At 62.4% G+C, this 57,450-nt stretch carries 52 protein-coding genes and 1 other RNA gene (2 of these 53 running past the window's edge); 19 read left to right on the top strand and 34 right to left on the bottom strand.

The features are described from left to right. Together QQF40_RS00540 and QQF40_RS00535 are read left to right on the top strand one after the other, a co-directional pair. On the top strand, positions 1-1,144 hold the 3' portion of the coding sequence (locus tag QQF40_RS00540) for a DNA topoisomerase III (RefSeq protein WP_285460123.1). It extends 974 nt beyond the left edge of the window; 1,144 of the gene's 2,118 nt are visible here — the last part of the coding sequence; its start codon lies beyond the left edge, outside the window; the stop codon is at positions 1,142-1,144. 113 nt (positions 1,145-1,257) lie between these two features. Next, entirely contained in the window at positions 1,258-2,310 is a 1,053-nt protein-coding gene (locus QQF40_RS00535; RefSeq protein WP_285460122.1) for a ketopantoate reductase family protein, read from the top strand. Positions 2,311-2,575: 265 nt separating this feature from the next. Here QQF40_RS00535 and QQF40_RS00530 read toward each other — a convergent pair whose 3' ends face one another. From QQF40_RS00530 to zwf, 3 genes are read right to left on the bottom strand one after another with little or no spacing between them, the layout of a single operon-like run. Beyond that, the gene (locus tag QQF40_RS00530) at positions 2,576-3,238 is read right to left on the bottom strand and encodes a bifunctional 4-hydroxy-2-oxoglutarate aldolase/2-dehydro-3-deoxy-phosphogluconate aldolase (protein WP_175088300.1); all 663 of its coding nucleotides are present in this window, start codon (positions 3,236-3,238) and stop codon (positions 2,576-2,578) included. Positions 3,239-3,294: 56 nt separating this feature from the next. Continuing rightward, positions 3,295-3,987 carry a 6-phosphogluconolactonase gene (gene pgl, locus QQF40_RS00525; protein WP_285460121.1) on the bottom strand — a complete coding sequence of 231 codons (693 nt, stop codon included), beginning with the start codon at positions 3,985-3,987 and terminating at the stop codon, positions 3,295-3,297. A gap of 1 nt (position 3,988) precedes the next feature. Continuing rightward, positions 3,989-5,479, bottom strand: coding sequence for a glucose-6-phosphate dehydrogenase (zwf, locus tag QQF40_RS00520; RefSeq protein WP_175088302.1), 1,491 nt, complete (start codon positions 5,477-5,479; stop codon positions 3,989-3,991). Positions 5,480-5,868: 389 nt separating this feature from the next. Here zwf and QQF40_RS00515 point away from each other — a divergent pair, with 389 nt between their 5' ends. The 6 genes from QQF40_RS00515 to QQF40_RS00490 all read left to right on the top strand — a co-directional run bounded on the left by QQF40_RS00515 (position 5,869) and on the right by QQF40_RS00490 (position 11,992). After that, positions 5,869-6,726 (top strand): MurR/RpiR family transcriptional regulator, encoded by an 858-nt coding sequence (locus QQF40_RS00515; protein WP_175088303.1) that lies wholly within the window; start codon positions 5,869-5,871, stop codon positions 6,724-6,726. A 261-nt stretch (positions 6,727-6,987) separates the two neighbouring features. Then, positions 6,988-7,869 (top strand): putative selenate ABC transporter substrate-binding protein, encoded by an 882-nt coding sequence (locus QQF40_RS00510; protein WP_285460120.1) that lies wholly within the window; start codon positions 6,988-6,990, stop codon positions 7,867-7,869. Positions 7,870-7,873: 4 nt separating this feature from the next. Next, complete coding sequence (locus QQF40_RS00505) at positions 7,874-8,614, top strand: ATP-binding cassette domain-containing protein (RefSeq protein WP_285460119.1); 741 nt, start codon at positions 7,874-7,876, stop codon at positions 8,612-8,614. After that, positions 8,604-10,163 (top strand): ABC transporter permease family protein, encoded by a 1,560-nt coding sequence (locus QQF40_RS00500; protein ID WP_285460118.1) that lies wholly within the window; start codon positions 8,604-8,606, stop codon positions 10,161-10,163. Before QQF40_RS00505 ends, QQF40_RS00500 begins: the two co-directional genes overlap by 11 nt. 69 nt (positions 10,164-10,232) lie before the next feature. Further along, a complete protein-coding gene (locus QQF40_RS00495; RefSeq protein ID WP_285460117.1) occupies positions 10,233-11,519 on the top strand; it encodes a cation diffusion facilitator family transporter in 1,287 nt (428 codons plus the stop codon). A 170-nt stretch (positions 11,520-11,689) separates the two neighbouring features. After that, positions 11,690-11,992 (top strand): hypothetical protein, encoded by a 303-nt coding sequence (locus tag QQF40_RS00490; protein WP_285460116.1) that lies wholly within the window; start codon positions 11,690-11,692, stop codon positions 11,990-11,992. A gap of 109 nt (positions 11,993-12,101) precedes the next feature. On the opposite strand, the gene QQF40_RS00485 is transcribed toward QQF40_RS00490, so the two are convergent. Next, positions 12,102-12,545: a pilin gene (locus tag QQF40_RS00485; protein WP_285460115.1), complete on the bottom strand. Its 444-nt coding sequence runs from the start codon at positions 12,543-12,545 to the stop codon at positions 12,102-12,104. A gap of 571 nt (positions 12,546-13,116) precedes the next feature. Between QQF40_RS00485 and pilB the strand changes: the two genes are divergently transcribed. The 5 genes from pilB (at position 13,117) to yacG (ending at position 18,104) form a co-directional block, all read left to right on the top strand. Continuing rightward, positions 13,117-14,853, top strand: a complete 1,737-nt coding sequence (pilB, locus tag QQF40_RS00480; RefSeq protein WP_285460114.1) for a type IV-A pilus assembly ATPase PilB — start codon at positions 13,117-13,119, stop codon at positions 14,851-14,853. 176 nt (positions 14,854-15,029) lie between these two features. Beyond that, positions 15,030-16,268, top strand: a complete 1,239-nt coding sequence (locus tag QQF40_RS00475) for a type II secretion system F family protein (protein ID WP_175088309.1) — start codon at positions 15,030-15,032, stop codon at positions 16,266-16,268. Positions 16,269-16,358: 90 nt separating this feature from the next. Continuing rightward, positions 16,359-17,219 (top strand): prepilin peptidase, encoded by an 861-nt coding sequence (locus tag QQF40_RS00470; RefSeq protein WP_285460113.1) that lies wholly within the window; start codon positions 16,359-16,361, stop codon positions 17,217-17,219. Next, positions 17,216-17,866 carry a dephospho-CoA kinase gene (gene coaE, locus QQF40_RS00465; protein ID WP_285460112.1) on the top strand — a complete coding sequence of 217 codons (651 nt, stop codon included), beginning with the start codon at positions 17,216-17,218 and terminating at the stop codon, positions 17,864-17,866. The genes QQF40_RS00470 and coaE overlap by 4 nt, the downstream gene beginning before the upstream one ends. Beyond that, positions 17,859-18,104 carry a DNA gyrase inhibitor YacG gene (gene yacG, locus QQF40_RS00460; RefSeq protein ID WP_285460111.1) on the top strand — a complete coding sequence of 82 codons (246 nt, stop codon included), beginning with the start codon at positions 17,859-17,861 and terminating at the stop codon, positions 18,102-18,104. The genes coaE and yacG overlap by 8 nt, the downstream gene beginning before the upstream one ends. A 147-nt stretch (positions 18,105-18,251) precedes the next feature. Here the strand turns inward: yacG and QQF40_RS00455 are convergent, their stop codons facing one another. The 4 genes from QQF40_RS00455 to QQF40_RS00440 form a co-directional block, all read right to left on the bottom strand. Beyond that, complete coding sequence (locus QQF40_RS00455; RefSeq protein ID WP_285460110.1) at positions 18,252-19,205, bottom strand: Nudix family hydrolase; 954 nt, start codon at positions 19,203-19,205, stop codon at positions 18,252-18,254. Between the two features lie 107 nt (positions 19,206-19,312). After that, complete coding sequence (argJ, locus tag QQF40_RS00450; protein WP_285460109.1) at positions 19,313-20,536, bottom strand: bifunctional glutamate N-acetyltransferase/amino-acid acetyltransferase ArgJ; 1,224 nt, start codon at positions 20,534-20,536, stop codon at positions 19,313-19,315. An 89-nt stretch (positions 20,537-20,625) separates the two neighbouring features. Then, positions 20,626-23,388, bottom strand: coding sequence for a preprotein translocase subunit SecA (gene secA, locus QQF40_RS00445; protein ID WP_285460108.1), 2,763 nt, complete (start codon positions 23,386-23,388; stop codon positions 20,626-20,628). 174 nt (positions 23,389-23,562) lie between these two features. Then, positions 23,563-23,943, bottom strand: a complete 381-nt coding sequence (locus QQF40_RS00440; RefSeq protein ID WP_043332488.1) for a hypothetical protein — start codon at positions 23,941-23,943, stop codon at positions 23,563-23,565. A 62-nt stretch (positions 23,944-24,005) separates the two neighbouring features. Here QQF40_RS00440 and QQF40_RS00435 point away from each other — a divergent pair, with 62 nt between their 5' ends. Beyond that, positions 24,006-24,485, top strand: a complete 480-nt coding sequence (locus QQF40_RS00435) for a DUF721 domain-containing protein (protein WP_175088315.1) — start codon at positions 24,006-24,008, stop codon at positions 24,483-24,485. Positions 24,486-24,701: 216 nt separating this feature from the next. Here the strand turns inward: QQF40_RS00435 and lpxC are convergent, their stop codons facing one another. The 17 genes from lpxC to rsmI form a co-directional block, all read right to left on the bottom strand. Further along, the gene (gene lpxC, locus QQF40_RS00430; protein WP_054555085.1) at positions 24,702-25,613 is read right to left on the bottom strand and encodes a UDP-3-O-acyl-N-acetylglucosamine deacetylase; all 912 of its coding nucleotides are present in this window, start codon (positions 25,611-25,613) and stop codon (positions 24,702-24,704) included. Positions 25,614-26,066: 453 nt separating this feature from the next. Beyond that, positions 26,067-27,233, bottom strand: a complete 1,167-nt coding sequence (gene ftsZ / locus QQF40_RS00425; RefSeq protein ID WP_175088316.1) for a cell division protein FtsZ — start codon at positions 27,231-27,233, stop codon at positions 26,067-26,069. Between the two features lie 40 nt (positions 27,234-27,273). Further along, positions 27,274-28,554, bottom strand: coding sequence for a cell division protein FtsA (ftsA, locus tag QQF40_RS00420; RefSeq protein ID WP_077371694.1), 1,281 nt, complete (start codon positions 28,552-28,554; stop codon positions 27,274-27,276). Between the two features lie 289 nt (positions 28,555-28,843). Continuing rightward, positions 28,844-29,572 (bottom strand): cell division protein FtsQ/DivIB, encoded by a 729-nt coding sequence (locus tag QQF40_RS00415; RefSeq protein ID WP_175088317.1) that lies wholly within the window; start codon positions 29,570-29,572, stop codon positions 28,844-28,846. A gap of 3 nt (positions 29,573-29,575) precedes the next feature. Beyond that, positions 29,576-30,577 carry a D-alanine--D-alanine ligase gene (locus QQF40_RS00410; RefSeq protein ID WP_439329794.1) on the bottom strand — a complete coding sequence of 334 codons (1,002 nt, stop codon included), beginning with the start codon at positions 30,575-30,577 and terminating at the stop codon, positions 29,576-29,578. Continuing rightward, on the bottom strand, positions 30,574-31,986 hold the full coding sequence (murC, locus tag QQF40_RS00405; protein WP_175088392.1) for a UDP-N-acetylmuramate--L-alanine ligase: 1,413 nt from the start codon (positions 31,984-31,986) through the stop codon (positions 30,574-30,576). Before murC ends, QQF40_RS00410 begins: the two co-directional genes overlap by 4 nt. Positions 31,987-32,008: 22 nt before the next feature. Continuing rightward, positions 32,009-33,070 (bottom strand): undecaprenyldiphospho-muramoylpentapeptide beta-N-acetylglucosaminyltransferase, encoded by a 1,062-nt coding sequence (gene murG / locus QQF40_RS00400; RefSeq protein WP_175088393.1) that lies wholly within the window; start codon positions 33,068-33,070, stop codon positions 32,009-32,011. Between the two features lie 77 nt (positions 33,071-33,147). Continuing rightward, positions 33,148-34,377, bottom strand: coding sequence for a putative lipid II flippase FtsW (ftsW, locus tag QQF40_RS00395; protein ID WP_175088319.1), 1,230 nt, complete (start codon positions 34,375-34,377; stop codon positions 33,148-33,150). Next, positions 34,370-35,881, bottom strand: coding sequence for a UDP-N-acetylmuramoyl-L-alanine--D-glutamate ligase (murD, locus tag QQF40_RS00390; RefSeq protein ID WP_285460106.1), 1,512 nt, complete (start codon positions 35,879-35,881; stop codon positions 34,370-34,372). The genes ftsW and murD overlap by 8 nt, the downstream gene beginning before the upstream one ends. Before the next feature lie 13 nt (positions 35,882-35,894). Further along, positions 35,895-36,977, bottom strand: a complete 1,083-nt coding sequence (gene mraY, locus QQF40_RS00385; RefSeq protein ID WP_175088321.1) for a phospho-N-acetylmuramoyl-pentapeptide-transferase — start codon at positions 36,975-36,977, stop codon at positions 35,895-35,897. 9 nt (positions 36,978-36,986) lie between these two features. Continuing rightward, positions 36,987-38,450: a UDP-N-acetylmuramoyl-tripeptide--D-alanyl-D-alanine ligase gene (locus QQF40_RS00380; protein ID WP_285460105.1), complete on the bottom strand. Its 1,464-nt coding sequence runs from the start codon at positions 38,448-38,450 to the stop codon at positions 36,987-36,989. Further along, positions 38,447-40,045: a UDP-N-acetylmuramoyl-L-alanyl-D-glutamate--2,6-diaminopimelate ligase gene (locus QQF40_RS00375; protein WP_285460104.1), complete on the bottom strand. Its 1,599-nt coding sequence runs from the start codon at positions 40,043-40,045 to the stop codon at positions 38,447-38,449. Before QQF40_RS00375 ends, QQF40_RS00380 begins: the two co-directional genes overlap by 4 nt. Positions 40,046-40,150: 105 nt before the next feature. Continuing rightward, positions 40,151-41,812, bottom strand: a complete 1,662-nt coding sequence (locus QQF40_RS00370) for a peptidoglycan D,D-transpeptidase FtsI family protein (RefSeq protein ID WP_176678269.1) — start codon at positions 41,810-41,812, stop codon at positions 40,151-40,153. Between the two features lie 107 nt (positions 41,813-41,919). Next, on the bottom strand, positions 41,920-42,240 hold the full coding sequence (ftsL, locus tag QQF40_RS00365) for a cell division protein FtsL (RefSeq protein WP_175088323.1): 321 nt from the start codon (positions 42,238-42,240) through the stop codon (positions 41,920-41,922). Between the two features lie 250 nt (positions 42,241-42,490). Beyond that, on the bottom strand, positions 42,491-43,477 hold the full coding sequence (rsmH, locus tag QQF40_RS00360; RefSeq protein WP_176676302.1) for a 16S rRNA (cytosine(1402)-N(4))-methyltransferase RsmH: 987 nt from the start codon (positions 43,475-43,477) through the stop codon (positions 42,491-42,493). A gap of 284 nt (positions 43,478-43,761) precedes the next feature. Continuing rightward, positions 43,762-44,114, bottom strand: an RNA gene (gene rnpB / locus QQF40_RS00355) — RNase P RNA component class A. Between the two features lie 102 nt (positions 44,115-44,216). Further along, on the bottom strand, positions 44,217-45,080 hold the full coding sequence (rsmI, locus tag QQF40_RS00350; protein WP_175088325.1) for a 16S rRNA (cytidine(1402)-2'-O)-methyltransferase: 864 nt from the start codon (positions 45,078-45,080) through the stop codon (positions 44,217-44,219). Positions 45,081-45,276: 196 nt separating this feature from the next. Between rsmI and QQF40_RS00345 the strand changes: the two genes are divergently transcribed. From QQF40_RS00345 to QQF40_RS00330, 4 genes are read left to right on the top strand one after another with little or no spacing between them, the layout of a single operon-like run. Beyond that, positions 45,277-47,178, top strand: coding sequence for a penicillin-binding protein activator (locus QQF40_RS00345; RefSeq protein ID WP_285460103.1), 1,902 nt, complete (start codon positions 45,277-45,279; stop codon positions 47,176-47,178). A gap of 1 nt (position 47,179) precedes the next feature. Continuing rightward, entirely contained in the window at positions 47,180-47,581 is a 402-nt protein-coding gene (locus QQF40_RS00340) for a YraN family protein (protein ID WP_175088327.1), read from the top strand. A 21-nt stretch (positions 47,582-47,602) separates the two neighbouring features. After that, on the top strand, positions 47,603-48,196 hold the full coding sequence (locus QQF40_RS00335; protein ID WP_043332512.1) for a phosphoheptose isomerase: 594 nt from the start codon (positions 47,603-47,605) through the stop codon (positions 48,194-48,196). Between the two features lie 37 nt (positions 48,197-48,233). Continuing rightward, positions 48,234-48,812 (top strand): BON domain-containing protein, encoded by a 579-nt coding sequence (locus tag QQF40_RS00330; RefSeq protein WP_054555092.1) that lies wholly within the window; start codon positions 48,234-48,236, stop codon positions 48,810-48,812. Between the two features lie 182 nt (positions 48,813-48,994). Here QQF40_RS00330 and QQF40_RS00325 read toward each other — a convergent pair whose 3' ends face one another. The 8 genes from QQF40_RS00325 to zapE form a co-directional block, all read right to left on the bottom strand. Then, the gene (locus QQF40_RS00325; RefSeq protein WP_175088328.1) at positions 48,995-49,591 is read right to left on the bottom strand and encodes a ClpXP protease specificity-enhancing factor; all 597 of its coding nucleotides are present in this window, start codon (positions 49,589-49,591) and stop codon (positions 48,995-48,997) included. Between the two features lie 167 nt (positions 49,592-49,758). After that, entirely contained in the window at positions 49,759-50,385 is a 627-nt protein-coding gene (sspA, locus tag QQF40_RS00320) for a stringent starvation protein SspA (protein WP_043332516.1), read from the bottom strand. A 215-nt stretch (positions 50,386-50,600) separates the two neighbouring features. Beyond that, positions 50,601-51,413: a cytochrome c1 gene (locus tag QQF40_RS00315; RefSeq protein WP_285460102.1), complete on the bottom strand. Its 813-nt coding sequence runs from the start codon at positions 51,411-51,413 to the stop codon at positions 50,601-50,603. Next, positions 51,410-52,672: a cytochrome b gene (locus QQF40_RS00310; RefSeq protein WP_285460101.1), complete on the bottom strand. Its 1,263-nt coding sequence runs from the start codon at positions 52,670-52,672 to the stop codon at positions 51,410-51,412. The genes QQF40_RS00315 and QQF40_RS00310 overlap by 4 nt, the downstream gene beginning before the upstream one ends. Next, positions 52,672-53,268, bottom strand: coding sequence for a ubiquinol-cytochrome c reductase iron-sulfur subunit (petA, locus tag QQF40_RS00305; RefSeq protein WP_175088330.1), 597 nt, complete (start codon positions 53,266-53,268; stop codon positions 52,672-52,674). The genes QQF40_RS00310 and petA overlap by 1 nt, the downstream gene beginning before the upstream one ends. Positions 53,269-53,485: 217 nt before the next feature. Then, positions 53,486-53,875, bottom strand: coding sequence for a 30S ribosomal protein S9 (gene rpsI, locus QQF40_RS00300; protein WP_043332522.1), 390 nt, complete (start codon positions 53,873-53,875; stop codon positions 53,486-53,488). 13 nt (positions 53,876-53,888) lie between these two features. Then, positions 53,889-54,317 (bottom strand): 50S ribosomal protein L13, encoded by a 429-nt coding sequence (rplM, locus tag QQF40_RS00295; protein ID WP_043332524.1) that lies wholly within the window; start codon positions 54,315-54,317, stop codon positions 53,889-53,891. 251 nt (positions 54,318-54,568) lie between these two features. Continuing rightward, complete coding sequence (gene zapE, locus QQF40_RS00290; RefSeq protein WP_043332526.1) at positions 54,569-55,726, bottom strand: cell division protein ZapE; 1,158 nt, start codon at positions 55,724-55,726, stop codon at positions 54,569-54,571. A 513-nt stretch (positions 55,727-56,239) separates the two neighbouring features. On the opposite strand from zapE, the gene QQF40_RS00285 reads away from it, so the two are divergent. After that, positions 56,240-56,692: a Z-ring associated ZapG family protein gene (locus tag QQF40_RS00285; RefSeq protein WP_043332529.1), complete on the top strand. Its 453-nt coding sequence runs from the start codon at positions 56,240-56,242 to the stop codon at positions 56,690-56,692. An 87-nt stretch (positions 56,693-56,779) separates the two neighbouring features. Here QQF40_RS00285 and QQF40_RS00280 read toward each other — a convergent pair whose 3' ends face one another. Then, positions 56,780-57,450: the 3' portion of a Nif3-like dinuclear metal center hexameric protein gene (locus QQF40_RS00280; RefSeq protein ID WP_285460100.1), read on the bottom strand. 97 nt of this gene lie beyond the right edge of the window; 671 of the gene's 768 nt are visible here — the last part of the coding sequence; its start codon lies beyond the right edge, outside the window; it ends in the stop codon at positions 56,780-56,782.

The following is a 57,450-nucleotide window of genomic DNA, read 5'->3' as shown; positions in this document are numbered from 1 at the left end:
GGCGCTCTATGAGCGTCACCAGCTGATCACCTACCCGCGCTCCGATTGCCGTTATCTGCCGCGCGAACATCACGCCGGAATGGCCAATCTGATGATCAGCGCCTGCGTGGGCGACCGCGAGCTTGAGCGCTTCAGTGGCGGCGCCGATTTCAGTCTGCGCTCGCGTGCCTTCAATGACAGCAAGGTCAGCGCACACCACGCCTTGGCGCCGACCGGGCGTGAACCGGACTATGCGCGCCTCTCTCGCGATGAAGCCAACCTCTATCGCATGATCACGCGCAACGTGCTGGCCCAGTTCTATCCGGCCTATCGCTATCGCGAGGTCAAGGTCGAACTGCGCTTCGCCAAGGAGCCCTTCCGCGCCAGTGGCCGCAGCGTCATCGACGAGGGCTGGAAGGTGCTGTTCCAGCGCACGGCGGAGACCAGGGAGGCAGCTGACAGGAACGCAGCCGCCGATGACAAGACCCCGCCGCCACTGCCCGCCCTGACGGCAGGCGAACCGGCCTGCGTGCTCGACTGCGGTATCGAGGAGAAGGAGACCCGCCCGCCGGAGCCCTTCAATGACGCCAGCCTGATCCAGGCGATGATGAACATCGCACGCTACGTCGAGGATGAAGCGGTGCGGCGCACGCTGCGCGATGTGGATGGCCTGGGCACCGAGGCGACACGCGCCGGCATGCTCGAGACCCTGATCAATCGCGGCTATCTGGTGCGCGAGGGCCAGGCGATGCGCTCGACGCGTATCGGCCGCGCGCTGATTCATGCCCTGCCGCCCGCCGTGTCGCGCCCGGAGCGCACCGCACAATGGGAGCAACGCCTGAGCATGATCCACGAGCAAGGCGACCCGGCGGCGCCCTTCTTGAGCGATCTGATCGTGGATCTGCGTGCGCTGCTCGCCGATAGCTCCGCCAGTCGTCTGAGCACGGCATTGGCCAGCGTCGGCGGTGCGACACCCGCGCCGCGCAAGGGCGGTGGCAAGGGCGGTTCGCGTCGCAAGGCCACGTCCTACAAGAAGCGCGCGTCTGGCAGTGCGTCAGGAAAGGCTGCTGCTGGCAGCACTACGGACGGTGCTTCTCGTAAAAGTGCCTCATCCAGAAGCTCCCGCAAGCGAGCGACTGGGTCACGGCGCAAGACCGATAGCTGACAGCGGGTCAGGTGGAGTACAAGCGGCCTCCTCCTGCGGGCAGGGGTATTGCTCTTCTCTTTTCCAACCTGCCCTGCTCATCTCCCCGATGACAGATGGCAGATGACATGAGGATGGATACGCACACAATGATTGATCCGGAAGACAACTGGCTATGGATCATCGGCCCGGGTGCCATCGGGCGCCTGTTGGCGACTTCGCTGATGGCAGCACGCCAGCGAGAGCTTCGTGAGCAGGGAACATCCGCGCTACCGCGTGTCTTGCTGCTGGGACGCCAGGCGATGGCGGGGCAAGTGGTCGCGCTCGAGATGACTACACCTGAAGCACTATCTTTTATCGAAAAGATAATCTATTCAACAATTGACACACTACAAGGCCTGCCATCCAGAAAGCCCTCTGCCATCTGGCTGACGACCAAGGCCCACGGCGTACCCGCCGTGTGGCAGCAACTGGCACCACATATCACGCCCGAGACACCCGTGACCTGCTGGCAGAATGGCCTGAGCGCTCAGCCGTGGCTGGCCGAACGCCACGCCAACCTGCTATGCGCCAGCACCACCGAAGGCGCCTGGCTGCCAGCCGAGACTGGCGCCAGCGCGACGCCTGGCACTGACGCGACCGCGGATGACCTCCAGCACCTTGGCGTGCAACACGCCGGGCGCGGCCACACCTGGTTGGGCGCATGGCAAAGTGACGGCGACGGCGACCCCGGCCGCCAGTCCCATCAGGCCGCTCTCTTGCAATGTGACTGGCTCAGAGCAGCAGGGTTTGCATGCGAACGGACATCGGACATCCAGACTCGTCTGTGGCACAAGCTGGCGATCAATGCGGCGATCAATCCCCTGGTGGCACGCTATCGCATTCGCAATGGCCAGCTGCGCGACCAGCCCTTTGCGCCAATGGTGCGCCAGGCTGTCGAGGAGATCAGCACGGTACTGGATAGCGAAGGCATCCCTGCTCCGGGGGAAGGCTGGCAGGCGCTGGTCGAACAGGTCATCCGCGCGACCGCCAACAATCGCGCCTCGATGCTGCAGGATGTGCTGGCCGGTCGCCCTACCGAGGTCGAGGCGATCCTTGGCCCGTTGCGCAGCACTGCCTCCCGACATGGCCTGGCCCTGCCCTTGCTGAATGACCTCTACCACCAGCTGAGCACGCCGCAGCGCTGAAACCGGCATCACGACCAGCCCACCTGACTCGCCAGCCCGCCAGATGACGCGCACAAAAAAGACCCGCCTCGCGAGAGACGGGTCACAAGCAACAGCCAAGCTGTCGAGAGAGAGCAATACTGGCAGCCTGTCAGCCTCAAGCACGACGTGCATGACGTTGACAGGCAACCGCTGGATCAGTGGCCAGGACTCAGTGCTCGCGTAGTTGCCTGCGCAGCGGCTCGCGAGCGCTGAGTCGAAAGAGCACTCATCCAGATATCAGGCTTCAGCGGTGGAAACGCTCTGAGGCTTCACGCGCCAGCGCGCGGATACCATCCCAGTCACCCGCATCGATCAGCTTCTGCGGCGCGACCCAGCTACCACCGACACACATCACGTTCTTGAGCGCGAGATAGTCAGCGGCATTGCTCAGAGAAATGCCACCCGTCGGGCAGAAGCGTGCTTCACTGATCGGGCCACCGAAGGACTTGATCGCATTGACGCCGCCCGAAGCTTCCGCCGGGAAGAACTTGAAGCGACGGTAACCGTACTGCCAGCCCGTCATCAGCTCCGAGACGGTCGCGACGCCCGGCAGCATCGGCACGCTGCTGGTCACGCCGTACTGGTACAGCGCTTCGGTGGTGCCCGGCGTGACGATGAAGTCGACGCCCAGCTCTTCCACCTGGCGATACTGTTCCGGAGTCAACACGGTGCCGGCACCAATGCTGGCATTGGGCAGCGCTTCACGCATCAGACGGATGGCTTCCAACGCGCAGTCGGTACGCAGCGTGACTTCCAGTACAGTCAGGCCACCCTCGTAGAGGGCCTTGCCCAGCGGTACGGCGTCCTCGATGCGCTCGACGGCGATCACCGGCAGCACGGAGGCCTTCTGGCAGATGCTGTCGATCTCGGTGGTGCGAGTCGACGGAAGCTGTTTTTCAAAGCTCATGGCGTTCTCCTTGTGCCGCGGCCAGCCTCCCTTGTGGCTGGCCGCGGCCGATGTGATCAGGGGGCCCAGTAAAGCGCCAGCGGCGCGGACAGGAAGGCACGAATCGGCAGTTCACTGACCGCCTCGACATCGCTCAGCGCGCGCGACAGCACGGCCTGCTTGTCGGTCCCCGTGAGGTGAAGCACGGTACGACGCGTCTGGCGCAGACGCTCGAGGGACAGCGTGATACGCGCCTGCGGCACGCTGGGTGCTCGCATCGGCACACAGCAATCCGCACTGGTCAGCGCTTCCTGCAGACGGTCACCATCCGGGAACAGCGAGGCCGTATGGCCATCGCCGCCCATGCCGAGAATCAGCGCGGAGGCCGGCCAGGGGAGCGCCGCGATGCGAGCACTCACTTCTGCGCAACCGTTTTCCGGCTCTGCCTCGGCGTTGGTCAGCGGATGGAAAGTGGCGGCACTGGCCGCGCCGCTCAGCAGGTGCTCACGCACGAAACGTGCATTGCTGTCATCGGCGTCTTCGCTCACCCAGCGCTCATCGGCGAGGGTGATATCGACCCGCGACCAGTCCAGCGGCTTGTCGCGCAACGCGGCAAACAGCGGCTTGGGCGTGGAGCCGCCGGAAACCACCAGCAGCGCACGCGCTGACGGATCAACGTCAAGATCAGCCCGCAAGGCGGCGGCCAGATACTCGGCGAGAGAGTGTGCAGTCTGACCGCGCGGGTCCTGCTCAGTCACGGTGGCGCTCATCTCAATACTCCTCATACCAGCTGCGACCATCGCGCGTGATCATCGCGATCGAGGAGACGGGCCCCCAGGAGCCGGCCGGATAACGGCGTGGCGTGGCGGCGCGAGATTCCCAGCCATCGATGAGGGTATCGACCCAGCGCCAGGCGTGTTCGATCTCGTCACGACGCACGAACAGATACTGCTGGCCCTTGATGACCTCCAGCAGCAGACGTTCGTAAGCTTCCGGAATACGGCGCTTGGGGAAGGCGCTGTTGAAGTCGAGATCCAGCGGGCCCGGGCGCAGACGCATGCCCTTGTCGAGACCGGAATCCTTGGTCAGCACCTGCAGGGAGATGCCTTCGGACGGCTGAAGACGGATGATCAGCTTGTTGGCCGCCAGCGAGCGCTGGTCCGGATCGAAGATATAGTGCGGCTGCTGACGGAAGTGGATCACGATCTGTGACAGCTTCTCCGGCATGCGCTTGCCGGTCCGCAGGTAGAACGGCACACCGGCCCAGCGCCAGTTGGAGACTTCGGTCTTGAAGGCCACGAAGGTCTCGGTCTGGGATTCGGTGTTGGCACCCTCTTCCTCGAGATAGCCCGGCACGTGCTGGCCGTCGACGGCACCCGCGATGTACTGGCCACGCACCAGATCCGTGTTGAGACGCTCGCCGGTGATCGGGCGCAGCGCCTTGAGCACCTTGACCTTCTCGTCACGAATGGCGTCTGCGTCCAGGTTGGACGGCGGATCCATCGCGATCAGGCACAGCAGCTGCAGCAGGTGGTTCTGCACCATGTCACGCAGCTGACCGGCCTGATCGAAGTAACCCCAGCGACCTTCGATGCCGACCTTTTCCGCCACGGTGATCTCGACGTGGGAAATCTGGTTCTGATTCCACTGATTGCCGAACATCGGATTGGCGAAGCGCAGCGCGATCAGGTTCTGGACGGTTTCCTTGCCCAGGTAATGATCGATGCGATAGATCTGGGATTCGTGGAAGACGGCACCGATCGCGTCGTTGACGACGCGCGAGCTCTCCAGATCAGAACCGATCGGCTTCTCGACCACGACACGCGAGTGCTCGTCGAGGCAGCCCGCAGCCTGCAGATTGCTGCTGATATCGCCGTAGATACGCGACGGTACGGAAAGATAGATCATCAGCGGGCGCGGTGATGGCTTGCCCTTGTCATCCACTCGCCAATCGGCGATCGCGGAATAGCCTTCCACGGTGCTGAAGTCCAGCGCCGCGTAACTGATACGAGAAAGGAAGCGCTCGATGCATTCCTTCTCGAGGTGCTCCGGCTTGACGCGCTCCTTGAGCGCCGCCTGCACGGTGTCCTTGAAGGATTCGAGGCTGACATCCTGACGCGCCAGACCGATCAGGCGGGTTGCCTTCTCGAGCAGGCCGTCACGGTCGAGGTGATAGAGGGCTGGATACAGCTTGCGCTTGGCGAGGTCGCCCAAGGCGCCGAACAGGGCAATATCCACGCCCGGAATGATGTCGGAACTCATGCCGCCGATTTCTCCCGTCGAAACTGCCCTGTATGCCGAAATGACCGACAAGGTGGGCGACATCGAACCCGCTTCCTGAAAGCTGCGCAGGCTGGCGCGGCGAGGAGAGGCTCGAATGACACACGGCACCGGGAAGGCGTTGGCGATACATGGCTGGTTATATTAACAACAAATGTAGCGATAACGCCGCTGTCACTCAAGACAATTCGCCCCACAAATAGGTAAACTTACCTAAAAGTGGTAGTCAGCGGCGCTTTCGCCTCCACCTCGTCCTTCGCGCCCCTGGATCAGCAAGTGACCCAAAGAGATGCTTGGCCTACCAGACGAGTGAGGCTAGGATGCCCAGATTACGTAGTTATTTCACTACACAATGGCAGGGTAACAGGCGAATGGCAGTACACGACCTCATCAATCGCATCCGTGAACGTCTCGACGAGCTCAACCGCTCCGAGCGCAAGGTCGCCGACGTCATTCTGGCGGACCCGGCTGCGGCCACCGGCATGAGCATCGCGGCGCTCGCTCAGGCCTCGCTGGTCAGCGAGCCCACCGTCAACCGCTTCTGTCGCAACTTCGATGCCAAGGGCTTCCCCGACTTCAAGATCAAGCTGGCCCAGAGCCTTGCCGGCGGCACGCCCTACGTGTCGCGCAGTGTCGAACAGAACGATGATGCCGCGTCCTATGGCGACAAGATTCTCGGCGCCACCGTGGCGGCGCTGGACGATGCCCGACGCGCACTGGATCCCAGACGCATCGAACGCGCCGTCGACTACCTGAGCCAGGCCAAGCAGATCTGCTTCTTCGGCCTTGGCGCCTCAGGCCCGGTGGCGGCGGATGCCCAGCACAAGTTCTTCCGCTTCAACCTGCCGGTCATGGCCTATGAAGACGTGCTCATGCAGCGCATGGTGGCTGCCGCCTGCCATACCGGCGACGTGATCGTGATCATCTCCTACACTGGACGCACCCGCGAGCTGGTCGATATCGCCAAGCTCGCACGCAGCAATGGCGCCGCGGTACTGGGCATCACCGCACCGGACTCTCCGCTGGCGCGCGAGTGCACCGAAGTACTGGAAGTCATGGCACCGGAAGACACCGATATCTATATGCCGATGACCTCACGCATGATCCACCTGGCCTTGATCGACGTGCTGGCCACCGGCGTGACGCTGCGCCGTGGGGAAGACTTCCAGCAGCACCTCAAGAAGATCAAGGACAGCTTGAAGGACACCCGCTTCCCACCGGAATCTTGAGCACCTGTCTGGACGCCATGAGCACTTTCTGAAAATCACCAGCACCAGGCTCGGCGTCATCAGTCCCAGCCAGAGCAGATGAGCGCTTCCTGCGAGGCCATTCGGCGCGTTGCTGACCCTTCCGCGTCACTTGAGCGATCCTTCAGGGATGGCGCGGGGCTTGCACCCGCGTGATCAAGACACAACAATACGCGCCATACTCCCTGACATGCGGTGTTCACCGCATGATGTCTCATGTCGTGAATGCTGAGGATGCTTCCCATGCGCTGGCTGGCCACTGCTGCTCTGACCCTGATATCCGCCCTTCCCGTGACGATGAGTCTGGCTCAGGCCGACACCTTCAAGTTCACGGCGATTCCGGATGAAGATGAGTCACGCCTGGTCGAGCGTTTCGACAAGGTCGCTGACTATCTGGAAGAGAAGCTGGGGGTCGATGTCGAGTATGTGCCGGTCAAGTCCTATAGCGCCGCGGTCAGCGCCTTCCGCAATGATCAGATCCAGATGGCCTGGTTCGGCGGCCTGACAGGCGTTCAGGCAAGACAGATGGTGCCGGGCTCCGTCGCCATCGCACAGGGCGTGGAAGATGCCGCCTTCCGCAGCTACTTCATCGCGCGTCGCGACCTCAAGCTGGCCGGCGATGCCGCCGAGCCGCTGGACACCCTTCCCGACTCCGTCGAAGGCCACTCCTTCACCTTCGGCGCCAAGACGTCCACTTCAGGCCGTCTGATGCCGGAATACTATCTGCGCGAGCAGTTCCAGCAGGCACCGGACGCCCTGTTCAGCCGCGTCGGCTTCTCCGGCGATCACTCACGTACCATCGCACTGGTCGCCGCCGGCACCTATGACGTCGGCGCGGTCAACTTCGCGGTGTGGGAAGCCGCCGTCAAGGACAGCAAGGTCGACCCGAGCAAGGTGCAGGTGCTGTGGCAGACGCCGGCCTACCCGGATTATCAGTGGACGATTCGTGGCGATGCCGACAGCCACTTCGGCGCGGACTTCACCGCCCATGTCACCAAGGCACTGCTGGACATGAAGGACCCGGACCTGCTCGAGAGCTTCCCGCGCTCCGGCTTCATTCCGGCCAGCAACGATGACTACGCACCGATCAAGACCGTCGGCGAGCAGCTCGGTCTGCTGCGCTGAGCTCATGACCCAGGAAACACCCTCTCCATTGCTGCACCTTTCGCAGGACCACCTCGGCCATGGCGCCGAGGTGGTCCTGCGTGATCTGGATATTCGTCTCCTGCCGGGCGAGCGCATCGCCTTGCTCGGCGCCAGTGGCGCAGGCAAGTCCACGCTGCTGGAAGCCCTGCGCGCCGCGCTGCAACAGCGCGACGTAGCAGCCGCCTGGTGCCCTCAACGCCAGGGACTGGTGCCGCAATTGTCGGTCTACCACAACATCTTCATGGGCCGGTTGGACCAGCACTCACGGCTGACCAACCTGTTCAATCTGCTGCGCCCGAAACCGGCTCACTGGCAGGCGGTCGCCGAACTGTGCGAACCGCTGGGTATCGCCGGCCTGATGGAGCGCTCCGTCGAGGCGCTTTCCGGCGGTCAGCGCCAGCGTGTCGCCATCGCACGCGCGCTCTATCAGGGCCATGATCTGTTCCTCGGCGACGAGCCAGTCGCAAGCGTGGACCCGCATCAGGCCAGCCAGCTGATCCAGCTGATTCATGCTCGTCACACTACCAGCGTGGTAGCACTTCATCAGCGCGAGTTGGCACTCACTCACTTCACGCGCGTGATCGGGCTTGGCAAGCAGACTGATGGCATGGGCCATAGTCAAGGTCAGGTGCTGCTGGATGTCGCGACCGACGGACTGACGCCCGCCGACCTGGACTTCCTGTACCCCGCTGCGGCGACCCGCGAGTCATCCGATGTCAGCTGACCCCTCCACCATGACGGCAGAGCTACGTCGTCCCCCTCGCTGGTGGCAGGCACGCAGTGACGGTGCGCGCCTGTTGCGCCTCGGTGGTGGTCTGGTCATCGCCATGCTGGTACTGGTGCCCTTCGCCGATCTCTCCGTTACCTCGCGAGATCCCTGGCAGGAGCTGGGCCGCATGCTGGCGGGTCTGGCATCGCCGGCTCCCGGCGCGCTGGAATCCCCGTTGCACGCTCTGATCCTGACCATCGCCTTCGCGCTATGGGGCACCCTGCTGGGCGCACTGATCGGGCTGCCGCTGGCATTGGTCTACTCTCGTTCGCGCCTGCTGCGGGGTGTCTGCGCCGGGTTGCGTGCGGTGCACGAGCTGTTCTGGGCACTGCTGTTGCTGCAGGTGTTCGGGCTATCGGCCGCCACGGCGCTGGCGGCGATCACGATTCCCTATGCAGCGACCTTCGCCAAGGTCTATGCCGAGATTCTCGAACAACTGCCACAGGCGCCGCTCAAGGCGCTGCCCTCTGCCAGCTCGCGCGCGATGCGCTTTGTGTATGCTGAACTGCCGATGGCGTGGCGGCGCATGGCCAGCTACACCCGCTATCGCTTCGAATGCGGACTGCGCGCCAGTGTCCTGCTGGGTTTCGTCGGCTTGCCCACGCTGGGCTTCTATCTGGAAAGCGCCTTTCGCGAGGGCCGTTACGCCGAGGCGGGCGCTCTGCTGTGGATCTTCTATCTGCTGATCGCCACGCTCCCATGGTGGGGGCACCGTCGGGCATTACCGGTACTGGCCATTGTCAGCCTCTGGTGGCTGGGACCATGGCCCGATGTCAGCCCGACCCTGCTGTGGCGCTTCATCAGTCATGACATCTGGCCGGCACCGCTGGTCAATGCATCATTTGAGACATTGACCTCGGGCGAGTTTGCGACAGGCCTGCTGCAGTGGGCGAGTCACCTGCCCGATCTGCTACCCGCCATCGGCAATACCTTGCTGCTCGGCCTGCTGGGCACCGCCGGCAGTCTGCTGATCGCCATGCTGCTATGGCCGCTGGCCAGCCGTCATGTGGGCAACCGCCTCTCGCAGCACTCGACCAACGGCCTGCTGATCTTCCTGCGCACCACGCCGGAGCTGATTCTGGCCTTCATTCTGCTGTTGCTGCTGGGGCCTTCCCTGCTGCCCGCCTGGTTGGCGCTGGCGCTGCACAACGGCGCGATCATCGCCTTTCTGTGTGCTCGCCATGCCAACCAGATTCAATTACCGCCCAGCCGCCCGCAGGGCAAGTTCGAATGCTGGCTCTATGAGCTCAACCCGCGTGTCGCCCCCGGCATGTTCGCGCTGCTGCTCTACCGCGCCGAGACCATCATTCGTGAGACGGCCATTCTCGGCATGTTGGGGGTGGTAACGCTGGGCTTCCATATCGACTCGAGCTTCGAATATCTGATGTTTGATCAGGCATTTGCCTTGCTGGTGCTCACCGCCACACTCAATATCGGCGTTGACAGCCTCGCGCGGCGCCTGCGCCCCAGCGGCGAGATCTCTGAAGACAGCTGCGTGCGCTGACTCCAGCCCTATGCAGTAGTAGGCGCTGACTTCATGACGCACCCGACTCCCCTTTGAGCGAGCCTTCCCATGCCTCAATCGTCACCCGTAGAAGTCGCCAGCACGGCAAGCGCCAAACGTGAAGCACAGCGCATCACCTTGATCGGCGCGGCGCTGGATGGCGTGCTGGGGGTCGCAAAGCTCGTCATCGGCAAGATGGTCGGCTCGCAGGCACTGATCGCCGATGGCATCCATTCCCTGTCAGACCTGGTGACAGATGCCTTCGTGTTGGTGGCGACTCACTACGGCCGCCAGGCGCCGGATCGCTCACATCCGTGGGGGCATGAACGCATCGAGACGCTCGGCACCCTGGTGCTTGGCAGCCTGCTGCTGGCCGTGGCGGGCGCAATAGGCTGGGAAGGCATTTTGCGCAGCTGGGAGCTGATGTTCGGCTCATTGACCATTCCGCTTCCCGGCGCGCTGGGCATCGGCATCGCGATCATCTCGCTGCTCGGCAAGGAAGGTATCTTTCGCGCTACGCTGAAGGTCGCACGCAAGCAGAAATCCAAGCTGCTGGAAGCCAACGCCTGGCACTCGCGCAGCGATGCACTCTCCACCGTGGTGGTGCTGATCGGCCTGATCGGCACCCAGCTGGGGGCCAGCTGGCTGGATGGTATCGCGGCGGTCGTAGTTGGCGTGATGGTGGGCAAGATCGGCGCTTCATTGGCCTGGGAGGCCTCCCGGGAACTGATCGACACCGCCCTGCCACGCGAACAGCAACACGCCATGCGTGAGTGCTTGCTGTCACTGCCGGAGGTACGTGGCGCGCATGACCTGCGCAGCCGCACGCTGGCCGGCCGTATCGTGCTCGAAGTCCACCTGCTGGTCGCGCCACGCATCAGCGTCTCGGAAGGTCATGCCATCGGCCATCATGCCGTGACTCGCCTCAAGGCCGAATTCCCTCAGCTCAGTGACGTGATCTATCACATCGACCCTGAAGATGACTCGCATCTCGCCCAGGCAAGCCTGGCGCAGCCCACGCTGCAGCAGCCACTTCCCCTGCGCAGCGACATCATCGCCACACTCGATGAATGCTGGCAGCAGTCGCCTCTCTGGCAGGCGCGCAGCGGCCTCACCCTGCATTACGTCAACCATGCTACCACGCCTGCTGACACCGCCTCGTCAGCCCCGCATGTGGATATCCTGCTGGAGCTGCCGGGCTGTGCTACGGAAGCCGCCTCGGAAAGGGCTCAGCAATGTAACCACAACGCTGACACACGCAACGCAACAATCGCCGAGATGGAACGCCTGGCAGAAGGGCTTGAGTGGTTTGGCAAGCTGGAGATTGGGGTGATGTCACATATCCACCAGCGCTGACGTGTGGGTTACACTGCAGGCAAAGGCAGGCATGGCAACCTGAACTTCAGAGGCAGACCTGGGCCGGCCCCTCATCGCTCAAGAGCGTTCAAGAGAGCTCAAGTCAAAGTCACCAGGACCAGAATTCACCCTCGAACAAAGACAGACATCCACCAGACAAGGAGCACGCCATGAGCAACGCATCCGGCGAAATGCACAAGACACGCATCATCAGTGAACTGAAGGGCTTCATCCGCAAGCTGCTGCAAGACCCGAAGATCCTCGAGCAGTCACTGGTCGTGGCGCGAGCGCGCCTCAAGGAAGGGGCAGAACAAGGAAAGAATGAGCAAACAGTGCTGGCTATCATCGCCAACGAGATTTCTGACACTACCAGCATCCATATCCCGGAAGACCCGGCAGAACACTCCGATGCGGACAAGCTATTCCTGGAGCTGCTAAAGGATGTGGTGGAGGAAGAAGAAGCGCTTTATTAAATCAAAGGATATAAAACTCTTGCATAAAAAACCGCCCCCAGATGGAGGGCGGTCCAGTGTAATTAGTAAAAGATCATATTTATTACGAAAGTTCTGCAGGAGATAATGATCAGCGACAGTTCTGCGGAAGATACTGATCAGCGACAGTAGAAGCAGTACAATCCCAGACTATTGAACCAGCACTATCATCGTCAGGTGTCAGCACTACAGTATTAGCATTTTCTTCAGTCAGAACCGCATTTGCATCATTACCCATAGTTGCTGTAATAACACCATTAGCGACTGCTACCCTCGAAACATAAGCACCTGTAACGGAAGCAGCCGCAGGGATACCATTTGTTTCGCTATTAATGCCATCCAAATCACCAGTATTTGCATAAATTTCTGCAACCGAAGTTTTCAGACCACTGGCAAGATTGATCGCTTCAGTGACTTGAGAACGAGCTACATAATCTTGATAACGTGGAATCGCGATGGCCGCCAGAATACCGATAATCGCCACAACGATCATCAGCTCGATCAATGTGAAACCAGCTTGTTGCTTGCGTGTCATGGTGTGACTCCCTTGCCTTTGCGTAGTGAGATCAGGTCGTACGTCCTGAAACCCCGGTTACCTTCCCTGACCAGCAGGATGTTACAGAAGAATGTCAGTATGGGCGTTTATTCCAATATTCCCAACATCATCTTCGTCAGCATAACATCTTGATATCACGGGGTGTCGACCGGACGGGACGAGTGATACCACAGCCACAGTTCAGGTGCCATTGCCATGTCGCAAGACGCTTTCTTGGCGGCGCTGACGGCTGCTTGACTGTTACAATAGATTACACTCGGTGACATTGCAAGCAACGAACACAAAAACTTTGTGATCGAGATTCAGGCTCTCTTCAACGTTACTCCCGCCCCACCAGCGTTTGGCTACCTCCCTCCGCAAACTCTATCCCCTTCTCATGTCACGAATGCGCCATTCCTAGCGCAAGGCAATCCAGCTACACTCTTCTGCAAGATGATGTCTGTAATACGATGGCTTGCCGCACCACAGTTCACGCACAGCGCATCAGCACCTGTTTCTCGTTAGAAGCAGCGAAAGTAGGCCCATAGGCAACTGCAACAGGAAGAGTGTCATGCCCCAGTCAGAACACACGCTAAAAGGATTTGCCGCCCGACTGGTCGACTCTGGCCTGCTCGAACCACAGGCAGCACTGCTGGCTGAACGGGAGGCCAATGAGGCAGGGGAAAGCCTGTTGCTGCATATCATCGCGCACGGTCTGGTACCGGCGCGTGAGGCTACATTGGCGGCCGCCTGGGAATACGGCCTACCGTATGTGGACCTCGATGCCCTTCGTATCGACTCGCTGCCTTCCATTGATGAGCTGCCCGAGAAGGTCCTGCGCAAGTTGGGTGTACTGCCACTCTATCGCCGTGAGCATCGGCTGACCGTCGGTGTGCCCTCACCCTCAACGCTCACGCACCTTGATGAGCTGCAGTTTGCCACCGGCTTGTCGATCGAGAGTGTGCTGGTCGCTGCCGACCAGCTGACGCCGGCATTGGAGCAGTACCTGGAAGCCGGCGAAGAAAGCGCCATGGACCTGCTGAGCGAAGATGGTGAAGCGCTCGATGGACTGGATTTCGAAAGCGAAGAAGATAACAAAAACGACATGGCCATCACGGCCAGCAGTGATGATGCACCAGTCGTGCGCTTCGTTCACAAGGTACTGCTGGATGCCATCAAGCGTGGCGCCTCGGATATCCACTTCGAGCCCTACGAATCCACCTATCGCATTCGTTTTCGTATCGACGGCATGTTGATCGAGAATACTCGGCCGCCCTTCAATATGCGTAACCGTATCTCGGCACGCTTGAAGGTCATGTCGCGTATGGATATTTCCGAGCGCCGTTTGCCGCAAGATGGCGCAATCAAGCTGCGGCTGTCCAAGTCCCGCTCCATCGACTTCCGCGTCAATACACTACCTACCGTGTATGGCGAGAAGATCGTGCTGCGTATTCTCGACCCCAGCTCGGCCAAGATGGGCATCGAAGCGCTGGGCTTCGAACCCGAACAGCGCGCCATGTTCGAGAAGACGCTGGATCAGCCACAGGGCATGATTCTGGTCACTGGTCCGACCGGTAGCGGCAAGACAGTGACGCTCTACACCGGCTTGAATATCCTCAATACCCCAGAGCGCAATATCTCGACGGCGGAAGACCCGGTCGAGCTCAAGGTAGAAGGCGTCAACCAGGTCAACGTACTGCCCAAGATCGGCCTGGATTTCGCCTCGGCCCTGCGCGCCTTCCTGCGCCAGGACCCTGATGTGGTGATGGTGGGGGAGATTCGTGACAAGGAAACCGCCGAGATTGCTGTCAAGGCTGCACAGACCGGCCACCTGGTGCTTTCTACCCTGCACACCAACTCAGCACCTGAAACGCTGACACGTTTGAGCAACATGGGGATTGCCCCTTTCAATATCGCGAGTTCCGTCTCGTTGATCATCGCTCAGCGCCTTGCGCGTCGCCTGTGCACCCACTGCCGTCAGCCCGCAGAGATTCCGCCTGAGGCGATGGCCTCGATGGGCTTCAGTGAAGACAATGGCTTCAGCGCAGCAGAACTCGAGGCCGCAACCATATTCCGCCCGGTCGGTTGCAGTCAATGCACGCTGGGTTACAAGGGGCGAGTCGGCATCTATGAAGTCATGCCGATCTCGGATGAGATGAGCCGCTTGATCATGCGTGAGGGCACCGCCATCGAGCTGGCAGACCAGGCACGCAAGGAAGGGCTTTCAGACCTGAGACGTAGCGGCTTGCGCAAGGTGATGTCGGGCATGACCTCACTGGAAGAAGTCAATCGCATCACCAAGGACTGAGTCACTGTTGCAGGCCACGCATGTCACGGTTATCCATGGCGGCTGACAGTGATCAATACGCCAGATAGCTGACTTTTGCTCAGCCATCAGGCACATTGAAGACAAGAAGACCCAGGCATTGATCATGGCTCGACCTTCAATGCCTGCTCCCCATTTATCAGGGAACGATAACTGACATGGCAACTCCCAGAACTGCCAAGAAAGACAAGAAAAAAGCGGGCATTGAGACCTGGCAATGGTCGGGCAAGAACTCGCGCGGTGAAAACGTCAAGGGCGAGCTGATGTCGGCCAACGTCGACCAGGTCAAGAACACGCTGGTTAGCCAGGGGATCGTGGTCAAGCGCCTGCGCAAGAAGTCCTCCCTGTTTGGCGGCAGCAAGAAGGTAAATGGCAAGGATGTCACCATGTTCGCCCGTCAGATGGCAACCATGATCCGTGCTGGCGTGCCGGTATTGCAGGCATTTGGCATCGTGGCTGAAAGCATGAAGAGTCCAGGTATGCGCCATCTGGTCGAAGACATGATGAATCAGGTGGGAGCAGGCGCCAGCTTTTCGGAAGCCTTGCGCAAACACCCCCAGCACTTTGATAACCTGTTTGCCAATCTGGTCGAAGCTGGCGAACAAGCTGGTGCCCTGGACAAGATGCTCGACCGCGTCGCAACTTATAAAGAAAAGATTGATTCTCTCAAGGCGCGCGTCAAGAAAGCCCTGTATTACCCTATCGCCGTGATCGGCGTCGGGATCGGGGTAACAGCCATCCTCTTGATCAAGGTAGTCCCGCAGTTTGAAAGTCTTTTCCAGGGCTTCGGCGCAGAGCTGCCTGCATTTACCCAGCTGACGATCACCTTGTCGGAGTACGCGCAGAATTACTGGTATGTTGCTTTAGGCGCGATAATCCTGACCGTCGTACTCATTGCGCAAGGCATCAAACGCTCTGACAAGTTTGCCTACGCCAGTCACCGCTTCATGCTCAAGGTACCGGTGCTCGGCGATATCCTGGATAAATCGTCTGTCGCTCGTTACTCACGCACATTGGCCACGACCTTCCAGGCCGGGGTTCCGTTAGTGGAATCGCTAGATACTGCCGCCGGCGCCTCAGGCAACAAGGTCTACGAGCGTGCCATTGCCCAGATCAAGGAAGATGTCTCTACCGGCCAGCAGCTGAATTTCGCCATGCGCAATACGCAGTTGTTTCCGACACTGGCAGTACAGATGGTAGCGATTGGCGAAGAATCCGGCTCATTGGACGCCATGCTCAACAAGGTGGCAGATTTCTACGAAGAAGATGTCGACAACAAGGTAGATGCACTGACCTCATTGCTGGAGCCCTTGATCATCGTGGTGCTAGGCACCCTGGTGGGCGGGCTTGTGGTCTCGATGTATCTCCCCATCTTCGAGCTGGGCAACGCGATCTAGAGCGCGGCCTGCACTCGAAAGATGCTTTCATGCCAAGCGGCCGCGCCACCTCAGGGACGCGGCCGTGTCATTTACTGACAAGGACGACTCGTGGAATCACTCGCCCAACTCTCCCCCACCCTGCAGGCCTGCCTGGCCGGTATATTCGGTTTGCTGATCGGCAGCTTTCTGAATGTCGTCATCACCCGCCTGCCCGTGATGATGATGCGCCAATGGCGCGCTGAAGCCCGCGAGGCATTGGAGCTGGAAGCCGAGGACACACCGCGCTTCAATCTGCTGGTGCCCGCATCACGCTGCCCGGGCTGTGACACGCCGATCAAGTGGCACGACAACCTGCCCATTCTCGGCTGGCTGAAACGGCGTGGTCGCTGCGCCAGCTGCAATACGCGCATCAGTGCGCAATATCCGCTGGTGGAACTGGCCGGTGGCGCACTTGGTGCGTCCATCGCGTTGATCTACGGCCTGGAGGCACAGAGCCTGTGGATCTTCGGTGCCTGCCTGACCCTGCTGGTGCTGTCGGTCATCGACTTCCGCACCCAGCTACTGCCAGACGCCATCACCCTGCCACTGCTGTGGGCAGGCCTCGCCTATCAGTTGCTGTTCCAGCCTCTGATGCTGCCCAGCGCCGTCATCGGCGCGATGGCAGGCTATCTGGTGCTGTGGAGCTTCTACTGGCTATTCAAGCTGGTCACCGGCAAGGAAGGCATGGGCTACGGTGACTTCAAGCTGCTCGCCGCTCTCGGCGCCTGGCTCGGCTGGCAGTGGTTGCCGCTGTTGCTGATTCTGTCCGCTGGTCTCGGGGCCGTACTGGGCATCCTGCTGCAACTGCTGGTACCGCGCCTGCGTGGCGCACCGATGCCCTTCGGGCCTTACCTGGCGGTTGCCGGCTGGATCGCTCTGCTGTTTGGCACGCCCTTGATGAGCCTCTACCTGAGCGTGATCGGCGCATGACGACGTCCTCTCCAACCCAGGGCCCCATCGTCGGGGTGACCGGCGGTATCGGCAGCGGCAAGTCGAGCGTCGCGCGGTTGTTCGGCGAGCTGGGCATCCAGTGGGTGGATGCCGACGATGTCTCGCGCGAGATCGTGCGTCCCGGCGAGGCCGCTCTGGGCGAGATCATCGCCCACTTCGGCGAGTCGATCGTCACGGCACAGGGCGAGCTTGACCGCGCCGCGCTGCGTGAGCGGATCTTCGCTGCCCCCGAGGAGCGCGAGTGGCTGGAGCGCTGCACCCATCCGCGAATCCGGGAACGGATCGTACAGCACCTTGCTGCCATGACCGGCCCCTATCGCCTGCTGGTCTCTCCCCTGTTGTTCGAATCCGGCCAGGACAGCCTCGTCTCACGCACCCTGGTGGTGGATGTCAGCCAGGATGTGCAGCTGGCGCGCACGCTGAGCCGCGATGGTGTCAGCGAAGCGCAGGTACGCGCCATCCTCGCGGCTCAACTGCCACGCGAGACACGACTGGCCAAGGCCGACGATGTCATCGACAATGACGGAAGCCAGGCGCATCTTCGTGAACAGGTAGTGGCCATGGATGCCTACTACCGATCACTGAGCGCCCCCCACACACCGTTTCAGGACACCCCTCATGTCTGATGCCACCGCTTCCCACAATGGCAAGACACCATTGACCGTCGCTTGCCCGCAATGCCGTACCGACGTGGTATGGAGTGCCGCCAGCGAGTTTCGCCCCTTCTGCAGCAAGCGCTGCCAACTGCTGGATCTTGGCGCCTGGGCGGATGAATCCCACAGTATCGCCGGTGAGCCTGCCATGGATGAGACCAGTATCGACGAGATGGTGGCGCGCATGGAACGCGACATGAATCAGCAGTAGCGCTCGAGAGAGCCCTGCTGGTTCAGACTGACTCAAGCTCGACACTCAAGATGCTCGGCAACCAAGATGCCAAGCAACAAAAAAGACCCTCGAGGCTAGCCTCGAGGGTCTTTTGTCGTTCAGGCAGCTGCCATCAACGCGCGATCATCACTTCCAGAAATCACGGATCGAGGCGATACCCTGGGCACCGACGGCGCGTGCGTGATCGCTGTCATAGCGGGACATGCCGCCCAGCGCATAGACCGGCATGCACGCCTGCTCGACCAGCCCCTGGAAGTCATGCCAGCCCAGCGGCGGGCGCTCCGGATGCGATGGCGTCACACGCAGCGGTGACAGTGACACGAAGTCACACGCCACACGACCGGCCTGATCCAGCTGCTGCTGATCGTGGGTGGAGGCGGACAGCCACTTGTTGGTAGCAATCGGACGCTCGCCCTTTTCCGCCAGCCCTGCCAGACGCACGCTGGTCAGGTGAATACCATCCGCGTCGACCTTGTCGAGCATGGATGGTTCGGCATTGAGCAGCAGACGGGCACCACGCGCATGACAGATCGCCAGCGCCTTCTCGGCACGTGCGATATAGGCCGCCTCGTCCAGCTCCTTGGCGCGCAGCTGGACCAGACGCACGCCGTCCTCATCCAGCGCACGCGTCAGACGCGTCTCGAAGACGTCCTCATCGGTCTCTTCCGGCGTGATCAGATACTCGCGCGGCAGCGAGACCGCCCGCAGAATCGGCAGATTCGCCGCCGGGAAAGCGTACTTGTAGAGATCCTCGATCTCGACCCAGCGCACTGCCTGCCCTTCACGACCAAAGGGCTCACCAGTGAACTGACGCGTTTCCCACACATCCAGCAGAATGTGCTTGTCCGGGTATTCGTGATGAATACGGATCAGCGGCTGAGCACGAATGATCTCGATGCCCAGCTCTTCGCACAGCTCACGCTTGAGCGCTTCCAGACCGGTTTCGTAAGGCGCCAGCTTGCCACCCGGAAACTCCCACAAGCCGCCCTGATCCACCGTCGAGGGACGACGTGCAATCAGGACCTGGCCCTGTTCGTTTAAGATGGCGGCAGCCGCCACGTGAACCCTTCGCTTGGGCATGATGCCTGTACCTTTGACTCGCGTTGTACATCCGACTTCGCCCCAAGAGGCGAAGCCTGCGGGAGATATTGCATTAGCGTTTCAGCGTAAGCCTCCGCCCTGGGGCGTCAGCTACGATAATCAGCGTTGATCGAGACGTAATCGTGGGACAGATCCGATGTCCAGATGCGCGCTTCCTGCTGCCCACGTCCCAGGCGGATGCCGATCACCAGCTCCTCCTCGGCCATGGCGGCACTGCCGGCGGCTTCGGTGTAGCTGTCGGCACGGCCACCCTGTTCGACGATGGTGACGCCATTGAGCGTGATCGCGACACCCGTGACGTCCAGCTCTTCCAGCGGCGCACGTCCGACGGCCGCCAGAATGCGCCCCCAGTTGGCGTCGCTGGCATAGAGGGCTGTCTTGACCAGCGGCGAGTGCGCGACGGTAAAGCCGACGGCACGCGCCTCTTCCTGTGAACGCGCCTCGCTGACCTCGATGGTGACGAACTTGGTCGCCCCCTCACCATCACGAATGATGGCCTGAGCCAGCTCGAGCATGACCTCCGCCAGGGCGGCCTCGAACGCGATCAGGTCTTCACCCTCGACACGCCCGGCCTGCCCCGTGACAGCCAGCATGCAGGCGTCATTGGTGGAAGTATCGGAATCGACGGTGATGCTGTTGAAGCTCTTTACCACCACCCGGCGCAGCATGGCATCGAGAGCCGCCTGATCGATGGCGAGATCAGCATCGGTGGCCACGAAGCCCAGCATGGTCGCCATGTTCGGGCAGATCATGCCGGAGCCCTTGGAGACTCCTGCCAGCGTCACTGTCTCACCATTGCTCAGCGTCAGTGTCCGCCAGCTGCCCTTGGGCCGCGTATCGGTGGTCATGATGCCATGCGCGGCGGCTGACCAGTCGCCATCGCCCAGGTTGGCAAAGGCTGCCGGCAACGCCGCCGTCAGACGATCCATCGGCAAGGGTTCGCCGATCACGCCAGTCGAGAACGGCAGCACTGCCCGGGCATCACAGCCAGCGATCTCCGCCAGGGCCTGGCAGGTCGCGCGAGCATCGGTCATGCCCTGCTCGCCGGTTCCCGCATTGGCATTGCCGGTGTTGATCACCAGATAACGCGGCCCTTCGACGCCTGCCGTGAGGTGCTCACGTGCGACATGGACCGGCGCCGCGCAGAAGGCATTGCGGGTGAAAGTGCCTGCAAGACGCGACCCTGCCTCGAGGGCCATGATCACCAGATCACGACGACCCGGCTTCTTGATACCGGCTTCAGCAACCCCGATCTGACAACCGGCAATCGCCGGCATGTCAGCGGGAAAAGTGGAAGGCCCTACCGCCATCGCTCACGTCTCCAATCATGGTGTTCTGTGACAACTGCCCCCTGCGAGCCGAATCGACGTGACTCGCAGGGAGACTGTTTGGCGCAGTGTCAGCTCAGCTTGCCGTGGCACTGCTTGTATTTCTTGCCGGAACCGCACGGGCACGGGTCGTTGCGGCCGACCTTGGGCACATCGCGGCGCATCGGCTCGCCATCGGCCTGACCCTGAGGCTGCGAACCGTACTGTGCCTCAACGACTTCTTCCGCCGCCTGGACACCGTCTTCACTGACCGCATCTTCATCGACACGGCGCGTTTCGGCACCGGCCTGCTCGCGCTCGAGATTGGCACGACGCTCTTCTTCCAGCGTGTCGACCTCTTCCTGACGACGCACCTGCACGTGGCTGAGGATGCGCACCACGTCGGACTTGATGTTGACCAGCAGCGTCTGGAACTGCTCGAACGCTTCGCGCTTGTATTCCTGCTTCGGGTTCTTCTGGGCATAGCCGCGCAGGTGGATACCGCGACGCAGGTTGTCCATCGCCTGCAGGTGCTCCTTCCAGCGCGTGTCCAGCACCTGAAGCATGACCTGCTTCTCGAAGCGACGCATCAGCTCAGGGCCGACGGCCTCGACCTTGTCGGCATAAAGCGCTTCATGGGCGGCCTGCAGGCGTTCGCGCAGCGTTTCCTCATGGAAGTGCTCATCCTCTTCCGCCCACTGCACCAGCGGCAGGTCGAGGTTGAAGTCGGTCTTGAGGTCGTTCTCGAGGCTCGGCAGGTCCCACTGTTCCGGCAGGCTCTGCGGCGGCACACGCAGGGAAATGGCGTCATCGAGCACTTCGCGACGGATGCCGGCGATGTTCTCGGCGATCTCGTCGGCTTCGAGGATGTCGTTGCGCTGCTCGTAGATCACGCTGCGCTGGTCGTTGGCGACATCATCGTATTCGAGCAGCTGCTTGCGCACGTCGAAATTGCGACCTTCGACCTTCTTCTGCGCGCGCTCGACGGCATTGGAGACCATCTTGTGCTCGATGGCTTCACCCTTCTCGAGCCCCAGCGCGCCCATCAGACGCTGCACGCGGTCAGAGCCGAACAGGCGCATCAGGCTGTCTTCCAGCGACAGGAAGAAGCGCGTGGAGCCCGGGTCACCCTGGCGACCGGCACGACCGCGCAGCTGGTTGTCGATACGGCGTGATTCGTGACGCTCGGAGCCGATCACGTGCAGACCGCCCGCGGCCAGCACGGCTTCGTGACGCTCCTGCCAGCCATGCTTGATCTCGTTGATCTGCTCTTCGGTCGGCGCTTCCAGCTCGGCAAGCTCGGCTTCCCAGTTGCCGCCCAGCATGATGTCGGTACCACGACCGGCCATGTTGGTCGCGATGGTCACGGCGCCCGGACGACCCGCCTGGGCGATGATGGCGGCCTCGCTGACGTGCTGCTTGGCGTTCAGGACGTGATGCTTGACGCCCGCCTTGTGCATCATCTGCGACAGCAGCTCGGAGGTCTCGACCGAGGCGGTACCCACCAGCACCGGACGACCTTCCGCGACCTTCTCGCGGGCATCCTCGATGATGGCGTTGAACTTCTCTTCCGCGGTCAGATAGACCAGATCATTCATGTCCTTGCGCGCGATGGGCTTGTTGGTCGGGATGACCATCACGTCGAGGTTGTAGATCTGACGGAATTCGAAAGCCTCGGTATCGGCCGTACCGGTCATGCCGGACAGCTTGTCGTAGAGACGGAAGTAATTCTGGAAAGTCGTGGATGCCAGCGTCTGGCTTTCCTTCTGGATGGCAACGCCTTCCTTGGCCTCGACCGCCTGGTGCAGGCCTTCAGACCAGCGACGACCGACCATGGTACGCCCGGTGTGCTCATCGACGATGACCACTTCGCCGTTGTTGACGATGTAATCCACGTCACGCACGAACAGGTTCTGGGCACGCAGCGCAGAGTGCACGTGGTGCAGCAGGCTCAGGTTCTGGGCCGCATACAAGGAATCCTCCTCCCCGAGCAGCTCCTGGGCACGCAACAGCGCCTCGACCTTCTGGTGACCGAACTCGGTCAGCTCGACCTGCTTCTGCTTCTCATCGAGGGTGAAGTCGCCGCTTTCCGGATCTTCCTCATCGCTGCACTGCTCGAGCTCGCGCGCCATACGATCGATGATCTTGTAGAGGTCGGTATTCTCTTCCACCGGACCGGAGATGATCAGCGGCGTGCGCGCCTCATCGATCAGGATGGAGTCGACCTCATCGATGATGGCGAAGTGCAGCTTGCGCTGGACCTTGTCTTCCAGCGAGAAGGCCATGTTGTCGCGCAGGTAATCGAAACCGTATTCGTTGTTGGTACCGTAGGTGATATCGGCCTGATAGGCGGCGCGCTTGTCTTCGTTGGGCTGGCCGGAGTAGATGACACCGACACTCAGGCCGAGGAATTCATACAGCGGACGCATCCAGTTGGCATCACGGGTGGCCAGATAGTCATTGACCGTCACCACATGGACGCCTTCGCCGGTCAGTGCGTTCAGATAGACCGCAAGCGTTCCCACCAGCGTCTTGCCTTCACCGGTTTTCATCTCGGCGATGCGGCCTTCGTGCAGCGCCATGCCGCCGACCATCTGGGTATCGAAATGACGCATGCCCATGATGCGCTTGCTGGCCTCACGCACGGTGGCGAAGGCTTCCGGCAGCAGCTTGTCGAGGTTTTCCCCTTGCGCGAGACGCTCGCGAAATTCCGCGGTCTTGGCTGTCAGCGCCTCATCGGAGAGCGGTTCAAGCTCGCTCTCGAGCGCATTGATCACGTTGACCCGCTTGCGCAGGCGCTTCACTTCGCGATCATTCTTGGAACCCACTACCTTGGTCAGGAATTTACCCAGCATATTCTGTCCTTGTACGTGCCCCGGGGCCGGGGCACGGCTTCACATATCATGACACTCAAGCGCTGCCGCCAAACACGATGACAGGCAGCTCGATGTGGCCCGGGGCCCATCAGGCATTACGCTCGAAAGAAAAAACGAACCTCACCATCCGCGGCGCGAACGATGAACGGGGTGTCAGGACAGAATGGGCGGCGCACGCGGCGCGATGGCGTTGACGAGGCCACGCAGCAGGACGCGTGTGCAGGAAACGAAGGAGCGCTGTCGCGGGAGGTTGGGACTGGCCTGGGGCGCACGACGCACCCGCTTGCGCAGACAGCGCAGCCCCTGACGGCGACTCTCGGCACGAATCACCGCGGGTGCCAGCAACTGGATGCTGGCCAGTGTCAGATTGACGCGCTCGACCTGCGCCGCGCTCAGTCCAGCGGGGAACAGACAGCTGAGCAGCAGACCTGCCAGCAGCCAGCGCGGGGCCGTGCGTACCGACCAGCGACGCGAAGCGCCGCTACCGGAATCCGGTAACGCACGAGGGCGTGCTGTGGCATCGACAGGGCTCATGCTGTTGCCGGACTCCCGCTCATGATAGATTGCCGGAAATCACTGAACCGGCATGCAAGCCCATGAGTATAAAGGCTAAGCGTTTCCGCGCCCAGCCCGCGGCGCGCCTGTTGAACGGCAAGGGGCAACTTGGCAGCGTCATGCGCCAGGCACGCATGCTCGAGCAGGCCCAGCTGCACCTGCGTGCTGCACTGCCCAAGGACATGCAGGAACAGGTCTTCGTCGGCGGCTATCACGATGACACCTTGACGTTGATCACCAGCCGCGCCTCCTGGCTGACCTGGCTGCGCTATGAGCAGCGTCGCCTGATCAGTGTGCTGCGCGAGCTGCCAGAGCTCGCCACCCTCGCCCGCCTGGCCTTCAAGGTCCGCCCGATTCGTCCGGCTTTCGTGCCCGCACGCCAGCCACGCCACCTGCCAGAGGCCGCCGCGGAACATCTGCTGGATTGCGCTTCCCATACCCGCGACGAGCGTCTGCGTCTCGCCCTGGAGCGACTGGCGGCCCACGCATCGGATTCGAGCGACGACGCCGAGACGCCCTGAGCCAACTCAAACATTTCTTGTCCTGCATGCAAACAGCCGCGCCGCCCTTCTGGGCGGCGCGGCTGTTGTCGTTTCCATCTCCGGCTGGCTAAGGCCGGAGCAGTGCTGTCAGGCTGGACGGGCTAGGTCACAGTGTTCTGCTCGTACTGTCTCTCTGAGTGCTTTTCTTCTGAAGTACCTCGTCTTGCAGCTTTCGCAGATGTCATTGGCCTCGACTCAGACGGCAAGCGCCGGAGAGGCGTAGGAAATCGGCATCGCATCGGAGTTCTCGAAGGTGACGATCTCGTAGCTGTCGGCATTTTCCAGCAGTGCGCGGCACAGCATGTTGTTGAGACCATGGCCGGACTTGTAGCCACGGAACTCACCGATGATGCTGTGACCCAGCTGATAGAGATCACCGATGGCGTCCAGCACCTTGTGCTTGACGAACTCATCGTCGTAACGCAGGCCTTCATCGTTGAGGATGCGGTAGTCATCGACGACGATGGCGTTGTCGAGGCTTCCGCCCAGCGCGAGATTCTGGGAGCGCAGGAATTCGAGATCACGCATGAAGCCGAAGGTACGCGCTCGAGACACTTCCTTGACGAAGGAGGTGGTGGAGAAGTCGACCGTGGTGGTCTGCTTCTGCTGCTCGAACACCGGGTGATCGAAGTCGATGGCGAAGGACACCTTGAAGCCGTTGTGCGGTAGGAAGGTCGCGACCTTGTCACCATCACGCACTTCGATCTCGCGCTTGATGCGGATGAACTTCTTGAGCGACGACTGCTCCTGGATACCAGCGGACTGGATCAGGAAGACGAACGGACCGGCGCTGCCGTCCATGATCGGCACTTCCGGCGCGGACAGCTCGACGAAGCAGTTGTCGATGCCCAGGCCTGCGAAGGCGGACATCAGGTGCTCGACGGTCGTCACCTTGGCTTCACCATTGGAGACGGCGGTGCACATGGTGGTGTCACGGACGCTCATCGCATCGGCACGGATATGAGCCTGCGGCTCGAGATCGGTACGGATGAAGACGATACCGGTGTTGACCGGAGCGGGACGCAGCGTCAGGTAAACCTTGTCACCTGAGTGCAGACCAACGCCTGTGGCGCGGATCGTATTCTGGAGTGTTTTTTGTCGAATCATAGGGAGATAGCCAGTCAGCCTGAATTTGGAAACAGTGTTCATGATAACAGCAATGCAGGAATTCAACAAATTGTCACCTGCCGCTGCTAGGGAAATTCAACATTGCCTTTCGAGCACCATTGAGGCTTGCCCGCGCGCCTGCTGGCCTCGTGCTGAGTATGAACACGCAATCACCAAACAGTTCTCACTCGTACTGCCATAAAACGATAATCAATGTGCAAGACAGCTTAAAGACCTCCCTTCCTTACGCGCCCACGGCACTGGCGGATGCACTTGTGATGCACAGGCAGCACTCCCCGCGCCGGTGACGAAAGCCCCTTTTGTCTACCCCGGAAACGACTTCACCCACCCGGGAAGCCCCGAATGGGTGAAGTCAGACTCACGATGAGCCGTGTCATCTCAGCCTCGTGCCGACTGGCACATGAGCGTCAATGACGTGTCAGTCAGTGCGCATCAGTCAGCCTGGCGACGCAGGAAGGCCGGGATATCGAGATAGTCATCCATATCACGCGACTTGCGCGGTTCCGACTTCTTGGCTGCCGCTTCCTGCTCTTCCTTGGCCTGACGGGTGACCGTCGGCGTCTGCAGACTGCGGTAGTCCGCCGGCTTCTCGACGGTACGCTTGGCCGGTGCCGCTTCACGCGCCGCCGGCTTCTCGACGCGACCGTCAAGCCCGGCCGCCACGACAGTGACACGCAGCTCGTCGGTCATGTCCATGTCGATGGACGTCCCGACCACGATGGTGGCGTCCGGAGAAGCGAACTCCTGCACGGTGGCACCCACATCGTTGAATTCACCGATGGAGAGGTCCGGGCCTGCCGTGATGTTGACCAGGATACCGCGCGCGCCGTGCAGATCGATGTCTTCGAGCAGCGGGCTGCGAATGGCCTTCTCGGCGGCTTCACGAGCACGGTTCTCGCCGATGGCATCACCGGTCCCCATCATCGCCATGCCCATCTCGGACATGACAGTACGCACGTCGGCGAAATCGACGTTGATGATGCCCGGGCTGGTGATTAGCTCTGCGATCCCCTGTACGGCCCCCAGCAACACGTCGTTGGCGGCGCTGAAGGCGCTCAGCAGGCTGGCGCTCTTGCCCAGCACTGACAGCAGCTTCTCGTTGGGGATGGTGATCAGGGAGTCGACGTGCTCGGAGAGCTCCTTCATGCCCTGCTCCGCCGCCTTCTGACGACGCGGCCCTTCGAACGGGAACGGACGCGTGACGACGGCCACGGTCAGGATACCCAGTTCCTTGGCGACCTGCGCCACGACCGGAGCACCGCCGGTACCGGTACCTCCCCCCATACCAGCGGTGATGAAGACCATGTCGGCGCCTTGCAGCAGCTCGACGATACGCTCACGATCTTCCATCGCCGCCTGGCGACCCACTTCCGGGTTGGCGCCAGCGCCAAGCCCCTTGGTGATTTCACTGCCCAGCTGAAGGACAGTCTTGGCGGCCACGCGCTTGAGCGCCTGAGCATCGGTGTTGGCGCAGATGAACTCGACGCCTTCAATGTTGCTCTCGACCATGTGATTGACGGCGTTACCACCGCCGCCGCCAACACCGATCACCTTGATGACCGCGCTGCTGGAGGGTGCGTTATCTACCAGTTCGAACATATGCCCTGTCTCCTGGATCACAGTCTTTCTGTAATCCCTGTCAGAAATTTCCCTTGAACCAGCCCTTGATCCGCTCCAGCGTGGAGGTGTCGTGCTCATGGCCGTGAACGCGTCGTGCGGCAGATTCCTCCCTGCGCACCGCGACCGCAGTCGAGGATGGCGTATGCCGCTCCTGTTTCATCCCATAATGTAGCAAACCCACACCCGTGGAATAAATCGGATTGCGGACCACATCCGCCAGTCCACGCACATTTTGCGGGCAAGCGATGCGAACCGGCATATGGAAGATCTCCTCCGCCAGCTCAACGACACCTTCCATGCGTGACGTTCCACCCGTCAGGACCACGCCCGCAGCCACGAGATCTTCATAGCCACTGCGACGCAATTCATCGCGGACCAGGGTGAACAGTTCCTCATACCTGGGCTCGACCACTTCTGCCAACGCTTGACGGGACAGGTCACGTGCCGGTCGGTCACCGACACTCGGCACCTTGATCGTCTCGTCGCTGGAGGCCAGCTGGGTCAGAGCACAGGCATACTTGACCTTGATTTCCTCTGCATATTGCGTCGGTGTGCGCAGCGCCATGGCGATGTCATTCGTGACCTGATCACCCGCGATGGGGATCACAGCCGTATGACGAATGGCACCTTCGGTGAAGACGGCGATATCCGTGGTACCACCGCCGATATCCACCATGCACACACCCAATTCACGCTCATCCTCGGTCAGAACCGCATGACTCGAGGCGAGCTGCTCGAGAATGATGTCGTCGACTTCGAGCCCGCAGCGACGCACGCACTTCTCGATATTCTGCACGGCATTCAGTGCGGCAGTGACCAGGTGAACGCGCGCCTCAAGACGCACCCCGGACATGCCCAACGGCTCGCGAATACCTTCCTGCCGATCAATGGCATATTCCTGCGGCAGCACGTGAAGAATGCGCTGACCTTCAGAAATCGCTCGAGCGCGCGCCGAGTCGATCACGCGTTCGATATCAGACGGCGTCACTTCGCGATCCTTGATTGCCACGACACCATCGGAATTCATCGAACTGATATGACTGCCGGCGATGCCCACATATACCGAGTGGATATCGCAGCCGGCCATCAACTCAGCCTCCTCCACTGCGCGCTGAATCGACTGTACGGTCGATTCGATGTTGATCACCACGCCCTTCTTCATGCCACGTGAAGGGTGGGAACCAATTCCCGCGATTTCGATACCGCCATCATCGGTCGGCTGACCCACGATCGCGACTACCTTGGAGGTTCCGATGTCCAGCCCGACCACCATATCCTGTGATTTGGAATGTCCTGCCATAGGTCGGGCCAGCTCCTTGATTCTGGTTCATCATGAAAATAATTGCGCGCTTTGACAGACACCATGTCTGCCGCACCACCCAGAACGGGTTTACGTTCCGTTTAACCCGTACAGAGGGATTTGACTTCCCAGTATAGGAGCAGCCACTTGGGGCATACCAGCCTAAAATACCGAGGGGCGCAAATCCCCGCTAGAATAGGCGGGATTGACGACAAATGAAACTGGCGATATCGCCATTTTGCTAATACTCACACGCAAATGAAGCATGTAGTGAGTGTCGCCATTTGCCTCAACTGTCCTTGCCTTCTTCGAGTGCCGTCGTCTCCCCATGCCACGCCACTGCCACTCCGTTGGGGTAGCGCAGATCAATGTAGCGGATCTGCGACGCCTCATCACCCAGACGCCGTTGCCAGGCCGCCATGAAACGCGCCAGACGCGCCTCTCGATCATTGCGACCCAGCATTACCCACACCGAATCATTGACCTGAAAGCGCCAGGCGCCACGTGGCTCCAATCGCAACTGGGAGACATTGAGCCCCAGCCCGCCCAACTGGCTCTGCAGCGCGTCAAGCTCGGCCAGCACTTCGGATCCACTGCCCTTGGGCCCCGCCAGATTGGGCAGGTTGCCCAGCTGCGTCACCGGGCCCGCCTGGAAGGCATCGCCGCGTACATTGAGCAATTCGCCATCATTCCAGTAGGCGACCGGCTGCTGTTCAAACAGCTCGAATTCAAGTGTATCCGGCCAGCGACGCGAGATGCTGACCTCACTCAGCCAATCGATCGCCAAGGCGCGACGCCGAACCTCGCCCAATGGGACGGAGAGCCAGCTCTGGCCACGAATCAACGGCGCAATATGACGCTGAAGGTAGGCAGCACTGACATGATCGAAGTCACCCTTGATGGTGACTCGCTCAATGGGACGATCAAGCCAGGTCCACAATGCCTGTCCGCCCGCGACCAGCAGCGCAAGGCCGAGAACGAGGCCGAAGATTGCACCGGTAGTGCTACGCGCCGCCATCGATCAATGACCACTCTGCTGAGCGACTGACGCATCGTCTGCGTCCTGCTCGGCAAGAGTCGTGTCGAGAATACGCAGCACCAGAGTGGCGAAATCGAGCCCGACATGTGCCGCGGACTGCGGCACCAGGCTGTGATCGGTCATGCCCGGCGAAGTGTTGACTTCCAGCAGCCAGAAGGCGCCGTCCGCATCTTCCATCACATCGACACGGCCCCAGCCCTCGCAACCCAGCACGTTGAATGCCTTGAGCGAGAGAGTCGCCAGTTCGGCCTCGCGCGCAGCGCTCAGACCACAGGGCAGCAGGTAGCGAGTGGTATCGGTGAGATACTTGGCATCGTAATCGTAGAAACCGCTATCCGCTTCGATACGAATGGCTGGCAATACCTCGCCGTCCAGCACCGAGACCGTATATTCCGGCCCCTTGATGAAACGCTCGGCCATCACCACCGCATCGAAGCGGCTGGCATCCGTCCAGGCGTCCTGTAGCGCCTGAGCGTCCTCGACAATATGGATACCGAGAGTCGACCCCTCATGCACCGGCTTGACCACTACCGGGGTACCGAGCGTCTCGAGCACCGACTGCCAGTCCGTATCCGCCGCCAGGCGACAGGAGCGTGGCGTCGGCAAGCCCTCTATATCCCAGAGCTTCTTGGTGCGCAGCTTATCCATGCCAAGCGCCGAGGCCAGCACGCCGCTTCCGGTATAGGGAATGCCCAGCAATTCCAACGCTCCCTGCAAGGTGCCATCTTCGCCGCCGCGACCATGCATGGCGATGAAGACACGGTCGGGCCGCAATGCCTCGAGACCGGCCAACCCATGTGCCATGTCATAGCCCTGCACATCGACGCCCGCGCCCTGCAGGGCCTCCAGTACCGCCGCACCGCTCTTGAGTGACACCTCGCGCTCGGCGCTCAGGCCACCGAACAGCACCACGACACGTCCATAGCGCGTGGCCAGCTCAGGATTCACGCCTGTCGCTCCAGACGGGGAGGAAGAGACGGTCATAGCGTCACCTCGTCAAGCTTGAGGTCGGCCCCCGCCAGTGCCAGCGCAATGCCACCGACATCACCCGCCCCCTGGGTAATCAGGATATCGCCCGGACGCAGCACGTTCTTGAGCAGGTCCGGCAAGGCACGCTTGTGTTCGACGAACAGCGGGTCCACCTGGCCGCGCTGCCGGATCGAGCCCGCCAGCGAGCGGCCATCGGCGCCCGGAATCATCGCTTCCCCGGCACTGTAGACATCCAGCAGCAACAGGGTGTCGACTTCGGACAGCACACGCACGAAATCTTCATAGAGATCATGGGTGCGCGAATAACGGTGCGGCTGGTAGGCCATCACCAGACGGCGCTGCGGCCAGCCGGCGCGCACGGCGCGAATCACCATCTCCACTTCGCGAGGATGGTGGCCATAATCGTCCACCAGCATCACGCTCTGCTCGCCATTGGGTGCCGCGAATTCTCCGTGCACCTGGAAGCGACGACCGACACCGGCAAAGCTTGCCAGCGCGCGAGCGATGGCTTCATCGCTGACACCGACATCGGTGGCGATGGCGATCGCCGCCAGGGCGTTGAGCGCATTGTGCTCACCCGGCATCGCCAAGGTGATCTCGAGCGGTGCATGGCCTTCCGGACGCAGCGCCGTAAAACTGAGCTGACCGCCTCCCTGGCGGAAATCGCTGATGCGGTAATCGGCATCGTCGCTGAAGCCGTAGGTCACGAACTGACGCTGAACACGCGGCAGCAGCTCACGCACGTTGGCATCATCGATACACAGCACCGCCAGACCGTAGAACGGCAGGTTGTGCAGGAATTCGATGAAGGTGTCCTTGAGGCGATTGAAGTCGCCCTCGTAGGTGGCCATGTGATCGGCATCGACATTGGTCACTACCGAGATCAACGGCTGCAGATGCAGGAAGGAGGCGTCGGACTCATCCGCCTCGGCGACCAGATACTCACCCTCGCCCAGACGGGCATTGGTGCCCGCGCTGGTCAGCTTGCCGCCGATGACGAAGGTCGGGTCCATGCCGCCTTCCGCGAGCAGAGTCGCGGTCAGGCTGGTGGTAGTGGTCTTGCCGTGGGTACCGGCAATCGCGATGCCCTGGCGGAAACGCATCAGCTCGGCGAGCATCTCCGCACGACGCACGACGGGAATGCGATGCTCCCGCGCCCAGGCGACTTCCGGGTTGGTGGTGTCCACCGCGGTCGAGACCACGACCACATCCGAGCCTTCGGCATTGATGGCCGCATGACCGATGGCGACACGCACGCCGCACTCACGCAGATGAACCGTGACGGCGGACTCCTTGAGATCGCTACCGCTGACCTCATAGCCCATGTTGCCCAGTACTTCGGCGATACCACACATGCCCACACCGCCGATGCCGACGAAATGGATACGACGGATGCGGCGCATACCTGCACCGCGATCAGAATTGCTAGCGTTCAAGGCGAGTCTCCATGCAGCCTGCCAGCATGGTCGCTACCGCATCGAGTTCCGCACTATTGCGGGCGCGAGCGGCCATGCCAGTGAGTATCTTGGGGTCGAGCAATTCTGCCAGCGTCTCGGCGAGGCGCTCGGCAGTCAACGTATTCTGGGGAATCAGGCGCGCGGCATCCGCCTTGACCAATACCGCGGCATTGACGGTCTGGTGGTCATCCACGGCGTGGGGGAACGGCACCAGCACCGCAGGGCGACCTGCCGCGGCCAGCTCGGCCACGGTCAGGGCGCCGGCGCGGCAGACCACGAGGTCTGCCCAGGCATAGGCCTCGGCCATATCACCGATGAACTCGCTGACCTCAGCCGTGACACTGGCTGCCTGATAGGCGGCGAGGGTCGCCTCCTGCTTGTCACGTCCGGCCTGATGGCGCACCACGGGACGCGAGGCTTCCGGCAGCAGGGCCAGCGCCGGCGCGAGCGTCTCGTTGAGCGCCTGAGCCCCCAGCGAGCCCCCCATCACCAGCAGATGCAACCCACGCTCGCCTGCCGCCTCGGTCGTATGCCCGGCGGCGCCGACGTCGGCGATCTCATCACGTACCGGATTGCCCACCACCTGAGCCCCGAGAGCCGGCGGGAAGGCGCCCGGGAAGGCGGCATAGACACGTGTCGCCATCCGCGCCAGCACCTTGTTGGTCAGGCCCGCGATGGCGTTCTGCTCATGAATGATCAGCGGAATGCCTTCAAGGCGCGCCGCGAGCCCGCCCGGACCACTGGCGAAGCCACCGAGGCCCACCACCAGCACCGGCTTGAGCTCACGAATCACGCGCCTTGCCTGCAGGACGGCGCGCGCGAGACGAAACGGGATCGCCGCATAGCCCGCCAGCCCCTTGCCGCGCAGGCCCGCGACCTCGACCCGATGCAGCGGGTAGCCGGCGTCGGGCACCAGACGGTTCTCGATGCCGCGCGGGCTGCCCAGCCAATGGATCTCGTGACCGGCCGCCGCAAGGGCACGCGCCAGCGACAGCGCCGGAATCACATGCCCTCCCGTCCCGCCGGCCATCATCAGCACGACGCCCTTGGAGACAGCGTCTACCGAGTCAACCGCCCCCTCGGGAGCGATGGTAGAAGAAGATGACGTCATGCCTGTGCTCCTTGCGGTGTCTCGGTCGGCTTCCTGGTCTTGCGGCGGGGCGCGGCGGCATTTCCTGTCGATGTGCGGGTCAGCTTGCGGGTCTCGGCATCGATACGCAGCAGTATCGCGATCTGCACGCAACTGACGATCAGGCTGGAGCCGCCATAACTCATCAGGGGCAAGGTCAGCCCCTTGGTGGGCAGCAGTCCGCTGGCCACACCGATGTTGATGAAGGCCTGCGCCCCCAGCACGAGGGCGATACCGTAGCCGAGGTAGGCGCTGAACGGCAAGCCGGCGAGTTCAGCGCGGCGACCGATCTTGAAGGCGCGGTAGATCAGCAGTCCGAACAGCGCCACCACGGCCGTCGCCCCGATCAAGCCCAGCTCCTCGGCCAGCACGGCAAATACGAAATCGGTATGCGCTTCCGGCAGATAGAACAGCTTCTGCACGCTGTTGCCCAGCCCCATGCCGCTCAGGTGGCCACGACCGAAGGCGATCAACGCCTGGGTCAGCTGGTAGCCACTGTCATACATGTTGGCCCACGGGTCGGTATAGGTGGTCAGACGCTCCCAGCGATAGGGCTCGGCGATCGCCAAGAGCCAGCCACCACCGCCCGCCAGACCCAGCAAGACGATGAACCCCCACCAGGCGACGCCCGCCATCAGCAGCATGCCCATCACGGCACCGCCCATGACCACGATGGAGCCAAAGTCAGGCTCCAGTGCCAACAGCACGATCATCAGCAACAAGGGAACACAGGGCAGAATGAGGCCATTGACGACGCTGGCGCGCACCTTGTCGAGGCGGCGGTCCAGATAGCCGGCCAGCCAGATCATCAGGCACAGCTTGGCGATCTCGGAGGCCTGTACCCCGCCGACCAATGGCAGCGGTATCCAGCGCTTGGCGCCGTTGATCTCGCGCCCGACCACCAACACGACCACCAGCAGCACGAAGCCCAGCATCAGCATCGCGAAGCTGCGCTGCTGCCAGGCGGACATCGGCACGCGCAACGTACAGAAGGCGGCCACCAGGCCGATCACGATGAAGATGCCGTGGCGCATGCTGTAGTAGAAGGCATTGCCATCGAAGCGCTCGCTCGAGATCTCGCTGGAGGCAGATGTCACCATTACCCAGCCGATACACAGGATCGCCAGCGCGCAGAACAGCAGCCAGCCGTCGACGGGCTGACGCTCTGCCGTCAAGGTGTCATGGACTCGCCGGGCCTTGTTACGCATCGCAGGCTTCCTTGTCGCTGCTGCCAGAGCCAGAATTGCCGTCAGCACCGGACATGATGTGCTGCGTGACCCAGTCACGGAACGAGTCGCCACGCGCCATGTAATTGGGGAACTGATCAAGACTGGCGCAGGCCGGTGACAGCAGCACGCAGTCACCCGCCTGTGCTATCTGTCGAGCATGACGCATGGCATCGCCCAGCGTCATGACTGGCGTCACGGTGACGTCATCGGCCAGGGCTTGCGTCAATAACGGCGCATCCTGTCCGAACACCACCACCTCACGGGCATAACGAGCCAATGGCGCCGCCAGCGGTGTGAAGTCCGCCCCCTTGCCCTGGCCACCGGCCAGCAATATCAGCTTGCCCTCGAGCGTCGGCCCGAGACCGGCGATCGCCGCCAGCGTCGCCCCGACATTGGTGCCCTTGGAATCATTGATCCAGCGCACGCCCGCCACGTCGGCGATCAGTTCGCCACGATGCGGCAGCCCCGCGAAGCTGGTTAGCTCATCGACCATCGCCACCTCGTCGAGGCCGATCGCCGTGCCCATCGCAAGTGCCGCCAGCGCATTGGCCTGGTTGTGGCGGCCCGCAAGACGCACCTCCGCAGCAGGCATCACGCCGCGCAGCTGGCCAGACTCGGCATGACACAGCGACAGCGTGCCGCCCTGCTCCGCCAGGCACCATTGCGCCTGCCTGGCAGCCTCATCGGTCGACTTATCGACCGACCCACCGAGCTGCACGCTGAAACTGACTCGCGCCACCGCATCATCTTCGGCCGGCCAGCTCCAGGCGTCATCGGCATTGATGACCGCAAGGCCTGCGCCGCGGAAGATGCCGCGCTTGGCGGCCTGATAGCCACGCATGCCATCGTGGCGATCCAGGTGATCTTCAGAGAGATTCAGGAAGCAGGCGACATCGGCCTTGAGCTCAGGCGTGGTCTCGAGCTGGAAGGAAGACAGCTCCAGCACGTAGAGCTCGGCATCGGGCTGCTCACGCAACAAGGTCAGCGCGGCAGTGCCCAGATTGCCGCCGACCGCCACGTCACGGCCGGCACGCGCGGCCATCTGCGCGATCAGCGTGGTCACGGTGGACTTGGCGTTCGAGCCAGTGATCGCGACCAGCGTGGGCCGCTTGCCCTGCGCGTCGCGGGCCTCACGCTCATCCAGCGCGCGCACGAAGAGTGCGATCTCGCCGACCAGCCGCTCGCGAATCCCATCGAACACCGCCTGACGCGGGTCAATGCCCGGACTGAGTACCACCTCGCCGAAGCGTGACAGATCCAGCGCTTCCAGGGGGCCAAGATGTACCTCGGCCTGCGGCGCATGCTCGCGCAGGCTCTCGAGGCCAGGCGGTGCGCTGCGGGTATCGGCGACGGCAAAGTCGATGCCGCGATCACTCAGATGGCGAGCGATCGCCTGTCCGGAGACACCAAGACCGACCACCAGGGTCGGTCCTTTGGCAGGCACCGGCGAGGCCGGTGCTTGAGAGGTGGCAGAGAGGGTCATCGCGAATGCGTCCTCAGCGAACCTTGAGTGTGGCCAGGCCAAGCAGCACCAGCACGACGGTGATGATCCAGAAGCGCACGATGACGCGCGGCTCCGGCCAGCCTTTCAGCTCGAAGTGGTGATGCAGCGGCGCCATGCGGAAGATGCGTCGCCCGGTCAGCTTGTAGGAGCCGACCTGCAGGATCACCGAGACGGTTTCCATCACGAAGACGCCGCCCATGATGAACAGCACGATTTCCTGACGCACGATGACCGCCACGACCCCCAGTGCCGCGCCGAGCGCCAGCGCGCCCACATCGCCCATGAAGACCTGGGCGGGGTAGGTGTTGAACCACAGGAAACCGAGACCGGCACCCGCGATGGTGGCGCAGAACACGGCCAGCTCACCGGAACCGGCAATGAACGGAATGTGCAGATACTCGGCGAACTTCAGATTGCCCGAGGCATAGGCGAAGATGGCCAGGCCCATGGCGACCAGCACGGTCGGCATGATCGCCAGACCATCGAGGCCATCGGTCAGGTTGACCGCATTGGAGCTGCCGACGATCACGAAGTAGGTCAGCACCACGTAGAACACGCCCAGCGGGATGACGACGTCCTTGAAGAATGGCACCAGCAGGCCCGTCTCGGCCGGGGTGCTCGCCGTCAGGTACAGCACCACGGCGGCGCCGATGCCCACCACCGACTGCCAGAAGTACTTCCAGCGCGCCGGCAGGCCACGCGGATTCTTCTCCACCACCTTGCGGTAGTCATCGACCCAGCCGACGGCGCCGAAACCCAGCGTGACGGCCAGCACCACCCAGACATACAGGTTGGTCAGGTCGCCCCACAGCAGGGTGGAGACAGCCATCGACAGCAGGATCATCACGCCGCCCATGGTCGGAGTACCGGCCTTGGAAAGGTGAGACTTGGGGCCATCGTCGCGCACGGCCTGGCCGATCTGGCCATCGACGAGCTTGCGTATGACCCAGGGGCCCAGCCACAGACACAGCAACAGTGCCGTCAACGTGGCCAATACCACGCGCAGGGTCAGATAATTGAAAACCGTAAAGGCGCCATTGAATTGGGCCAGAAACTCAGCAAGCAGCAGCAGCATGACTCACATTCACCTTGATGCGTCGACCTTGAGCGCGGCAACGATATTCTCCATGCCAGCGCTGCGAGACCCCTTGACCAGAACACTGGCCCCGGTGGGTAGATGGTTACGGGCGTAAGCTTCCAGCTCTGCCCGCTCGATAAAGTGCTTGCCACCGGCCCCGAAGGCCTCGGCAGTCGCCTGAGCGCCCTCGCCGCAGGTGGCAATGAAATCTATGCCCAGCTTGCGGGCGTAATCGCCCACCTCGGCATGCAGACGCTCGGCGTCGGCTCCGAGTTCGCCCATGGCGCCCATCAGGCACCAGCGCGGCGCAGGCAGTGTCGCCAGCAGATCCAGCGCCGCCAGCATGGCGCCGGGGTTGGCGTTGTAGCTGTCATCCAGCAGACGCGAGCCATTGATGCCTGCCACGACGCCCAGCCTGCCGGGTACGCTCTCGGCGCTCTCGAGTCCGGCGATCACCAGATCACTGTCGATGCCCAGTGCCAGGCACGCCGCGGCGGCCGCCAGCGCATTGGCCACGTTGTGACGCCCCAGCAACGCCAGCTGGACACGGCCGAGCGAGCAGCCATCAAACGTCAGTTCGAAAGCATAACGCCCGAGTTCATCCGCGCCTAGCTCACGCGCCTGCAGGCGTGCCGGGCGATCACCGCTATCCACGCTGCCATCCACAACGCCATCCGCAACGCTGAAGTCGATGACATCGACCGCCTGACCAGTCGCGGCCAGCGCCTGCCAAAGCGAGAAGTAGGCGTCATCACGGTTGAGCACCGCGACCGGGCGTCGTCCTCCCAACGGGCTCAAGCCCGCCAGAATCTCGCCCTTGGCCTGGGCGATCTGACCCATGCCGCCGAATTCGCCGACATGGGCGCCGGTGACATTGGTGATCACCGCCACTTGCGGGCGCGCCAGGGCCGTCGTCCAGGCGATCTCGCCGAGATGATTGGCGCCCAGTTCGACCACGCCGTGCTGATGGGCATCGCTCAAGCGCAGCAACGTCATCGGCAGGCCGAAATCGTTGTTGAGATTGCCGTGATTGGCGAGGCTTTCGGCCTCGAAACGCGCGGCATCCCGCACAAGGATGGCATGCACCAGGCCCTTGACGCTGGTCTTGCCACTGTTACCGGTCACCGCGATCAACGGCTTCCCCCAGGCACGGCGACGCGCCGCCGCCAGCAGCCCGAAGGCCAGCCGGGTATCCGCGACGATGATCTGCGGCAGCGGGTCATCCACTGCCCGCTCGACAAGCGCCGCGACGGCGCCATTGGCGCGAGCCTGGGCGAGGAAGTCATGGGCGTCGAAGCGCTCACCCTTCAGCGCCACGAAAAGCGGCGCGACCTGCTCGCCAAGCTTGCGGGTGTCCGTCTCGATGGCGCCCAGCGCTTGATCGCGCAATGCCTGTGGCAACTGCGCCCCGAGCACCGCGGCCAGTTCCTCGAAGGTGCTCAGACCAACGGGCTGTTCAGGCGCACTCATGCGTCACGCTCCTGACCTTCCAGCATCGAGAGCTCACGACGCTCCAGCGCCGCGACCGCATGGGCCACATCCGAAAACGGCAGTCGCTGACCGTCGATCTCCTGATAGTCCTCGTGCCCCTTGCCGGCGATCAGGATGACATCATGCTCGCCGGCATCGCGGATGACCTGGGCAATGGCTTCGCCACGCTCGGCGATATCCAGCACGCGCTCGTGGGCATGGATGCCGGCCATCATCTGCTGACGGATGGCGGCGGCATCCTCGCTACGCGGATTGTCATCGGTGATCACGACACGGTCGGCGCCCTGCTCGGCGGCCGTGGCCATCAGCGGGCGCTTGCCGCTGTCGCGATCGCCACCACAGCCGAGCACACACCACAGGCGCGCATCATCCCGCGCCGGCAGGTGGGCACGCAGCGCGGTCAGCGCCGTCTCGACGGCCTCCGGCGTGTGGGCGTAGTCGACCACCACCACCGGCGCGCCATCACGGCTCAGGCGCTGCATGCGGCCCGGCACCGGCGTCAGACGCGGCGCGGCGGCAAACAGCCCCTCGAACGTATAGTCGAGGCCATGCAGGATCAGCATTGCCAGCAAGGCGTTGTCGAGATTGAAGCGCCCCATCAGATTGAGGCCCAGCTCGCGCTCGCCATCCGGCGTCGCGATCACGGCAACCTGGCCCAGCGGCTCGGGGAAGACATCCAGCACGCGCAGGGTCGCGACGTCATCACGCCCCATCGCCAGCACGCGCACGCCGCGCTGCATGCCGGCCAGCATCAGTCGCGCCAGCGCATCATCGGCATTGAGCACCGCAAGCTTCAATTCGGGCCGCTTGAACAGCTTCGCCTTGGCCGCCGCATAGGCCGCCATGCTGCCGTGGTAGTCAAGGTGGTCTCGCGAAAGATTGGTATAGCCCGCGACGGTGAAGCGACAGCCATTGACGCGCCCTTGATCGAGCGCATGCGAGGAGACTTCCATCGCGATCAGCTCGGCACCGGCAAGGCTCAGGCCCTTGAGCGCCGCCTGCACGGCCAGGGCATCGGGCGTGGTGCGCTCGCCCGCGACCAGCGCGCCGGGGCGCCCGATGCCGAGCGTGCCGATCATGCCGGCGGGCGTGCCCATCGCTTCGGCCAGCTCGGCGATGTAATGGGTGACGGAAGACTTGCCGTTGGTGCCCGTGACCCCGACCAGCGTCAGTGACTCGGGCACACTGAAGGCCTGGCGGCCCAGCTCACCGAGCTGCTCGCCCAGATTCTCGAGCCAGACGACTCTGGCATCATCTGAGTGCAGCGCGAGACGTGCATCCCCGCCTGCGGGTCTTTCGGCCAGCACCAGCTCGGCACCGCTCTCGAGCGCCGCGGCGATATAGTCGCGGCCATCGCTGGCGATGCCGGGGATGGCGATGAAGAGGGAACCCTGCGCGGCACTGCGACTGTCGATCGTCAGGTGCCAGTCATCGCGCGCGGCAAGCCGCGCGCGCCAATCATCATCGAGGGCGCCTGGCCACAGCGCCAGCAATGCTGCCAGCATATCTGTCGCCGTGGCCAACGGGCGCGCCAGAAACTCGCCCAGGCGCCTGGAATCGTGCGGTGAAGTCATGTCGGAAGACCTTCCTTGTTCCCGATGTCCCGGAACGTATTCACTACATGAGAAAAAAGACGCAGCCGCCCGCCCGGGGCCGACGACCATGCCACATTGAATGCGTTACTCATCGACCTTGCTGTCCGGCGGCACATCCAGCAGGCGCAATGCCTTGCCCACCACGCGCCCGAACACGGGCGCCGCCACCAGACCGCCGTAATATTCTTGTCCTTTGGGGTTCTCGATCATCACCACGGTCACGATACGCGGATCAGACACCGGTGCCACACCCGCGAACAACGAACGATAGGCGGTCTTCTGATAACCACCGGCCGTCACCTTGCGCACGGTGCCCGTCTTGCCGGCAATGCGATAGCCTTCGACCACCGCCCGCTTGGCAGGCCCGTTGGGCTGCACGATCTTCTCCATCATGCCGAGCAAGGCGTGCGCGTTGTCCGATGAGATCACCTGGTCACCCACCGGTGGTGTCTTGACCTTGAGCAGCGACGGCGGCACACGACGACCGTCGTTGGCGAGCGCGGTGAAGGCACTGGCCAGCTGCAGTGCCGAGACGCTGATACCGTAACCGTAGGAGATGGAGGCCCGCTTGCTGCGCGACCAGTTGGTCGGCGGCGGCAGCACGCCGGTCGTCTCGCCCGGGAAGCCGGTGCCCGGTGCCTGGCCGAGGCCCAGCTCATAGTAGCGATTCCATACCGCATCATCCTCGAGACTGAGCGCCATGCGGCTCATGCCAATATTCGAGGAGTGATAGAGAATACCGGCCATGTCGAGCTTGCCGTAGTTGCGGAAGTCACGAATGGTGAACTGATCGACCCGCATGTAACCCGGCGTGGTATCGATCACCGTATCCGGCTGATACAGGTCAGTGGCAAGCCCAGCGCTCATCGCCAGCGGCTTCATCACCGAGCCGGGCTCGAAGGCATCGGTGATCGCGCGGTTGCGAAGCCCCTCGGGGTCAAGCCCGGCGCGGTTGTTCGGGTTGTAGGATTTCTGATTGACCATCGCCAGCACTTCGCCGGTGCGCGCATCCATCATCACCAGGGTGCCGCCATCGGCGCGGTGCTCCGCCACGGCCGCCTTGAGTTCGCGGTAGGCCATGTATTGCAGACGCAGGTCGATGGAGAGCGTCAGGTCGCCACCGGGCTTGGCTTCGCTGATCAGATGCAGGTCACGCACCAGGCGCCCCTTGCGGTCCTTGAGCACACGTCGCTTGCCCGGCGTGCCGGAAAGGTAGGAATTGTAGGCAAGCTCGAGCCCTTCCTGCCCCTTGTCATCGACATTGGTCACGCCGATCAACTGGGCGGAGACTTCTCCGGAGGGGTAATAGCGCTTGTATTCCTGCTTGTGGCTGACGCCCGGAATGTCGAGGTCAATGGCTGGCTGAGCCTGCGGCGGGGTCATCTGGCGCTTGATGTACATGAAGCCCTTGCCGGCATCACGATAGCGGCGGACGCGTGCGATCAGATCATCCGGCTTCTGGCCCAGCGCGCGCGCCAGCAATGACAATCGCACGGGGTCATCGGGCACCTTGCGCGGGTCGGCCCATAGAGTGATGACAGGCGTGGAGATCGCCAGCGGCTCACCAGTGCGATCGGTGATCATGCCGCGGTGAGCATTGATGCTGTCGACACGCAGGGTGCGTGCATCGCCCTGATCCTGCAGGAACTGCTGATCGAAGAGCTGGAGATAGCCGATGCGGCCGACCAGAGCGACAAGCCCGGCCAGCACGATGAAGAGCATGATGCGATAGCGGGCAGGCCCCATGGCCGCGCGTGCGCTCTTGCGGGCACTACTTGCGGCCTTGGTACGAGCGGGCGTCTCAGCGCCGGCGGCTTTGCGCGGGCGAGACGAAGGCGGGCGACGCGCGGCCATCAGCGAATGACCTCGACATCGTGGACATCCGGGACGCGCATCTCGAGTCGCTCGATGCTGATGCTTTCGATACGCGCCGGTGCCGACCAGGCGCTCTCCTCGAGCAGCAGCCGCCCCCAGCGTGCACGCGCGTCATCGCGCGCCGCTTCCAGCTTCTGCAGCTGGGCATATTGGCCGCGCGAGAGGTGGGAGCTGATCACGACGGCAGCGGCAGAGCCGAGCAGACTGAGCATCAGCACCGCGAAACACAGGTGACGCCAACGCATCTGCACCTTGATCGGCCAGTTACCCGTCCAGCCCTCCTGTCTCCGTCCCGCCATGCCGACTCCCTAATCACTCTGAACGTGATGCCCCGCATCACGAATATCCTTGCAGACTGCCAACGTGCAAACGCGATGTTCGCTCACTTGTTTGAAGCGCCCGGCGCATTATGTCAGCAAGTGGCGTTAGCCGCTAAGAGTTGCAGCACGGCAACACTTGTGTCGCCCTTTCACCACAGCCCACTTGCGCGCGCGCCTGCCGGTAGGCAGGCGCAGAAAGAGGCACGATTCCCCAGAGGGTGCACAGACGCTATTTGAGCTTTTCGGCAATGCGCATCACCGCACTGCGCGAACGGACATTGGCATCGACTTCGCTTTGCGAAGCCTTCTGCGCCTTGCCCACCAGCTTGAGTCGCTTGTTGAGCTGGTCTTCGCGGATCGGCATGCCTCGCGGGGCCTGATCGCCCCGCGCCTTGTCACGCATGAAGCGCTTGACGATGCGGTCTTCCAGCGAGTGGAAGCTGATCACGACCAGACGACCGCCGGGCTTGAGCGCCTCGAGACCGGCATCCAGCGCGCGGGTCAGCTCATCCAGCTCTCCATTGATGTGAATGCGGATCGCCTGGAAGACACGCGTCGCCGGGTGCTTGTGCTTCTCCCAGTTGGGATGGGCATCCTTGATCAGGCTGGCAAAGTCGCCGGTACGCGTGATGGGACGCTCGGCGCGACGCTCCACCACGGCGCGTGCCAGACGCTTGGCATAACGCTCCTCACCGTAGGTCTTGAAGACCCAGGCCATGTCCTCGGCGCTGGCACGCGACAGCCACTCGGCGGCGCTCTCGCCACTGGTGGGGTCCATGCGCATGTCCAGCGGGCCATCATTCATGAAGCTGAAGCCACGCTCGGCATCATCCAGCTGCGGGGATGACACGCCGATGTCAAGCAGGATGCCATCCAGCTGACCGTGCACGCCCTCATGCTCGGCATACTCGCCAAGACGCGCGAATTCACCGGCATGGATACTGAAACGCTCATCATCGATGGTCGCGGCTTCCGCCAGCGCCTGGGGGTCACGATCACAGGCGATCAGACGTCCCTCGGGTGCCAGACGCGACAGGATCAGACGCGAATGGCCACCGCGACCGAAGGTGCCGTCGAAGTAGACGCCGGCAGTGTCCTGAATCAGACCATCGACCGCGCCATCGAGCATGACACTGACATGCGCGAAGCGATCAGCCACTTCGACGGACTCGGTATCGACAGACTCGGTAACGGAAGGAGCGCTGGGCTTGGACATGACGAAACTCTGGACCTTGGCACGCGATGCGAGCAGTGAAAGCCGGTGGCAATGGACACCGACAGCATAAGAGCGGAGACAACACCTGCGTGCAGCAGACAAGCGGCTGAAACACGAGTTCAAGTGCCATAACCGACAACCGGCGCCTGTCACGGCTGCGTGTTCGTTGCCATCCAACTGCAATGGTCTTCACGAAACACGCAGCGGACGGCGCCGGTCATGCGAATTCAAGGTGTGCTGCCATCACTCGCATCGCGAAGAATGGCAGCACACTGACGTTATAAGGCGGGAGATGGCCGATAAGCCGGGTCTTGTCGTGGACAGTCATTCATCTAGGCCCTGAATCACTTCAGGGCTCAAGCAACCAACCCGCCCCCACTGCGGGCAGCAGCATAGGGGGCCTATTTGGTCTTGCTCCAGGTGGGGTTTACCTCGCCGCGAACTGTTACCAGCCGCGCGGTGCGCTCTTACCGCACCCTTTCACCCTTACCGGTCAGCCGAAGCTGACGTAGGCGGTCTTCTCTCTGCTGCACTTGCCGTCGGCTCGCGCCGCCCAGACGTTATCTGGCACCTTGCCCTATGGAGCCCGGACTTTCCTCCCCCAGCTTGCGCTGGCGGCGACTGTCTGGCCGTCTCCCAAGCGCGCAAGACTACCAGTGTCATGGGCCTTTCACAAGACGAAGCCCGCGCAGGCCGAACAATGGCAGCGGCAAAAAGTTCTGGCGTGACAGAGGTTTGCCTATTCCTCCGCCGCGTCCTTCATGGCTTGCGCCTTGGCATACCAGGCTTTCTTGCGCCCGCCCACCAGACGTGTGGCGATGGCGGCCATCTGCTTGACGCCGACGCCCTCCTCGAACAGCACCTGCAACAGGGCGTCGCCTTCGACACTGGCCGCCTCGTCGCCGTCACGTGCCGGCGCGCCTTCGATCATGACCACGAACTCGCCGCGGGTCTGATCACTGTCAGCGTCCATCTGCGCCAGCAGCTCGGCTGCCGTGCCATCGAGAAAGGTCTCGAAGGTCTTGGTCAGCTCACGCGCCAGCACGACCCGGCGCTCGCCAAGCACCTCGCGAATATCGCCGAGCAGCGCCTGGATGCGGTGCGGAGACTCGTACAGCACGTGGGTGGCGCTATCCTCGCGCAGCGCGGCAAGGCGCGCCTGACGCGGGCCGCCCTTGTGGGCCAGAAAACCTTCGAAGGTGAAACGATCCGTCGGCAGACCCGCCGCGCTGAGGGCGGTGATCAACGCACACGGCCCCGGCAGCGGCACTACCTTGAATCCACGCTCGCGCAATGCGCGCACGACGATGAAACCGGGATCGGAGATCAGCGGCGTGCCGGCATCGGAGACCAGCGCGACGCGTCGACCTGCCTCCAGCGCCTGACATAGCTGATCGACACGGCCACGCTCGTTGTGATCATGCAAGGACATCATGGGCACTTCCAGCCCCAGGTGACGCAGCAACCGCGCACTGTGGCGGGTATCCTCGGCTGCGATCAGGTCCACTTCTCCCAGCACCCGCGCGGCGCGGGGACTGAGATCATCGAGGTTACCAATCGGCGTGGCGACCACGTACAATACGCCTTCAGAAGACTCGGACATTCAATGCTTCGACTCGTTGAACTCAATGGTAGAAATGGTCGTCAGACACAGGCAGATTGCCTTGGGACATTTCATCCGAAGGACGCTGCATGCGTGGCCCTGATCGACCGAGTGCCATGATGCCTTTCACCCTTCATCACAGTAGGTGGCGATGCAGCCCTGACCACATCGCCCATCAGCCAAGGGACCGTCGTACATGCGCCAGACATGGAACCGTGCATCAGCCAATACGCTGGGCACTTCGTCAGCCATCCGGCAGGAGGCCGCGCGCCGTTCACGTTCCGGCCTGAGAACGCTGGCGGGCCTCGCCGCCTCCGCCCTGCTGCTGGCAGGGTGTGCCGGACAGTCACCGCTTTCAAGCGGCCCCGGGGCCGATGCCCTGCTCGCTCAGGCCGAGCAGCAACAGGGTCAGCAAGCGGCCAGTACGCGCCTGCAAGCTGCGGACATCCTAGCACGCAGCGGCGACAACGCGCAGGCGATCACCATCGCATCCGACATCGATCCGGCAAGCCTCGAGCCGCAGAAACGCGTGCAATGGGCCCTGCTGCTGTCGCGCATCGCGCTTGAGCAGCAGGACGGCTGGAACACGATCCTGGCCACCTCGGTGCTCGAGGACGGCATACAGATGTCCAGCGATGACCAGCGCACACTGCGCAAGCGACGCGGCCTGGCACTCGGCATGGTCGGCGAACCCCTGGCCAGCGCCCAGACCTTGATCGCCCTGCAGGCCGACAGCGATGACCTGAGCATCAACGACACCCTGTGGGAGCAGCTCACGCGCCTCTCGCCCACTCAGCTCAATGAGCTGGCCAGTGCCAGCCCCACCGCCAGTGACTGGACGGACCTGCTGCGTCTGCAGCGTCGCTTCGGTGGCAACATCGACCAGATGTTCTCCGCCATCAACGACTGGTCGGACGCCAATCCGCAGCACCCCGCCGCGCGCCAGATGCCGCAGGGCATTCTCGACCTGCGTGAGCTGTCCGGCCAGGAGGTGCGCAAGATTGCCGTCTTCCTGCCCGAGTCCGGTTCACTCAAGCGGATCGCCCAGGCCATCCGTGAAGGCATCGAGGCACGCCATCGCAGCGCCATCGACAATGCCGAGGCCACACCGCAGCTGAGCTTCTATGATACCTCGAGCGCGGATCTCAAGACCCTGTATGCCCGCGCCACCATGGATGGCGCCCAGGTTGTGCTCGGCCCGCTGGACAAGAAGCTGGTCAGTCAGCTCGAGACCCAGAACAGCCTGCCGCTGCCGACGCTGGCCCTCAACTACGGCACCCATGACAGCAACCGTGCCGACAACCTGCTCCAGTACGGCCTTTCCGCCGAGGACGAAGCCCGCCAGGTCGCCATGCGCGCCGCACTCGACGGCCATCGTGGCGCCGCTGCGCTGGTGCCCAACAATGCCTGGGGCCAGCGCGTCTACAGCGCCTTCCGCGACCGCTTCGAGCAGGAAGGCGGCGATATCGTCTCCGTCGAGCGCTACAACCCCAAGGGCGCCGTCAGCTCAGCCGTCAAGGACCTGCTGTCGGTCTCCAGCCAGGATCAGGCGCGCATGAAGTCCGCCAAGAAATCCGGCAGCAAATACGGCCGCGCCCATTCCGGCAACATCGACATGATCTTCCTGCTGGCGCTGCCGAGCTATGCTCGCCAGGTTCCGCCGATGCTGGACTTCTACTACGCGGGCGACCTGCCGATCTACGGCACCTCCCATCTCTATGATGGCGCACCGCAGCCCGATCAGGATGGCGACCTCAATGGCGTCGACTTCGTGGACATTCCTTGGGAAGTGCCGGAAGCCTCCTCAGGCGGCAAGGCATCCCTGCCGGAAGTCGATACCTACCGCGCACTGTCCGATGCTTCACCGCGCATGCTCAAGCTCAACGCCATGGGGGTCGATGCCTATCGTCTGGCCCAGCGCGTACCGCTGATGCTGGCCGGTGCGGGCGGCGAACTCTTCGGCGCCACCGGCAGCCTCTTCCCGCGCCACGATGGTCGCATCGAGCGCACGCTGCCCTGGGCGGAATTCAGAGGTGGCGTACCGCGTCCGCCACTGAAAGGCGCCAACAGCCGCACCGTCGAAGCCTACACGCCCTGACATGGCACGCACCGGCTCGCCCTCTGACAAGGCGCACCCGCCTCCCCAGCGTCGCGCCCGAGCGCGCGGCGCCGTCATCGAGGCCGAGGTAGAACAATGGCTGGCAGCGCGTGGCCTGACACCCGTCACTCGCAACCAGCATGCCAAGGGCGGCGAGATCGACCTGATCATGCGTGACGCCGAGACCCTGGTCTTCATCGAGGTGCGCTACCGGGCCAACTCCCGCTTCGGCAGCGCACTGGAAAGCGTGACCCATACCAAGCAACGCCGGCTGATCACTGCCGCGCGTTTTTATCTGGCCCAGCACGGGCTATCATGTTCCTGCCGCTTCGACGTGGTAGGCGTGGAGGGGGCTTCCCCTCGTTCCATTCACTGGATTCGCCACGCCTTCGAAGCGTTCTGAAGCCAACGACCAAGAGCCATCATGGATTTCCAATCGCGTATTCTCGGCCACTTCAACGCCAGCATTGACACCAAGACCTACGCCAGCGAAGTGCTGCCGCCCTTCATCGAAGCGGCCAGCCAGATGATGGTCCAGAGTCTGGTCAATGACGGCAAGATCCTGGCCTGCGGCAACGGCGGCAGCGCCGGCGACAGCCAGCATTTCTCCTCCGAGCTGCTCAACCGCTTCGAGCGTGAGCGCCCAAGCCTGCCAGCCATCGCGCTGACCACCGACACCTCCACGCTGACGTCCATCGCCAACGACTACAGCTACAACGAGGTGTTCTCCAAGCAGATCCGCGCCCTGGGTCAGCCCGGTGACATCCTGCTGGCCATCTCCACCAGCGGCAACTCCGCCAATGTGGTGCAGGCCATCCAGGCGGCTCACGACCGCGACATGCGCGTCGTGGCCTTGACCGGCCGTGACGGTGGTGACATGGCGTCACTGCTGGGCAGTGAAGACTGCGAGATTCGTGTCCCCGCCACCTCTACGGCACGCATCCAGGAAGTCCATCTACTGGCCATCCACTGCCTGTGCGACCTGATTGATCATCAGCTGTTCGGCAGCAACGAGTAATCCGCGCGCCCCACGGCATTCACCAGGAGAAAACGGCATGACGCCCAAGAACCTGCTTTCCCTCATGGCCACCGCCGGCTTCCTGACGCTAGCCGGCTGCACCACCGTCGCCGACCTGACCAACAGCGGCCCGATCGACGAAGACTATGGCGATCGCACCCTGGGCGCCCAGGTGGAAGACGAGAGCATCGAGACCAAGATCGAGGTCAATCTCGGCAAGACCGATGCCCGCTTCAATGATGCCCACGTCAACGTGAACTCCTACAACGGCATGGTGCTGCTGACCGGCCAGGTCGCCAGTGACGAGCTGAAGCAGAAGGCCACGGACATCGCCAAGGATGTGCGTCGCGTACGCCAGGTGCACAACGCGCTGGAAATCAGCGCCAATGCCCCGGCCAGCCAGCGCGTGCAGGACACCTGGCTGACCACGCGCGTCAAGGCCACGCTGGCGGCGGATGCCAACATCGACTCCGGCCGCATCCTGGTGCTCACCGAGAATGCCAGCGTCTACCTGATGGGTATCGTGACCCGCGCCGAAGCCGACCAGATCGTCAGCAAGGTCTCCGAAGTCGGCGGTATCCAGCGTATCGCCAAGGTCTTCGAGTACCTCGACTGATCGAGGTGGCGCGCTTGCATACCTGACATGCAAAGCGCCCTGAACGAAAAGTGCCCTGAATAAATAGCACCCAGAATAAAAGATGCCCCGCAGGCCGAAGCCTGCGGGGCATTTTTCATGACAGGAGCGACACCAGGCGGACAATGGCCAACCCTCATCCATCGCCCCACCTGCCGACAGGATTACTTGATCACGCGCAGCGAAGGACGCCCCTTGCGCGGCGGCTTGGGCTGATCATTGTCATCAGCGCCCTGCTCGTCGCTGGCCGAGTCTGACGCCTGCTCTTCACCGGCGACTTCGGCATCAGCGCCTGAGCCTGACTCGATGGGCGCATCCGCTGATTCCGAGACAGGCGCCTCTTCCTCGGCAGGAACACTGCCGACACTGGCCAGCGTCGGGCGCGCCGCGGCGGCCGGCTCGGCATCTGGCGCGACTTCACCGAATGTCATCTCATCGGCACCCGGCATCACCGGCTCGTGACCGAAGACCATACCGACACCGTTTTCACGCGAATACAGCGCGACCAGAGCCGCCGTCGGCACGCTGACGTGCATCGGCTGGCCACCGAAGCGGGCATTGAAGCTGACCCCTTCATTGGCGATCAACAGATCACGCACCGCACCGGGTGCGATATTCAGCACGATTTGACCATTCTGGACATGTTGACGCGGTACCTGGACACCTTCCTGCTCGGCGTCCACCACGATGTACGGCGTATTGTCGTTATCCAGCAGCCACTCGTAGAGTGCGCGTGCCAGATAAGGGCGACTGGAAAGCATGGGAGAACCTCTTGAACTGCAATGAGTGTCAGCGACGACCGAAGTCCATTCCGCCAACGGGCCAACGCCCCGCACATCGCTCACATCCGTCATTCACGGACTGATGAGCGAGGGCGAAAGTCCGAATGCGTGACCGATCGATCAGTGACCGAAGGGTCACGCACGGATCAGATGCGCATCTCGCGCTCGGCCTCGGACAGCGACGCCTTGAAGGCATCACGCCCGAACAACCGCTCCATGTAGGTCAGCAGCGGCTTGACCTGCTTCTCCGGCAGCTCGATTCCCAGTGTCGGCAAACGCCACAGGATCGGGGCAATGCAGGTGTCCACCAGCGAGAACTCGTCGCTCATGAAGAACGGCATGTCGTCGAAGATCGGGGAAATGCCGATCAGGCTTTCACGCAATTCCTTGCGCGCCTTGTCGGCTTCCTTCTTGGTGCCTGTCTGGATGGTTTCCATCATCGGCACCCATTCGCGCTCGATGCGATGCATCCACAGACGGCTCTGGGCGCGCGCCACCGGATACACCGGCAACAGCGGCGGATGCGGGAAACGCTCGTCCAGATATTCCATCATGACCTTGGACTCGTAGAGCACCAGGTCGCGATCCAGCAGCGTCGGCACACTGTTGTACGGGTTCAGGTCGGCCAGTTCGGCCGGACGGCTGTCATCATCCACATCAATGATATCGACTGCCACACCCTTCTCGGCCAGCACGATCCGTACACGGTGGCTGAAGTGGTCGTCACCACCGGAGTAGAAGGTCATCGATGAACGCTTGGCCACAACACCCATGAAACTGTCCTCGCATCTGTTCGAGACATGCCCGTGTCAGCTTTTGGACTGACAAACGGGGATAAGTTTCCTCTGGCCTGCCCTTGTCACAACGGGCCCTGCCAGAGGGTCAGCCTGCGCCACCTCGAGGCGACGCAAGCGGGCGCGCGACTGATCAGCCGCGCGCCCGTCACTGCCGGCTCGCCATTATCACTGAGACCCCGCCCCGGGGGCCATCAATGAATGTCGCGCCAGTATTCCTTCTTGAGAAGATACGCCAGCAAGGTAAAGATCAGAATGAATATTAACACCTTGGGGGCCATGCTCTCAGCCTTGAGTCGCGAAGGCTCGCCGACATAGGCCAGAAAATTGGTCAGATCCCACATCGCCTGATCGAACTCCCCAACCGTCATGCTGCCAGGCTGGGTGATCTCTAGAATATCACAGGACGCATAACGCCCCGTGTCGGGATCCATTTCCGCCCCCGCTACCGCCAGATCACTCTGCCCACAGACCTTTTCCTGCACGCCCTGCAGCGGTTCCAGTACATGCGGCATGCCGACCTGGGGGAAGACCGCATTGTTCACGCCCCACGGACGTGACGCATCGCGATAGAAGCTTTTCAGGTAGGTGTAGATCCAGTCAGTGCCGCGCAGACGCGCCTCGAGCGACAGATCCGGTGGCGGCGTGCCGAACCAGCCGGCCGCGTCTTCTTTCTGCATGCCCGTGCGCATGGTGTCATTGATCTTGAGCGCTGGCGAGAGAATCAGATATTGCTCGACCAGGTCCTCGGGCATCCCCAGATCCTCCGCGGCGCGCGAGTAACGCTGATATTGCAGGCCATGACAGCCGAGACAGTAATTGGTGTAAAGCTGCATGCCACGCTGCAGCGAGGGCTGATCATGCAGATCCGGCTGCATCGTCTCCAGCGGCACCGCACTGCTCGCCGCGCTCACCATACCCGACCCCAACAGACTCACTACGGCCAGCAACCCTGCTGCCAGCCCGCGTTTGAGCCACCCCTTTGCCCCACCCATCAGCGCGCTCATCGGCCCGTCACTCTGTCAGGCACCGCTCGCGTCGTCTCGAAGCGCGTATACAGCGGCATCAGTATGAAGAAGGCGAAATATGCCACGGTCGCCAGCTGCGCGATGATCGTGCGCTCATGCGTGGGCGGCATCACCCCCAGTACGCCCAGCGTCACGAAACTGACCACGAAGATGACGATGGCGATACGCGACAGCCAGCCCTTGTAGCGGATCGAGCGCACCGCCGAGCGATCCAGCCACGGCAGCACGAACAGGATGGCGATGGCCAGCCCCATGACTACCACGCCCCAGAACTTGGCATCCACGCCGAACAGCGGATAATTGACCGCGCGCAACATGGCGTAGAACGGCGTGAAGTACCATACCGGCGCGATGTGCTCGGGCGTCTTGAGCGAATTGGCCGGCTCGAAGTTGGGCGTCTCCAGGAAGTAGCCGCCACCTTCGGGGAAGTAGAAGATCACCGCACAGAACACGAACAGGAAGACGCCGACGCCGACGAGGTCCTTCACCGTGTAATAGGGATGGAACGGAATGCCATCCAGCGGCTGCCCCGCCTCGTCCTTCCTGTCCTTGATCTCGATGCCATCGGGGTTGTTCGAGCCCACCTCGTGCAGCGCCACCAGATGCAGCACCACCAGCCCGACGATCACCAGCGGCAAGGCGATGACATGCAGCGCAAAGAAGCGGTTCAGGGTGATTCCCGAGATCAGATAGTCGCCACGAATCATCTGCGCCAGATCTGCCCCGATGACCGGAATCGCCGTGAACAGCGAGATGATCACCTGCGCCCCCCAGTAGGACATCTGCCCCCAGGGCAGCAGATAGCCCATGAAGGCCTCGGCCATCAGTGCCAGATAGATGCACATGCCGAAGATCCATACCAGCTCGCGAGGCGCACGGTAGGAGCCATAGAGCAGGCCACGGAACATGTGCAGATAGATGACCACGAAGAAGGCCGAGGCGCCGGTGGAATGCATGTAGCGGATCAGCCAGCCGTACTCCACATCGCGCATGATGTACTCGATGGAGGCAAAGGCCTCCTCGGCACTCGGCGTATAGCTCATCGTCAGCCAGATGCCGGTCAATATCTGATTGACCAGCACCAGCAAGGCCAGCGAACCGAAGAAGTAGAAGAAGTTGAAGTTCTTCGGCGCGTAATAGCCGGTCAGGTGGTCCTGCAGAAACTGGGTGGCCGGCAGACGATCATCGATCCAGCGCATGATGCCGCGCGGCGCCTTGGCACGGTTTGGATTCCCCATCAGGCAGCCTCCTCGTCGACACCCACCACCAGCACCTGCTCACTCTCGTAGCGATGCGGCGGCACCTCCAGATTCGAAGGCGCCGGCACTCCGGTGAAGACTCGCCCGGCGAGATCGAACCTGGACCCATGGCAGGCACACAGATAGCCGCCCGGCCAGTCCGCGCCGAGATCCGCCGCGCCGATCTCGGGACGATAACCAGGCGAGCAGCCCAGGTGCGTGCAGATTCCCACCAACACCACATATTCCGGCTTGATGGAACGCAGCACGGCATCGACATAAGGAGGCTGCTGGGGACGCAGTGACTCGGGGTCCTGCAGCTCTGCGGGAGGGATGGCGCGGATATCGGCGATCATCTCGGGAGTGCGACGCACCACCCACACCGGCTTGCCGCGCCACTCGATGGTCATCTGCTGGCCGGGTGCCAGCCGCGAGATATCCGCCGTGACAGGCGCGCCTGCCGCACGGGCACGCGCACTTGGCTGCCAGGACGCCAGAAAGGGCGTTGCGATACCGACCACCCCTACCGCCCCGACCACGGCAGTTGCGCTGACGAGGAAGCGGCGTCGCCCTCGGTTCACAGCATGATCTGACATTTTATTGTTATCCCCCAAACACTACCGCTTGATGCTGGGCCATCCACTTGCCGAGCATTTGATGCTTGCTTGTATTAAAGGGCAAGAACAGAGCGCTCACAACTCAAGAAAGCCACCTTGACCAAAGCCGCTTTCGTCAATCGTGTAGCAAGACCGCAAAAAAAACGCCCAGCGCCCTTGCGGGCACTGGACGTTCTTGTGGTCGACGCGAGTTCTCTTAACGCTTGGAGAACTGCGGACGACGACGGGCCTTGCGCAGGCCGACTTTCTTACGCTCGACTTCACGGGCGTCACGAGTGACGTAACCGGCGGCGCGAAGGGCCGGACGGAAGTCTTCGTTGTAAGCCATCAGGGCACGAGTGATGCCGTGACGGATAGCGCCGGCCTGGGCAGAACCACCACCACCAGCAACAGTGACGTAGACGTCGAACTGTTCGGTAGTTTCGGTCAGCTCGAGCGGCTGACGAACAACCATGCGGCCTGTCACACGACCGAAGTAGTCGTTCAGGTCACGCTGGTTGACGGTGATTTTGCCGGTGCCCGGCTTCAGGAAGACGCGCGCGGTAGAAGTCTTGCGGCGCCCGGTACCGTAGTGCTGCTGTGTCATGGCGATGCTTCCCTCAGATGTTCAGTTCTTGCGGCTGCTGCGCAGCGTGCGGATGCTCGGAGCCAGCATAGACTTTCAGCTTGGACTGCATGGCACGACCCAGCGGGCCCTTCGGCAGCATGCCCTTGACAGCCAGTTCGATCACGCGCTCAGGCTTGTGCTCGATCATCTGGTTGAAGTTCATGGAGCGCAGGCCGCCCGGGTAACCGGTGTGACGGTAGTAGGTCTTGGCTTCTGCCTTGCGACCGGTCACAGCGACTTTCTCGGCGTTGATGACGACGATGTAATCGCCAGTATCAACGTGCGGAGTGTACTCGGCTTTATGCTTGCCGCGCAGGCGACGAGCAATTTCGGTAGCCATACGGCCCAGCGTCTTGCCGGCTGCGTCGACGACGAACCAGTCACGCTGGACGGACTGCGGCTTAGCAGTAAACGTCTTCATGGATGAATCACCTATAGTCGGGTCTTGCACCTGTGTGCGCGACCAATCCCTATTTTTCTTGGTTGTCCGACGTCTGGCAGCGAGCGGCATGCTGCTTGCGCAGTCACTGACCTCTCATCTCCAGACTGCCCTCGCCCATCAGGAGTGAATGACTCAGGATGGCTCGAGAACCGGTCAACAGTTCGAGCGAGCGCGCATTGTACATGTCATGCCCGCCTACCACAAAGGCTATTTTGCCCTTGCCGCAGGTCTCACGGCTTGTGCGGCAGCGCGAGATACTCACGCGATTGCATTTCCTGCAGACGTGACAGCGTGCGCTGGAATTCAAAATCCAGATTGCCGCCGGTGTAGAGGTCCTCGACGGGCGTCGCGGCGCTCATCAGCAGTTTTACGCCACGGTCATAGAACTCATCGACCATGTTGATGAAACGACGCACCTGGTCGTCACTGTCGCGCCCCATCTGCGGCACCTCGGACACCAGCACGGTGTGGAACTCACGTGCCAGCTCGATGTAGTCATTCTGGCTACGCGGGCCATCACACAGCTCGTCGAAGTGGAACCACACCACGTCTTCATGGCGACGCAGGGCGTGCAGCACGCGGTGATTGATGCTCAGACCTTCATCGGCATGGCCTTCGGCACCGGCGATGGAGCGGAATTCCCGCGCCAGCCGCGCGGCACTGTCATCGCCCAGCGGGCTATGGAAGAGCTCAGCGTGCTCCAGCGCGCGCAGACGGTAGTCGATGCCCGAATCGACGTTGACCACCGTGCAGTGACGCTTGACCAGGTCGATCGCCGGGAGGAAGCGCGCCCGCTGCAGACCGTCCTTGTAGAGGTCGTCCGGCACGATATTGGAGGTCGCGACCAGCACCACGCCCTGCTTGAACAGCTCTTCGAACAGGGTGGCGAGAATCATCGCATCGGTGATGTCCTTGACGAAGAATTCGTCGAAGCAGATCACGCGCGCCTCGACGGCGAACTTGGCCGCCACCAGAGTCAACGGGTTCTTCTCGCCCTTGTAGTGGCCAAGCTCGTTGTGGACACGCTGCATGAAGCGGTGGAAGTGCGTGCGCATCTTGTCGGCAAACGGCAGGCTCTCGTAGAAGGTATCGACGAGATAGGTCTTGCCACGCCCCACGCCGCCCCAGAAGTAGAGGCCCATGATCTCGGGCGCTTCATCGACAGGCGCCGTGCGTGACGGCTTGCCGAACAGACGACGCACCTTGGAGCCCAGCCCGCCGCCCCCCGTCGCGTCGGACACCTTGTCAGGCGTCTGACGCGGCGTGCGCACGAGGTCGTCGTAGAGACGCTGCAGATGGCGGACCGCATCTTCCTGGGCGGCATCGTAGGCAAAGTCATCACGCTTGAGGTCTGCCTGGTACTTCTCGAGAGGCGTCGGTGCTGGCATTGAGAAACCCGCTGCAGGTCAGGCGCCACGCACTGGCGCACGCCTGACATGAAAAGAACAAGAACACGCCTGACCCGACACGGCGGGCAGGCAAGAACGAAATTGCGCGGCATTATACGCCTTGATGGCCGCTTTACCCACTCGCCGGCCAGCAATCGGCTGTGCGAGGTGGCTTTCACCGCGCTCATCACTCGCAAGGCATTGGCTGGTATCCACCCATACCCCACCGGCTGCGACGACAGGCGACCAAGGTCGCGCGCCGAGTGAATTGACGCATCGCTGCACCACACCGATATAATGGCGCGTGGACGCTTTCGAAACGCAAGCGGCACGAAAGACTGAGCCAGGAAAGACCAAGGCAAGAAGGACAGCGGCAAGCGGCGCTGACCTGCTGGACACCAGACCGATCCCGAGATCGGCGTGATGGAACATCATTGAATACCGGCATCGTATCTCAGCGCTACCATGCCCCAGCGGTGACGATCACCGCAGTCGTGACACAAGGAGAGCGACGTGAACGAGAGCAACATTGACTGGATCCTGGCCATTGCCTGTTTTCTGGCTGGCATCGGTATCGGCGCCTTGTGCTACCACCTGCTGAATGCCAACGTGGCCCGCAATCAGAAGACCCGCCAGAAGCTGGCTGAGCGCGAGCTGGAGCTGACCCAGTTCCGCGATGCCCTCAATGACCACTTCTCCAAGGCCAGCGACCTGACCGACCAGATCCAGCGTGCCGGCAATGAGCTGCGCCAGCACCTGGCCACTGGCGCCACCGCGCTGTGCGATGACAGCCAGCTCAAGCGCCGCCTGCTGGACACCGACACCACGCCGGACGACAGCGAGACCGACAAGGTCGACCTGCCGCGGGATTACGCCGACAACCGCGGCACCCTGTCAGAGGACTTCGGCCTGAAGCCGCAACCGAGTGAAGGCGAGACTCCGGCCACCAACCCGCCGCGTATCTGATCGTTTGCTGTCGTGAACATTTCACGGCATCTGAAAACGACAACGGCCACCTTGCGAGGTGGTCGTTGTCGTTTCCGGCATCAGATGTCACGCCGGGTTGTCGATATCCACGAAGCGGTGCTCCACACCATGCTCGGCGGCCAGCCATTCGCCCAGGGCACGCACACCGTCACGCTCGGTCGCATGATGCCCCGCCGCGAAGTAGGTCACTCCCTCTTCACGGGCGCTATGGGTGGTGCGCTCGGAAATCTCGCCCGAGAGGAAGGCATCGACGCCGGCCTCGACGGCCAGACCGATATAGTCCTGAGCGCCGCCGGTGCACCAGGCAATGCGCTTGATGGGGCGATCATGACCGGCCACCACCAGCACCTCACGCCCGAGACGCCGACTGAACTCGGCCCCCAGCGCGGCGCTGTCCAGCCCTTCCACCTCAGCGGCCAGGCGCCCGACATGCACCAGACCACGCCCGGGCACGCCATCCAGACAACCTTCACTGACCAGCCCCAGACGCTCGGCCAGCTGGGCATTGTTGCCCAGGGTCGGATGCGCATCCAACGGTAGGTGGAAAGCCGCCAGATTGATGTCATTGGCCAGCAAGGTCTTGAGGCGCCGACGCTTCATGCCGGTGATCTGGGCCGGTTCGTTCTTCCAGAAGTAGCCGTGGTGCACCAGCACCAGGTCGGCCTGCCAGGCGATCGCCTCATCGAGCAGCGCCTGACTGGCCGTCACGCCGGTCATCACCCGGCGCACCTCACGAC

This window comes from Cobetia sp. LC6 (assembly GCF_030264805.1).
In the GTDB taxonomy this organism is placed as follows: domain Bacteria; phylum Pseudomonadota; class Gammaproteobacteria; order Pseudomonadales; family Halomonadaceae; genus Cobetia.
This window is presented reverse-complemented; position numbering and strand designations above follow the sequence as displayed.

What these genes read in the sequence shown, in the direction of transcription:
- QQF40_RS00495 (WP_285460117.1), top strand. Translation starts at nt 10,233, where the DNA reads ATGCCTCAATCGTCACCCGTAGAAGTCGCCAGCACGGCAAGCGCCAAA.
- rplM (WP_043332524.1), bottom strand. Translation starts at nt 54,317, where the DNA reads ATGAAGACGTTTACTGCTAAGCCGCAGTCCGTCCAGCGTGACTGGTTC.
- murD (WP_285460106.1), bottom strand. Translation starts at nt 35,881, where the DNA reads ATGACCCTCTCTGCCACCTCTCAAGCACCGGCCTCGCCGGTGCCTGCC.
- QQF40_RS00325 (WP_175088328.1), bottom strand. Translation starts at nt 49,591, where the DNA reads ATGCTTTCCAGTCGCCCTTATCTGGCACGCGCACTCTACGAGTGGCTG.
- QQF40_RS00370 (WP_176678269.1), bottom strand. Translation starts at nt 41,812, where the DNA reads ATGGGGCCTGCCCGCTATCGCATCATGCTCTTCATCGTGCTGGCCGGG.
- QQF40_RS00375 (WP_285460104.1), bottom strand. Translation starts at nt 40,045, where the DNA reads ATGACTTCACCGCACGATTCCAGGCGCCTGGGCGAGTTTCTGGCGCGC.
- zapE (WP_043332526.1), bottom strand. Translation starts at nt 55,726, where the DNA reads ATGCCAGCACCGACGCCTCTCGAGAAGTACCAGGCAGACCTCAAGCGT.
- QQF40_RS00435 (WP_175088315.1), top strand. Translation starts at nt 24,006, where the DNA reads ATGAGTATAAAGGCTAAGCGTTTCCGCGCCCAGCCCGCGGCGCGCCTG.
- yacG (WP_285460111.1), top strand. Translation starts at nt 17,859, where the DNA reads ATGTCTGATGCCACCGCTTCCCACAATGGCAAGACACCATTGACCGTC.
- lpxC (WP_054555085.1), bottom strand. Translation starts at nt 25,613, where the DNA reads ATGATTCGACAAAAAACACTCCAGAATACGATCCGCGCCACAGGCGTT.
- murC (WP_175088392.1), bottom strand. Translation starts at nt 31,986, where the DNA reads ATGCGCCGCATCCGTCGTATCCATTTCGTCGGCATCGGCGGTGTGGGC.
- rpsI (WP_043332522.1), bottom strand. Translation starts at nt 53,875, where the DNA reads ATGACACAGCAGCACTACGGTACCGGGCGCCGCAAGACTTCTACCGCG.
- pgl (WP_285460121.1), bottom strand. Translation starts at nt 3,987, where the DNA reads ATGAGCGCCACCGTGACTGAGCAGGACCCGCGCGGTCAGACTGCACAC.
- QQF40_RS00530 (WP_175088300.1), bottom strand. Translation starts at nt 3,238, where the DNA reads ATGAGCTTTGAAAAACAGCTTCCGTCGACTCGCACCACCGAGATCGAC.
- rsmH (WP_176676302.1), bottom strand. Translation starts at nt 43,477, where the DNA reads ATGTCCAAGCCCAGCGCTCCTTCCGTTACCGAGTCTGTCGATACCGAG.
- QQF40_RS00415 (WP_175088317.1), bottom strand. Translation starts at nt 29,572, where the DNA reads ATGGCGGCGCGTAGCACTACCGGTGCAATCTTCGGCCTCGTTCTCGGC.
- pilB (WP_285460114.1), top strand. Translation starts at nt 13,117, where the DNA reads ATGCCCCAGTCAGAACACACGCTAAAAGGATTTGCCGCCCGACTGGTC.
- ftsA (WP_077371694.1), bottom strand. Translation starts at nt 28,554, where the DNA reads ATGGCAGGACATTCCAAATCACAGGATATGGTGGTCGGGCTGGACATC.
- QQF40_RS00440 (WP_043332488.1), bottom strand. Translation starts at nt 23,943, where the DNA reads ATGAGCCCTGTCGATGCCACAGCACGCCCTCGTGCGTTACCGGATTCC.
- QQF40_RS00535 (WP_285460122.1), top strand. Translation starts at nt 1,258, where the DNA reads ATGGATACGCACACAATGATTGATCCGGAAGACAACTGGCTATGGATC.
- ftsZ (WP_175088316.1), bottom strand. Translation starts at nt 27,233, where the DNA reads ATGTTCGAACTGGTAGATAACGCACCCTCCAGCAGCGCGGTCATCAAG.
- QQF40_RS00515 (WP_175088303.1), top strand. Translation starts at nt 5,869, where the DNA reads ATGGCAGTACACGACCTCATCAATCGCATCCGTGAACGTCTCGACGAG.
- QQF40_RS00315 (WP_285460102.1), bottom strand. Translation starts at nt 51,413, where the DNA reads ATGAGCGCGCTGATGGGTGGGGCAAAGGGGTGGCTCAAACGCGGGCTG.
- ftsW (WP_175088319.1), bottom strand. Translation starts at nt 34,377, where the DNA reads ATGCGTAACAAGGCCCGGCGAGTCCATGACACCTTGACGGCAGAGCGT.
- QQF40_RS00475 (WP_175088309.1), top strand. Translation starts at nt 15,030, where the DNA reads ATGGCAACTCCCAGAACTGCCAAGAAAGACAAGAAAAAAGCGGGCATT.
- QQF40_RS00380 (WP_285460105.1), bottom strand. Translation starts at nt 38,450, where the DNA reads ATGAGTGCGCCTGAACAGCCCGTTGGTCTGAGCACCTTCGAGGAACTG.
- QQF40_RS00335 (WP_043332512.1), top strand. Translation starts at nt 47,603, where the DNA reads ATGGATTTCCAATCGCGTATTCTCGGCCACTTCAACGCCAGCATTGAC.
- QQF40_RS00500 (WP_285460118.1), top strand. Translation starts at nt 8,604, where the DNA reads ATGTCAGCTGACCCCTCCACCATGACGGCAGAGCTACGTCGTCCCCCT.
- QQF40_RS00310 (WP_285460101.1), bottom strand. Translation starts at nt 52,672, where the DNA reads ATGGGGAATCCAAACCGTGCCAAGGCGCCGCGCGGCATCATGCGCTGG.
- sspA (WP_043332516.1), bottom strand. Translation starts at nt 50,385, where the DNA reads ATGGGTGTTGTGGCCAAGCGTTCATCGATGACCTTCTACTCCGGTGGT.
- QQF40_RS00410 (WP_439329794.1), bottom strand. Translation starts at nt 30,577, where the DNA reads ATGACCGTCTCTTCCTCCCCGTCTGGAGCGACAGGCGTGAATCCTGAG.
- QQF40_RS00485 (WP_285460115.1), bottom strand. Translation starts at nt 12,545, where the DNA reads ATGACACGCAAGCAACAAGCTGGTTTCACATTGATCGAGCTGATGATC.
- rsmI (WP_175088325.1), bottom strand. Translation starts at nt 45,080, where the DNA reads ATGTCCGAGTCTTCTGAAGGCGTATTGTACGTGGTCGCCACGCCGATT.
- ftsL (WP_175088323.1), bottom strand. Translation starts at nt 42,240, where the DNA reads ATGGCGGGACGGAGACAGGAGGGCTGGACGGGTAACTGGCCGATCAAG.
- zwf (WP_175088302.1), bottom strand. Translation starts at nt 5,479, where the DNA reads ATGAGTTCCGACATCATTCCGGGCGTGGATATTGCCCTGTTCGGCGCC.
- secA (WP_285460108.1), bottom strand. Translation starts at nt 23,388, where the DNA reads ATGCTGGGTAAATTCCTGACCAAGGTAGTGGGTTCCAAGAATGATCGC.
- petA (WP_175088330.1), bottom strand. Translation starts at nt 53,268, where the DNA reads ATGTCAGATCATGCTGTGAACCGAGGGCGACGCCGCTTCCTCGTCAGC.
- murG (WP_175088393.1), bottom strand. Translation starts at nt 33,070, where the DNA reads ATGGCCGGCGGGACGGGAGGGCATGTGATTCCGGCGCTGTCGCTGGCG.
- QQF40_RS00330 (WP_054555092.1), top strand. Translation starts at nt 48,234, where the DNA reads ATGACGCCCAAGAACCTGCTTTCCCTCATGGCCACCGCCGGCTTCCTG.
- QQF40_RS00345 (WP_285460103.1), top strand. Translation starts at nt 45,277, where the DNA reads ATGCGCCAGACATGGAACCGTGCATCAGCCAATACGCTGGGCACTTCG.
- QQF40_RS00490 (WP_285460116.1), top strand. Translation starts at nt 11,690, where the DNA reads ATGAGCAACGCATCCGGCGAAATGCACAAGACACGCATCATCAGTGAA.
- argJ (WP_285460109.1), bottom strand. Translation starts at nt 20,536, where the DNA reads ATGGCGGTAGGGCCTTCCACTTTTCCCGCTGACATGCCGGCGATTGCC.
- QQF40_RS00510 (WP_285460120.1), top strand. Translation starts at nt 6,988, where the DNA reads ATGCGCTGGCTGGCCACTGCTGCTCTGACCCTGATATCCGCCCTTCCC.
- QQF40_RS00455 (WP_285460110.1), bottom strand. Translation starts at nt 19,205, where the DNA reads ATGCCCAAGCGAAGGGTTCACGTGGCGGCTGCCGCCATCTTAAACGAA.
- QQF40_RS00340 (WP_175088327.1), top strand. Translation starts at nt 47,180, where the DNA reads ATGGCACGCACCGGCTCGCCCTCTGACAAGGCGCACCCGCCTCCCCAG.
- QQF40_RS00505 (WP_285460119.1), top strand. Translation starts at nt 7,874, where the DNA reads ATGACCCAGGAAACACCCTCTCCATTGCTGCACCTTTCGCAGGACCAC.
- coaE (WP_285460112.1), top strand. Translation starts at nt 17,216, where the DNA reads ATGACGACGTCCTCTCCAACCCAGGGCCCCATCGTCGGGGTGACCGGC.
- mraY (WP_175088321.1), bottom strand. Translation starts at nt 36,977, where the DNA reads ATGCTGCTGCTGCTTGCTGAGTTTCTGGCCCAATTCAATGGCGCCTTT.